The organism is Cellulosimicrobium funkei (genome assembly GCF_001019615.1).
GTDB classification, from domain to species: Bacteria; Actinomycetota; Actinomycetes; order Actinomycetales; family Cellulomonadaceae; genus Cellulosimicrobium; species Cellulosimicrobium cellulans_E.
Genome location: NZ_JNBQ01000028.1, coordinates 1 through 53,599 on the forward strand (window position 1 = coordinate 1; position 53,599 = coordinate 53,599).

50 protein-coding genes and 1 pseudogene are annotated in these 53,599 nt (G+C 74.8%); 15 read left to right on the top strand and 36 right to left on the bottom strand.

Features of this window, described 5'->3' with window-relative positions; translation table 11 throughout:
- The first annotated feature begins 99 nt into the window (after positions 1–99).
- Entirely contained in the window at positions 100–1,359 is a 1,260-nt protein-coding gene (locus FB00_RS15845; RefSeq protein ID WP_047233882.1) for a DUF4032 domain-containing protein, read from the top strand.
- Positions 1,360–1,417: 58 nt separating this feature from the next.
- Here FB00_RS15845 and rlmB read toward each other — a convergent pair whose 3' ends face one another.
- The 3 genes from rlmB to FB00_RS15860 form a co-directional block, all read right to left on the bottom strand.
- Entirely contained in the window at positions 1,418–2,431 is a 1,014-nt protein-coding gene (rlmB, locus tag FB00_RS15850) for a 23S rRNA (guanosine(2251)-2'-O)-methyltransferase RlmB (protein WP_047233919.1), read from the bottom strand.
- A 226-nt stretch (positions 2,432–2,657) separates the two neighbouring features.
- Complete coding sequence (cysS, locus tag FB00_RS15855; protein WP_047233883.1) at positions 2,658–4,088, bottom strand: cysteine--tRNA ligase; 1,431 nt, start codon at positions 4,086–4,088, stop codon at positions 2,658–2,660.
- Positions 4,089–4,179: 91 nt separating this feature from the next.
- Positions 4,180–5,448, bottom strand: a complete 1,269-nt coding sequence (locus FB00_RS15860) for an alanine racemase (RefSeq protein WP_082141401.1) — start codon at positions 5,446–5,448, stop codon at positions 4,180–4,182.
- 44 nt (positions 5,449–5,492) lie between these two features.
- Here FB00_RS15860 and FB00_RS15865 point away from each other — a divergent pair, with 44 nt between their 5' ends.
- Positions 5,493–6,914 (top strand): D-arabinono-1,4-lactone oxidase, encoded by a 1,422-nt coding sequence (locus FB00_RS15865; RefSeq protein ID WP_047233884.1) that lies wholly within the window; start codon positions 5,493–5,495, stop codon positions 6,912–6,914.
- Positions 6,915–6,945: 31 nt separating this feature from the next.
- On the opposite strand, the gene FB00_RS15870 is transcribed toward FB00_RS15865, so the two are convergent.
- Entirely contained in the window at positions 6,946–7,584 is a 639-nt protein-coding gene (locus FB00_RS15870) for a TetR/AcrR family transcriptional regulator (RefSeq protein WP_047233885.1), read from the bottom strand.
- 167 nt (positions 7,585–7,751) lie between these two features.
- Here FB00_RS15870 and FB00_RS15875 point away from each other — a divergent pair, with 167 nt between their 5' ends.
- A complete protein-coding gene (locus FB00_RS15875; protein WP_047233886.1) occupies positions 7,752–8,330 on the top strand; it encodes an LpqN/LpqT family lipoprotein in 579 nt (192 codons plus the stop codon).
- A 2-nt stretch (positions 8,331–8,332) separates the two neighbouring features.
- Here FB00_RS15875 and ispF read toward each other — a convergent pair whose 3' ends face one another.
- The 3 genes from ispF to FB00_RS15890 all read right to left on the bottom strand — a co-directional run bounded on the left by ispF (position 8,333) and on the right by FB00_RS15890 (position 10,200).
- Entirely contained in the window at positions 8,333–8,878 is a 546-nt protein-coding gene (ispF, locus tag FB00_RS15880) for a 2-C-methyl-D-erythritol 2,4-cyclodiphosphate synthase (RefSeq protein ID WP_047233887.1), read from the bottom strand.
- Positions 8,875–9,621 (bottom strand): 2-C-methyl-D-erythritol 4-phosphate cytidylyltransferase, encoded by a 747-nt coding sequence (gene ispD, locus FB00_RS15885; protein WP_047233921.1) that lies wholly within the window; start codon positions 9,619–9,621, stop codon positions 8,875–8,877. The genes ispF and ispD overlap by 4 nt, the downstream gene beginning before the upstream one ends.
- Positions 9,622–9,717: 96 nt before the next feature.
- Complete coding sequence (locus FB00_RS15890; protein ID WP_024841917.1) at positions 9,718–10,200, bottom strand: CarD family transcriptional regulator; 483 nt, start codon at positions 10,198–10,200, stop codon at positions 9,718–9,720.
- Between the two features lie 313 nt (positions 10,201–10,513).
- On the opposite strand from FB00_RS15890, the gene FB00_RS15895 reads away from it, so the two are divergent.
- Together FB00_RS15895 and FB00_RS15900 are read left to right on the top strand one after the other, a co-directional pair.
- On the top strand, positions 10,514–11,020 hold the full coding sequence (locus tag FB00_RS15895) for a hypothetical protein (RefSeq protein ID WP_231581893.1): 507 nt from the start codon (positions 10,514–10,516) through the stop codon (positions 11,018–11,020).
- 109 nt (positions 11,021–11,129) lie between these two features.
- Entirely contained in the window at positions 11,130–11,657 is a 528-nt protein-coding gene (locus FB00_RS15900) for a septum formation family protein (RefSeq protein WP_047233889.1), read from the top strand.
- Between the two features lie 91 nt (positions 11,658–11,748).
- On the opposite strand, the gene pstB is transcribed toward FB00_RS15900, so the two are convergent.
- The 6 genes and pseudogenes from pstB to FB00_RS15930 form a co-directional block, all read right to left on the bottom strand.
- A complete protein-coding gene (gene pstB / locus FB00_RS15905) occupies positions 11,749–12,528 on the bottom strand; it encodes a phosphate ABC transporter ATP-binding protein PstB (RefSeq protein WP_047233890.1) in 780 nt (259 codons plus the stop codon).
- Between the two features lie 15 nt (positions 12,529–12,543).
- Positions 12,544–13,527 carry a phosphate ABC transporter permease PstA gene (gene pstA, locus FB00_RS15910; RefSeq protein WP_047233891.1) on the bottom strand — a complete coding sequence of 328 codons (984 nt, stop codon included), beginning with the start codon at positions 13,525–13,527 and terminating at the stop codon, positions 12,544–12,546.
- Positions 13,527–14,550 (bottom strand): annotated as a pseudogene (pstC, locus tag FB00_RS15915) (phosphate ABC transporter permease subunit PstC). The gene pstA and the pseudogene pstC overlap by 1 nt, the downstream one beginning before the upstream one ends.
- Before the next feature lie 112 nt (positions 14,551–14,662).
- Positions 14,663–15,802: a phosphate ABC transporter substrate-binding protein PstS gene (pstS, locus tag FB00_RS15920; RefSeq protein ID WP_231581894.1), complete on the bottom strand. Its 1,140-nt coding sequence runs from the start codon at positions 15,800–15,802 to the stop codon at positions 14,663–14,665.
- Between the two features lie 249 nt (positions 15,803–16,051).
- Entirely contained in the window at positions 16,052–16,756 is a 705-nt protein-coding gene (locus tag FB00_RS15925; RefSeq protein WP_047233893.1) for a response regulator transcription factor, read from the bottom strand.
- On the bottom strand, positions 16,753–18,051 hold the full coding sequence (locus tag FB00_RS15930; RefSeq protein ID WP_231581895.1) for a sensor histidine kinase: 1,299 nt from the start codon (positions 18,049–18,051) through the stop codon (positions 16,753–16,755). Before FB00_RS15930 ends, FB00_RS15925 begins: the two co-directional genes overlap by 4 nt.
- A gap of 218 nt (positions 18,052–18,269) precedes the next feature.
- Between FB00_RS15930 and phoU the strand changes: the two genes are divergently transcribed.
- Positions 18,270–18,953 (top strand): phosphate signaling complex protein PhoU, encoded by a 684-nt coding sequence (gene phoU / locus FB00_RS15935; protein ID WP_047233894.1) that lies wholly within the window; start codon positions 18,270–18,272, stop codon positions 18,951–18,953.
- A gap of 172 nt (positions 18,954–19,125) precedes the next feature.
- Here phoU and FB00_RS15940 read toward each other — a convergent pair whose 3' ends face one another.
- Entirely contained in the window at positions 19,126–19,863 is a 738-nt protein-coding gene (locus FB00_RS15940) for a phosphoglyceromutase (protein WP_047233895.1), read from the bottom strand.
- 124 nt (positions 19,864–19,987) lie between these two features.
- Here FB00_RS15940 and FB00_RS15945 point away from each other — a divergent pair, with 124 nt between their 5' ends.
- Positions 19,988–20,434 (top strand): nitroreductase family deazaflavin-dependent oxidoreductase, encoded by a 447-nt coding sequence (locus tag FB00_RS15945; RefSeq protein WP_047233896.1) that lies wholly within the window; start codon positions 19,988–19,990, stop codon positions 20,432–20,434.
- Positions 20,435–20,457: 23 nt separating this feature from the next.
- Here FB00_RS15945 and mshA read toward each other — a convergent pair whose 3' ends face one another.
- The 20 genes from mshA to FB00_RS16045 form a co-directional block, all read right to left on the bottom strand.
- Complete coding sequence (gene mshA / locus FB00_RS15950; RefSeq protein WP_047233923.1) at positions 20,458–21,717, bottom strand: D-inositol-3-phosphate glycosyltransferase; 1,260 nt, start codon at positions 21,715–21,717, stop codon at positions 20,458–20,460.
- A 69-nt stretch (positions 21,718–21,786) separates the two neighbouring features.
- Complete coding sequence (locus FB00_RS15955; RefSeq protein ID WP_047233897.1) at positions 21,787–22,980, bottom strand: lactonase family protein; 1,194 nt, start codon at positions 22,978–22,980, stop codon at positions 21,787–21,789.
- A gap of 140 nt (positions 22,981–23,120) precedes the next feature.
- Positions 23,121–23,456 carry a histone-like nucleoid-structuring protein Lsr2 gene (locus FB00_RS15960; RefSeq protein WP_047233898.1) on the bottom strand — a complete coding sequence of 112 codons (336 nt, stop codon included), beginning with the start codon at positions 23,454–23,456 and terminating at the stop codon, positions 23,121–23,123.
- Between the two features lie 173 nt (positions 23,457–23,629).
- Complete coding sequence (locus tag FB00_RS15965; protein WP_047233899.1) at positions 23,630–23,809, bottom strand: hypothetical protein; 180 nt, start codon at positions 23,807–23,809, stop codon at positions 23,630–23,632.
- 26 nt (positions 23,810–23,835) lie between these two features.
- On the bottom strand, positions 23,836–25,299 hold the full coding sequence (gene lysS / locus FB00_RS15970) for a lysine--tRNA ligase (protein WP_082141405.1): 1,464 nt from the start codon (positions 25,297–25,299) through the stop codon (positions 23,836–23,838).
- Positions 25,300–25,451: 152 nt separating this feature from the next.
- On the bottom strand, positions 25,452–26,333 hold the full coding sequence (gene nadC, locus FB00_RS15975; protein ID WP_231581899.1) for a carboxylating nicotinate-nucleotide diphosphorylase: 882 nt from the start codon (positions 26,331–26,333) through the stop codon (positions 25,452–25,454).
- 266 nt (positions 26,334–26,599) lie between these two features.
- Positions 26,600–28,288 (bottom strand): L-aspartate oxidase, encoded by a 1,689-nt coding sequence (locus FB00_RS15980; protein ID WP_047233901.1) that lies wholly within the window; start codon positions 28,286–28,288, stop codon positions 26,600–26,602.
- Positions 28,285–28,743, bottom strand: coding sequence for an aspartate 1-decarboxylase (panD, locus tag FB00_RS15985; RefSeq protein ID WP_047233902.1), 459 nt, complete (start codon positions 28,741–28,743; stop codon positions 28,285–28,287). Before panD ends, FB00_RS15980 begins: the two co-directional genes overlap by 4 nt.
- 53 nt (positions 28,744–28,796) lie before the next feature.
- Complete coding sequence (gene panC / locus FB00_RS15990; RefSeq protein WP_047233903.1) at positions 28,797–29,807, bottom strand: pantoate--beta-alanine ligase; 1,011 nt, start codon at positions 29,805–29,807, stop codon at positions 28,797–28,799.
- Positions 29,804–30,814, bottom strand: a complete 1,011-nt coding sequence (locus FB00_RS15995; protein WP_047233904.1) for a Rossmann-like and DUF2520 domain-containing protein — start codon at positions 30,812–30,814, stop codon at positions 29,804–29,806. The genes panC and FB00_RS15995 overlap by 4 nt, the downstream gene beginning before the upstream one ends.
- A complete protein-coding gene (locus tag FB00_RS16000) occupies positions 30,811–32,511 on the bottom strand; it encodes a PH domain-containing protein (protein WP_082141402.1) in 1,701 nt (566 codons plus the stop codon). The genes FB00_RS15995 and FB00_RS16000 overlap by 4 nt, the downstream gene beginning before the upstream one ends.
- On the bottom strand, positions 32,508–33,026 hold the full coding sequence (locus tag FB00_RS16005; RefSeq protein WP_047233905.1) for a PH domain-containing protein: 519 nt from the start codon (positions 33,024–33,026) through the stop codon (positions 32,508–32,510). The genes FB00_RS16000 and FB00_RS16005 overlap by 4 nt, the downstream gene beginning before the upstream one ends.
- Positions 33,027–33,139: 113 nt before the next feature.
- Complete coding sequence (locus tag FB00_RS16010) at positions 33,140–33,649, bottom strand: DUF3180 domain-containing protein (RefSeq protein ID WP_047233906.1); 510 nt, start codon at positions 33,647–33,649, stop codon at positions 33,140–33,142.
- A complete protein-coding gene (gene folK / locus FB00_RS22870; RefSeq protein WP_231581896.1) occupies positions 33,649–36,267 on the bottom strand; it encodes a 2-amino-4-hydroxy-6-hydroxymethyldihydropteridine diphosphokinase in 2,619 nt (872 codons plus the stop codon). Before folK ends, FB00_RS16010 begins: the two co-directional genes overlap by 1 nt.
- Before the next feature lie 128 nt (positions 36,268–36,395).
- The gene (gene folP / locus FB00_RS16020; protein ID WP_082141406.1) at positions 36,396–37,280 is read right to left on the bottom strand and encodes a dihydropteroate synthase; all 885 of its coding nucleotides are present in this window, start codon (positions 37,278–37,280) and stop codon (positions 36,396–36,398) included.
- Between the two features lie 64 nt (positions 37,281–37,344).
- Positions 37,345–38,010, bottom strand: a complete 666-nt coding sequence (folE, locus tag FB00_RS16025) for a GTP cyclohydrolase I FolE (protein WP_231581897.1) — start codon at positions 38,008–38,010, stop codon at positions 37,345–37,347.
- Positions 38,010–40,112: an ATP-dependent zinc metalloprotease FtsH gene (gene ftsH / locus FB00_RS16030; RefSeq protein ID WP_047233908.1), complete on the bottom strand. Its 2,103-nt coding sequence runs from the start codon at positions 40,110–40,112 to the stop codon at positions 38,010–38,012. The genes folE and ftsH overlap by 1 nt, the downstream gene beginning before the upstream one ends.
- A 201-nt stretch (positions 40,113–40,313) precedes the next feature.
- A complete protein-coding gene (gene hpt / locus FB00_RS16035) occupies positions 40,314–40,868 on the bottom strand; it encodes a hypoxanthine phosphoribosyltransferase (RefSeq protein ID WP_047233909.1) in 555 nt (184 codons plus the stop codon).
- Between the two features lie 5 nt (positions 40,869–40,873).
- On the bottom strand, positions 40,874–41,998 hold the full coding sequence (gene tilS, locus FB00_RS16040) for a tRNA lysidine(34) synthetase TilS (protein ID WP_047233910.1): 1,125 nt from the start codon (positions 41,996–41,998) through the stop codon (positions 40,874–40,876).
- A gap of 4 nt (positions 41,999–42,002) precedes the next feature.
- Positions 42,003–43,214: a zinc-dependent metalloprotease gene (locus FB00_RS16045; protein WP_082141403.1), complete on the bottom strand. Its 1,212-nt coding sequence runs from the start codon at positions 43,212–43,214 to the stop codon at positions 42,003–42,005.
- Positions 43,215–43,295: 81 nt separating this feature from the next.
- Between FB00_RS16045 and vapB the strand changes: the two genes are divergently transcribed.
- Complete coding sequence (gene vapB / locus FB00_RS16050; RefSeq protein ID WP_047233911.1) at positions 43,296–43,529, top strand: type II toxin-antitoxin system VapB family antitoxin; 234 nt, start codon at positions 43,296–43,298, stop codon at positions 43,527–43,529.
- Positions 43,526–43,945 (top strand): type II toxin-antitoxin system VapC family toxin, encoded by a 420-nt coding sequence (locus tag FB00_RS16055; protein WP_047233912.1) that lies wholly within the window; start codon positions 43,526–43,528, stop codon positions 43,943–43,945. The genes vapB and FB00_RS16055 overlap by 4 nt, the downstream gene beginning before the upstream one ends.
- Before the next feature lie 11 nt (positions 43,946–43,956).
- Here FB00_RS16055 and dacB read toward each other — a convergent pair whose 3' ends face one another.
- Complete coding sequence (dacB, locus tag FB00_RS16060) at positions 43,957–45,456, bottom strand: D-alanyl-D-alanine carboxypeptidase/D-alanyl-D-alanine-endopeptidase (protein ID WP_331386751.1); 1,500 nt, start codon at positions 45,454–45,456, stop codon at positions 43,957–43,959.
- A gap of 159 nt (positions 45,457–45,615) precedes the next feature.
- Between dacB and FB00_RS16065 the strand changes: the two genes are divergently transcribed.
- Positions 45,616–46,119 carry an inorganic diphosphatase gene (locus FB00_RS16065; protein WP_034655165.1) on the top strand — a complete coding sequence of 168 codons (504 nt, stop codon included), beginning with the start codon at positions 45,616–45,618 and terminating at the stop codon, positions 46,117–46,119.
- A gap of 88 nt (positions 46,120–46,207) precedes the next feature.
- Here FB00_RS16065 and FB00_RS16070 read toward each other — a convergent pair whose 3' ends face one another.
- Positions 46,208–47,671, bottom strand: coding sequence for a C40 family peptidase (locus FB00_RS16070; protein WP_052877730.1), 1,464 nt, complete (start codon positions 47,669–47,671; stop codon positions 46,208–46,210).
- A gap of 377 nt (positions 47,672–48,048) precedes the next feature.
- On the opposite strand from FB00_RS16070, the gene FB00_RS16080 reads away from it, so the two are divergent.
- The 5 genes from FB00_RS16080 to FB00_RS16100 all read left to right on the top strand — a co-directional run bounded on the left by FB00_RS16080 (position 48,049) and on the right by FB00_RS16100 (position 53,530).
- The gene (locus FB00_RS16080) at positions 48,049–49,386 is read left to right on the top strand and encodes a bifunctional o-acetylhomoserine/o-acetylserine sulfhydrylase (RefSeq protein WP_047233915.1); all 1,338 of its coding nucleotides are present in this window, start codon (positions 48,049–48,051) and stop codon (positions 49,384–49,386) included.
- Positions 49,387–49,430: 44 nt separating this feature from the next.
- A complete protein-coding gene (gene metX, locus FB00_RS16085; protein ID WP_082141404.1) occupies positions 49,431–50,744 on the top strand; it encodes a homoserine O-acetyltransferase MetX in 1,314 nt (437 codons plus the stop codon).
- Between the two features lie 71 nt (positions 50,745–50,815).
- Entirely contained in the window at positions 50,816–51,526 is a 711-nt protein-coding gene (locus FB00_RS16090) for a maleylpyruvate isomerase N-terminal domain-containing protein (protein ID WP_047233916.1), read from the top strand.
- Between the two features lie 76 nt (positions 51,527–51,602).
- A complete protein-coding gene (locus FB00_RS16095; protein WP_047233917.1) occupies positions 51,603–52,562 on the top strand; it encodes a zinc-binding dehydrogenase in 960 nt (319 codons plus the stop codon).
- Positions 52,559–53,530 (top strand): alpha/beta hydrolase, encoded by a 972-nt coding sequence (locus FB00_RS16100; RefSeq protein ID WP_047233918.1) that lies wholly within the window; start codon positions 52,559–52,561, stop codon positions 53,528–53,530. Before FB00_RS16095 ends, FB00_RS16100 begins: the two co-directional genes overlap by 4 nt.
- The last annotated feature ends 69 nt before the right edge of the window (positions 53,531–53,599 follow it).

The window sequence follows — 53,599 nt, forward strand, 5'->3', positions numbered from 1 at the left end:
CCCGCGCCCGCCGGCCTCGACCTGAGGCCGACGGGCGCCGTCGTCGTGCCGAGGGACGACGACGCACGGACGTCGGCCGCCCGACGGAGACCGTGGACAATGGACCCCGTGACGGTGCACAACCTGCAGATCACCGCGTCGGCCCCCGACCCGGCCCTCCTCGACCTGCCCTGGGACATCCCGCTCGAGGAGTGGCCGGCCGAGACCCTCGCGGCGCTGCCGCGCGGTATCTCCCGGCACATCGTGCGGTTCGTCCGCCTCTCCGGGCGCGTCATCGCGATCAAGGAGATCGGCGAGACGGTCGCGTACCGCGAGTACGAGTTGCTCCGCCAGCTCCGCCGGCTCGAGGTGCCGAGCGTCGTCCCGGTGGGGGTCATCACCGGGCGCCAGGACGCGAACGGCGAGCGGCTGGAGGCGGTGCTCATCACGGAGCACCTCCAGTTCTCGCTCCCCTACCGCGCGCTGTTCAGCCAGTCCCTGCGCCCGGACACCGCGACGCGCCTCATCGACGCGCTCGCGGTGCTCCTCGTGCGCCTGCACCTGATCGGCTTCTACTGGGGCGACGTGTCGCTGTCGAACACGCTGTTCCGGCGCGACGCCGAGACCTTCGCGGCGTTCCTCGTGGACGCGGAGACGGGCGACCTGCACCGCGAGCTCTCCCCCGGTCAGCGCTCGTACGACGTCGACCTCGCGCGCACCAACATCATCGGCGAGCTCATGGACCTCTCCGCGGGCGAGCTGCTCGACGAGGACGTGGACGAGGTCGCGATCGGCGACGCGCTCGTGGCGCGCTACGAGGAGCTGTGGGAGGCGCTGACCACGTCGGAGTCGTTCGACGCGAACGAGCGGTGGCGCGTCGCGGCGCGCATCGAGCACCTCAACAACCTCGGGTTCGACGTGGACGAGCTCGCGATCACGACCGACATCGACGGCACGACGGTGCAGATCCAGCCGAAGGTCGTCGATGCGGGGCACCACTCGCGCCGCCTGCTGCGCCTCACGGGCCTCGACGTGCAGGAGAACCAGGCGCGTCGCCTGCTCAACGACCTGGACTCGTTCCGGGCGGCGGCCGAGCGCCAGAACGACGACGAGGAGTTCGTCGCGCACGACTGGCTGAGCGGCGTGTTCGAGCCCACGATCCAGGCCGTGCCGCGCAACCTGCGCCGCAAGCTCGAGCCGGCGCAGCTCTTCCACGAGATCCTCGACCACCGCTGGTTCATCTCCGAGCGCGCGGGCCGCGACGTCCCGATGGCGGAGGCGACGCAGTCGTACGTGGAGAACGTGCTGCGCCACCGCCCGGACGAGAAGGCGATCCTCGGCCTCGCGCCGGGCGAGAAGGACCCCGAGTACTACGGCTGAGACCTGTCAGCGCCCCACGGGTCAGGGACCGGTGGGGCGCTGACTGGTCGAGCGGCTGTCAGGCCTCGCGGCGCAGGCGCGCGACCTCGTAGAGCGAGATGCCCGTCGCGACGGCCGCGTTGAGCGACTCGGTGTCCGAGCCGATGGGGATGGACGCGACGACGTCGCACGCCTCGCGCACGAGGCGCGAGAGGCCCTTGCCCTCGGACCCGGCGACGACGACGAGCGGCTCGGTCGCGAGCTGGAGGTCGCCGATCGCGGTCTCGCCGCCGGCGTCGAGCCCGACGACGAAGCAACCCGCCTTCTTGAGCTCACCGAGCGCGCGGACGAGGTTGGTCGCGCGCGCGACGGGCACCCGGGCGGCGGCGCCGGCCGAGACCTTCCACGCGGACGCCGTGACGCCCGCCGCACGCCGCTCGGGGACGAGCACGCCGTGCGCCCCGAACGCGCCCGCCGAGCGCAGCACGGCGCCCAGGTTGCGGGGGTCCGTCACACCGTCGAGCGCGACGATCAGCGGCGGACGACCCGTCGCCTCGGCCGCGTCGAGCAGGTCGTCGACGTCGGCGTACTCGTACGGCGGCACCTTGATCGCGACGCCCTGGTGCGCGGCGCCGTCGGTGAGGCGGTCGAGCTCCGGCTTGCCGACCTCGAGGAGGTCGTAGCCTCGGCCCGCGACGATGTCGACGATCTCGCGCGTGCGGTCGTCGGCGTCGAGGCGCGACGCGAGGTAGACGACCTCGACGGGGATACGCGCCCGCAGCGCCTCGAGCACGGAGTTCCGGCCCGCGACGACCTCCTGCACCGAGCCACGGCCCTTCGGGCCGCCGCCGCGCGAGGCGCCGCCCTTGGCGGGGCCGCCCCGCGTCGCGCCCCCGCGGCCGGTCGGCGTCGTGGCGCGCTTCTCCTCCGCGACCTTGCGCTTGTGCGCCGCGTGGTAGACGCGGTCCTCGGCCTTCGGCGTCGGCCCGCGGCCCTCGAGCCCCTTGCGGCGCTGTCCACCGGAGCCGACGGTCGCGCCCTTCTTGCTGCCGGGCTTTCGGGTCGCGCCGCGTCGTTGTGAGTTGCCAGCCATGGGTGTACCCGTCGTGTCGTGGTCAGGTCGGTCGGTGTCGGTCAGGTGGATCGACACCGGTCCGGTCGGTCAGGTCGGTCGGTTCGTGCGAGCGCAGGTGCGCCACCGAGTCCAGTGTCCCTCAGACACCCCGCCGAGGGAGAGCCGTGGTCCACCGAGGGAGAGGCGTGGTCATGACCACGCCTCTACCGCGCGGTGCCAGGCCTCCACCTCGCGGAGATGGTCGTCAGGCGAGGGTCCAGCGCGCGCCGTCGGCCGAGTCCTCGACCGCGACGCCCGCCGCGGCGAGCCGGTCGCGGATCGCGTCGGCGGTCGCGAAGTCGCGCGCCGCGCGCGCCTCGGCGCGTGCCGCGAGCTCCGCACCCACGACCGCGTCGAGCACCGCCGCGTAGCGGGAGTCCCCGCGGTCGGCCCACTGCGCGTCCCCCGGGTCGAGCCCGAGGACGTCGAGCATGGCCCGCACCGCGACGAGGTGGTGCCGCGCGACGGCGTCGGCGGCGGTCGTGCGGTCCGCGAGCGCCGCGTTGCCCGCACGCAGGTGCTCGTGCACGACGGCGAGCGCCGCCGGGACGTTGAGGTCGTCGTCCATCGCGGCGGTGAACGCGGTCGGCAGCTCGGCCTCGGTCACGTCGCCGACGTCGCCCACGCGCTCGGTCGCGCGCTCGACGAACCCGGCGAGGCGCTCCCACGTGGCCTCGGCCTCGACGACCGTCGCGGGCGTCCACTCGAGCATCGAGCGGTACTGCACGGACCCGAGGGCGTAGCGCAGCACGGCCGGGCTCGTGGTCGCGAGGACCTCGCGCACGAGCAGACCGTTGCCGAGCGACTTGCTCATCTTGGCGCCGCCCTGCGTGACCCACGCGCTGTGCAGCCAGTGCTGCGCGAACCCGTAGCCCGCGGCGCGCGACTGCGCCTGCTCGTTCTCGTGGTGCGGGAAGCGCAGGTCGAGCCCGCCGCCGTGGATGTCGAACGTGTCGCCGAGGTACCGGCGCGCCATCGCGGAGCACTCGAGGTGCCAGCCAGGCCGACCGCGGCCGAAGGGCGTCGGCCAGGACGCGGTCTCCGGCTCGCCGTCCTTGGGGGCCTTCCAGAGCGCGAAGTCGCGCGGGTCGCGCTTGGCGGCGGCCTCCTCCGCGTCCGCGGGGACGTCGTCGGGCACGGGGTTGAGGTCCTCGAGGCGCTGGTTGGTCAGCGAGCCGTACTCGGACCAGGAGCGCACGTCGAACCACACGTCGCCCGGGCCGGTCGTGTACGCGTGCCCGCGCTCCACGAGCCGCTCCATGAGCTCGACCATGTCCGGCACGTGCCCGGTCGCGCGCGGCTCGTACGTGGGCGGCAGGACGCCGAGCGCGTCGTACGCGGCGGTGAACGCGCGCTCGTACGTCGCGGCCCAGGCCCACCACGGCTCGCCGGCGTCGGCGGACTTCACGAGGATCTTGTCGTCGATGTCGGTGACGTTGCGGATGAGCGTCACGCGCGACCCGCCGCGCCGCAGCCAGCGCACGAGCACGTCGAACGCGACGGCGGAGCGCATGTGGCCGATGTGGGGGGCCGCCTGGACGGTCGCGCCACACAGGTAGATGCCGACCTCGCCCGGAGTCAGGGGCACGAAGTCGCGCACGTCCCGCGTGGCGGTGTCGAACAGGCGAAGAGTCACGTCCGCAAGGGTACCGGGGACGTACCACCCCGGCCGAAGCGGCACGGGCAGGTCTCGCGGCCGATCCGGGTGCGGCCACGACCGGCCCGTGTCAGCCGAAGCTCTTGCCCTCACCGCGGTACGTGGGTACGACGTCGACCACCTCGTCCCCGCGCACGAGGTGCACGCGGTCGAACCGCTCCATCGCCTCGCCCGCCTTGCCGTGCCGGAACCAGACGCGGTCGCCGATGCCGAGGTCGGGAGCGCCCACGGCGCCCCGGGTCCGGTGCAGCGGCGTCTGGACCTCGCCCGCCCCCTCGCGGCCCGTGAGCGACCAGCCGGGCGTCGCGACGCGCGGGAGGCGGCTGCGCGACGCGGGACCCGACGCGACGTACCCGCCGCCGAACGCCGTCGCCCAGCCGGGAGCCGGCACGCGCACGACGTCGAGGCCGAAGAAGGCGGACGGCCGCGGCCGGAAGGACCGGTACTCGTCGAAGAGCCCGGGGACGTACAGCCCCGACCCTGCGGTGACCTCCGTGACGACGCCGTCCGCCGACGACGTCTCGAGCGAGCCCGTGCCGCCCGAGTTCACGAGCTCCAGGTCGTGCCCGACGACGTCGCGCACCGCCGCGACGACCTCGCCGCGGCGCTCGCCCAGCTCGAGCACCGAGAGCCGCTTGACCGCGCGGACGGCGAGGCTCGAGTCGGGCATCCCGGCGACCTGGGCCTCGTAGAACATGAGGCCGCGCAGCGCGAGGCCGGGCGTCGAGGCCACGCGCGCCGCGAGCGACGCGACGTCCGGGGGGTCGTGCAGGGGCGAGCGCCGCGTGCCGAGGTGGACCGTGACGAGCCCGAGGCCGACGCGCAGCGACGCGTCGACGTCGAGGCACACGCGCACGGGCGGCTCGTCACCCGTGCCGGTCTCCGCGAGCGCCTGCCGGACGAGCTCGAGGTGCGCGGGGTCGTCGACCATGAGCGTGATCTCGCGCCGCCCGGCCTCGTGCCGCGCGAGCGCGGCGAGGGCGCCGCGGTCCACCGACGGGTAGCCCACCAGGACGTCGCGGACGCCCGCGTCGACGAGCCACAGCGCCTCACGCACCGAGAACGCCATGACGCCCTGGAAACCGCGCTCCCCGGCGCGCGTCACGAGCGAGCGGACGCGCACCGACTTCGACGCGACCCGCACGGGTACCCCGCCCGCGCGTGCCAGGAGCTCGTCGGCGTTGGCGTCGAACCGGTCGAGGTCGACGACGGCGAGCGGCCCGTCGAGGTCGGCGGTCGCGCGTGTGAGCCGGGCGAGCAGCGACGGCGTCGCGCCGCGCTCGTCCGCGGCCCGGTCGGCCGTCCCCACGTTCGTCCCGGGTGCCACGTCGCTCGTCATGGGGAGAACGTACGCCACCCGGGGAGCGTGAGACAGTACGACCTGTGAGCAGCGACGACGCCCTCTCCTGGACCAACTGGGCCCGCACGGCCTCCGCCACCCCGCGCCGTCGGGCCTCGCCGCGCGACGAGGCGGAGCTGGGCGAGCTCGTCGCCCGCGCCGCCGCCGACGGGGTGCCGGTGCGTGCCGTCGGCGCGGGCCACTCCTTCACCCCCGCGGCCGTCACCGACGGGCTCCTGCTCGACCTGGACCGCATCGGCCTCGTCGAGCGGATCACCCGCGGCACGGGCGCGCCCGGTGCGGCCGACGCCGACGCGATCCTCGTGACCGTCGGGGCGGGTATCCGCCTGCACCGGCTCAACGAGGCCCTCGCGGCCGCGGGTCTCGCGATGCGCAACCTCGGCGACATCGACCGGCAGTCGATCGCCGGCGCGATCTCCACGGGCACGCACGGGACCGGGTCCCGCCTCGGCGGGCTCGCCACGCAGGTGCGCGGCGTCCGCGTCGTCGGGGCGGACGGCGAGGTGCGGGAGGCGTCGGCGACGCAGGACCGCGACCTGTTCGAGGTGAGCCGCCTGGGGCTCGGCGTCACGGGCGTCCTGTCGGCCGTCACGCTCGAGGTGGTGCCGGCGTTCCTGCTCCGCGCGCAGGAGGAGCCGTGGCCGCTGGACCGCGTGCTGGAGGGCCTCGGCACGCCGGACGACCCCGACGGGCTCGTCGGGGGCAACGACCACTTCGAGTTCTACTGGTTCCCCCACACGCGCCGGGCGCTGACCAAGCGCAACAACCGGCTCGCGCCCGACGAGGAGGCGGCGGAGCTCGAGCGCCTGCGGACCACCGGCCCCGGGCCGGTCGCGCGGGCGCGCACCTGGGTCGACGAGGAGCTGCTGTCCAACGGCGCGTTCGAGCTCGTCAACCGGCTCGCGACCGCGGTGCCGCGCGTCACGCCGCGGCTCAACGCCGTCTCGGCCCGCGCGCTCGCGCCCCGGACCTACGTCGCGCCGTCGCACCAGGTCTTCGTCACCTCGCGCCGCGTCCGGTTCCGCGAGATGGAGTACGCCGTGCCGCGCGAGCACCTGGTGGACGTCCTGTCGAGCATCGACGGCTGGCTGAACCGGTCGGGCGAGCACGTGCCCTTCCCGGTCGAGGTCCGGTTCGCGGCGCCCGACGACGTCTGGCTCTCCACGGCGCACGGGCGCGAGACCGCGTACGTGGCGGTGCACCAGTACGCGCGCCTGCCGCACGAGCGGTACTTCGACGCCGTCGAGCGCATCGTCGCCGAGGTCGGCGGGCGCCCTCACTGGGGCAAGCTCCACGGGCTCGGCGCCGACCGGTTCCGCGAGCTCTACCCCCGGTTCGACGACGCGGTGGCGGTCCGCGACGCGGCGGACCCCACCGGGGTGTTCGCGAACGCGTACACGGACCAGGTGCTCGAGCGCGCGCCGGGCGCGGCCCCGCGCGGCTGACCGCCGCTCGTCCGGCCCGCGGGCCCGTCGGTCAGGACACGGGCTCCGGGCCGTGCTCGCGCACCGGCGAGCCGTCGGGACGGAGCATCAGGGAGAGGACGTACTCGGCGAGCGCATGAAAGCTGCGGACCGCGGTCTCGTCGTCCTGCTCGACGAGCCACGCGATCTCGATGCCGTCGATGTACCCGGCGACGACGCGCGAGAGGAAGCCCATGTCCATCGAGTAGGTGACGTTCCCGCGCTCGGCGACGTTCTCGAGGAAGCCGCGGGTCATCGCCCACGTCTGCTCCAGGTGCGTGTGCGCCACGGACCGCAGCGCGCGGCTGCGCACGCCCGCCGTCGCGAACTCGAACGTGAGGAGGCGCATGTGCCGGCGGGGCGTGAGCCCGCTCCAGAGCCCGTCGGCCGCCGCGTGCGCGAGCTGGACGACGTCGCCGTCGACGTCGAGGGCGGCGCGCACCGGCTCGGACGCGACGAGGGCGAGGCTGTTGCCCATCGCCTGGAGGAGCTCGTCCTTGTCCTCGAAGCAGTAGTGCACGACGCCGAGCGACACGCCGGCCTCGGCCGCGACGCCACGGATCGTGACGGCCTCGACGCCCTCCCGGACGGCGATGGTCATCGCCGCGTCGACGAGCTGGGCTCGGCGTTCTTCGACGGACATTCGGTTCATGTGCGATTCATCCCATGTGTCGTTCTTGGGAAAGTCAGACACATCGATGCGCTCTCAGCGATCGTAGTGTCTGCTCGTGGGCCTGGCACCCGGGACGCCGGGAGGCGAGAATGGCGAGCCGAGCCCGCTGAGCCCGTCACGCCCCCTGCTCCCGACGAAGGACGACCGTGCCCCGACCGCGCCCCCCTCGCACCCTCAGGACCCTCGCGACCCTCGCGACCCTCGCGACCGCGGCGCTCGCCCTCGCGGGCTGTGGTGGTCCTGCGGACGCCGGGGCCGACGACGCACCGGTCACGTACGACGTCCCCGAGGTCCCCGTCCGGGTCACCGCTCCCCCGGGCTGGGAGCGCGCCGCCCGCGACGGAGCCTTCGTGCTGCGCGCGCCGAGCGGGTCGGGGTCGGAGGGCTTCCGGGCGAACGTCGTCGTGACGGGCACCCAGTCCGCGGCCACGCTCGAGCAGGCCGGCACGAGGACCGCCACGTCCGTCGACGCGATCCCGGGCTGGATCCTGGACGCCGACGGCCAGGGCACGACCACCCTCGGCGAGCTTCCCGCGTTCCGGGTCGCGGGCACGTACGAGACGGCCGGGACGGTCGTCGTGCAGGAGATCCTGGCGGTCCGGACGGGCGACGCGCCGGACGACTGGGTCGTCGACCTCACGGCCTCGTACGCCGACGGGGACGACGACGCCGCCGCGCAGACGCGCGCGATCCTCGAGAGCGTGCAGCTCGCCCCCACGGGCTGAGCTCATGCGGTCGGCGCCCCGACCGCGACGACGAGGGCCGTCGCGACGGCTGCGACGCCCTCGCCGCGGCCCGTGAGGCCGAGCCCGTCTGTCGTCGTGGCCGTGAGCGTCACGGGGGCCCCCGCGGCGGCCCCGAGGGCCGCCTCGGCCTCCGCGCGCCGGGTCCCGAGCCGCGGACGGTTGCCGATGACCTGGACGGCCACGTTCCCGATCTCGAACCCCGCCGCGCGGACCCGGCGCGCCGCCTCGGCGAGCAGTCGCGACCCGCTCGCCCCGGCCCACTCGGGCGCGCTCGTGCCGAAGTTCGACCCCAGGTCCCCGAGCCCCGTCGCCGAGAACAGCGCGTCGGCGGCGGCGTGCGCCGCGACGTCCGCGTCCGAGTGCCCGGCGAGGCCGCGCTCGCCCGGCCAGAGCAGCCCGCCGAGCCACAGCTCCCGCAGCTCGCCCTCGGGGGCGAACGCGTGCACGTCGACGCCGACACCGGTGCGCGGCAGCGGCAGGGCGGCGCGTGGCGGCGCGCCCTCGGGGTGCTCGGCGGGCGTCGTCATCGTTCCTCCCGGAGGGTCAGCGCGGCGACGCGCAGGTCGTGGGCGGTGGTGATCTTGGCCGCCGCGGTGTCCCCGGGCACGACGTGGACGGGGAGCCCGAGCGCCTCGACGAGGCCCGCGTCGTCGGTCGCGGCGGACCGCTCGTCGTCCGCCCGGTGGGCCGCGGACTCGTGCGCCCGGACGAGGAGCGCCCGGTCGAACCCCTGCGGGGTCTGCACCGCGCGCAGGACCGCCCTGTCCACGGTCTCGGCCACGGGCTCCGCGTGCGACGGGTCGCCCGCCCGCGCGGCCGTCACGCGCTTGATCGTGTCCGTGACCGGCAGCCCCGGCACGACCGCGGCGTGGCCCGCGCGCACGGCCTCGACGACCCGGCGGACCAGCGCGGGCGGCGCGAGCGGCCGCGCCGCGTCGTGGACGAGCACGACGTCGACCGGCTCTCCGCCCGGCCGCTCGACCAGTCCCGCGCGCAGCCCTGCGGCGACGGAGGCCTGGCGGGTGCCCGCGCCCTCGACGACCCGCACGGGCCGGTCGACCACCGGGTCGTCCCGGAGCAGCGCCGCGACGTGCTCCCGCAGGCCGGGCGGTGCCGTGACGACGATCGTGTCGACCGCACCGGACGCGCACAGCCGTCGCGCGGCGTGCACGACCAGCGGCAGGCCGTCGAGCTCGACGAGGGCCTTGGGCAGGTCGAGCCCGAGACGGGTCCCGGAGCCCGCGGCGGTGAGGACGGCAAGAGTCGGCACGGGCACACGCTACCCGGGCACGACGACGGGGAGGGCGCCGTCCGCACGGACGGCGCCCTCCCCGGTGGTCTGTCGCTCGGGCCGAGGCCCGGGACGTCAGGAGGCCAGCACCTCGTCGAGGATGGCCTCGGCCTTCTCCTCCTCGGTGTGCTCGGCCAGCGCGAGCTCCGAGACGAGGATCTGCCGCGCCTTCGAGAGCATGCGCTTCTCGCCGGCCGAAAGGCCACGGTCGGCGTCGCGGCGCGACAGGTCGCGCACGACCTCCGCGACCTTGATCACGTCGCCCGACGCCAGCTTCTCGAGGTTCGCCTTGTACCGACGCGACCAGTTGGTCGGCTCCTCGGTGTAGGGTGCACGCAGCACCTCGAAAACGCGGTCGAGACCCTCCTGGCCGACGACGTCACGCACGCCGACGAGGTCGACGTTCTCGGCTGGGACTTCGATGGTCAGGTCGCCCTGCGCGACCTTGAGCTTGAGGTAGATCTTGTCCTCTCCGCGGATGGTGCGCGTCTTGATCTCCTCGATCAGTGCGGCTCCGTGGTGCGGGTAGACAACGGTCTCGCCTACTGTGAACGTCATCTGTAGATGTCCCCTTTCGCGGTGGTCCACCTTACCACGCGGAAGGGCGGAAATCCGAGCCCCTGCGCCCCTTGACAACCCGCCCAGGATGACGTTTCCCCAGGTCAGCGCCGTGTCAGCGCGCCTCACGAACCTCGCGGGGAGGGCCACAGGGCCCCGCCGACCGCCGCCGGCCGCTCCCGACGCCCGCACGACGCCGCGTGACGCCGCTCACGCCCACGCCCCGCAGCGCCGGTTCCGGCCGCCCCGCCTCGCCCGACGCACTAGGCTGGGCGCGGAATCCAGTCCCCCCTCTCGCAGCCCTGGAGTGCACGTGACCCGCATCCCGACCCCCCGAGCAGCGACCCGTGCGGCGTCCCGAGCGACCGGCCGCGCGCGCTACTGGGCCGTTCCCCTCGTGGTCGCGAGCGTGGCCGTCGCGGCAGCCTGCTCCCCCATCGAGACGAACCGCCCCTACTCGCCGTCGGACGGTCTGCGCGTCAACCTCACCGACGACCTGCGCGGCCTCAACCTCCTCGTCGTGAGCGCGGCCGAGGGTGACGCCGGCGCGCTCGTCGGTGCCTTCGCGAACGACTCGACCGAGGACGTGGAGTTCGACGTGACGCCCGAGGGCGGCGACCCCGTGACCATCCCCGTCGCCGCCGGCGAGACCGTCTACCTCGGCACCGAGGACGGGTTCGACGCGCAGATCGGCCGCGTCGACGCGGCGCCGGGCGGCGTCCTGCCCGTGACGGTCAGCGTGACCTCGGGCGAGGAGCAGGCCATGTCGCTGCCCGTCCTCGACGGCACCCTCGAGGAGTACGCGCACCTGCTGCCGTGACGTGCTGGCCCGGGCCGGAAAAGGGCTCGGGCCGTGTCACCGGCTGCCGCTAGCCTTCGCGTGCCCGCCCTGACCGTCGTGGTCGGGGCACCTCCACGAAGGAACCCAGGTGACCCTGTCCCGTACCACCCGTCGGCCGCTCCTCCTCGTCGTGAGCGCCGTCGCCCTCGCCCTGACCGCGTCCGGCTGCGGCGCGATCCTCGACGAGATCACCGGGCCGTCCGAGGCCCAGCGCGACGAGCCCGGTGGCGAGGTGACCGAGGCGTCGGACGCCGACGTCTTCTCGGTCCAGGTGGGCGACTGCATCGTGACCGCGAAGCTCCCCGACGGCGAGAACGTCGAGTCCGTGCCCGTCGTCCCGTGCTCCGAGCCGCACGACGCCGAGGTCTACGCCGAGACGGAGCTCCCCGAGGGCGACTACCCCGGGGACGAGGCGATCCAGGCGAGCGCCGACGAGTTCTGCCTCGGGGAGTTCGAGGCGTTCGTGGGCCTCTCCTACGACGAGTCGGCCTACTACTACTGGCCGTTCACCCCGCGCGAGGAGGGTTGGAACACCCTGGACGACCGCGTGATCCAGTGCGTCCTCGACACCGACGGCACCGACGTGACGGGGTCGCTCCAGGGCACCGCGTCCTGACCTGACGCCCTCGCGCACGACGGCGCCCCTCCCCGCGTGGGGAGGGGCGCCGTTGTCGTTCCGGCGGCCGGCCAGGCCGGCCAGGGTCAGGTCACCCGAAGCGGCCGGAGATGTAGTCCTCCGTGGCCTGCTGGGTGGGCGAGGAGAACATCGTCGCGGTGTCGTCCATCTCGATGAGGCGCCCCGGTTTGCCGGTCCCCGCGATGTTGAAGAACGCCGTGCGGTCGCTCACGCGCGCGGCCTGCTGCATGTTGTGCGTGACGATGACGATCGTGTACTCGTCCTTGAGCTCCGCGATGAGGTCCTCGATCGCGAGCGTCGAGATCGGGTCGAGCGCCGAGCAGGGCTCGTCCATGAGCAGAACCTGGGGCTTGACCGCGATGGCGCGTGCGATGCACAGGCGCTGCTGCTGCCCGCCGGAGAGGCCCGACCCCGGGCGGTCGAGACGGTCCTTCACCTCGTTCCACAGGTTCGCGCCGCGCAGGGACGACTCGACGAGGTCCTCGGCGTCGGACTTCGAGATGCGCTTGTTGTTGAGCTTGACCCCGGCGAGGACGTTCTCCTTGATGGACATCGTCGGGAAGGGGTTGGGCCGCTGGAAGACCATGCCGACCTGACGGCGGACGGCGACCGGGTCGACGTCGTCCCCGTAGAGGTCGACGCCCTCCATCGCGACCGTCCCCTCGACGCGCGCGCCGGGGATGACCTCGTGCATGCGGTTGAGGGTCCGCAGGAAGGTCGACTTGCCGCAGCCGGACGGGCCGATGAAGGCCGTCACGGACTTGGGGTCGATCGTCATGCCGACGTCCTGCACGGCGAGGAAGTCGCCGTAGTAGATGTTGAGGTCCTTGACGTCGATGCGCTGTGCCATCGGAGCTGTCCTGTTCTAGCGGAGGGTCTTGGGGGCGAACCAGCGGGTGACGAGTCGCCCGACGAGGTTGAGCAGCATGACGATGAGGATCAGCGTCAGGGCGGCCGCCCAGGCCCGGTCGTAGTTGATGTCGGGGATGCACACGACGTCGGTGACGTTGCTGCAGGGCACCAGGCCCTGGCTGTACTGCCGGTACACGTACACGGGCAGCGTCATCATGCGGCCCTCGAAGAGGTTGCCGTTGATGGAGTCGACGACGCCGACGGTGATGAGGAGCGGCGCGGTCTCGCCGATGACGCGCGCGACGGCGAGCATGACGCCCGTCGTGATGCCCGCGATCGACGTGCGCAGCACGACGCGCACCACGGTGAGCCACTTGGGCACGCCGAGCGCGTAGGCCGCCTCGCGCAGCTCGTTGGGCACGAGGCGGAGCATCTCCTCGCACGAGCGGACGACGACGGGGATCATGAGGACGGACAGCGCGACCGAGCCGACGATGCCCATGCGCACCCCCGGCCCGAAGATCACGGCGAAGAGCGCGTACGCGAAGAGGCCGGCGACGATCGACGGGATGCCCGTCATGACGTCGACGAAGAACGTCACCGCGCGCGCCAGCGGCCCGCGGCCGTACTCGACGAGGTAGATCGCGGCGAGCAGGCCGATCGGGACCGAGATCACCGCGGCGCCGAGCGTGATGAGCAGCGTGCCGAGGATCGCGTGGTAGATGCCGCCCGCGTCCATGCCGCCGAACACCCCACGCATGGAGTGCGTGAGGAAGTAGACGTCGAACCGCTCCATGCCGTGCACGACGACGGTCCACGCGACCGACACGAGCGGCACCATCGCGAGGGCGAACGCGCTCCACATGAGGACCGTCATCGTGCGGTCCTTGCGGCGGCGGCGGGCGTCCGCGCCGCGCAGGAGCGCGCGGACGGACGCGGTGCGCTCCGGGTCGGGGGCGGAGGCCCCGCGCGCGGGGCTGGTGCTGAGGGCGCTCATCAGTTGGCTCCCGAGAAGTCCTTGCGCCGCGCGACGATCGCGCGGGCGCCCATGTTGACGAGCAGGGTGATGAGGAACAGCGCGAGGCCGGTCGCGATGAGCGCGCTCACCCCGAGCGGGTTGGCCTCGGGGAAGTCGGCCGCGATGTTCGCGGCGATCGTCTGCTGCTGCCCGGCCTGCAGGATCTTGAACGAGTAGAGGAGCCCGGGCGAGAGGATCATCAGCACGGCCATCGTCTCGCCGAGCGCACGACCGAGGCCGAGCATCGCGGCCGAGATGACGCCCGAGCGGCCGAACGGGATGACCGCCGTGCGGATCATCTCCCAGCGCGTCGCGCCGAGCGCGAGCGCCGCCTCCTCGTGGAGCTTCGGCGTCTGGAGGAACACCTCGCGGCTCACGGCGGTGATGATCGGCAGGATCATCACGGCGAGCACGAGCGCGACGGTGAGCAGGACGCGGCCGGTCGGCGAGGCAGGGCCGGCGAACAGCGGGAACCAGCCGAACGTGTCGGCGAGCCACGACCACACCGGGACGACGATCGGCGGGAGCACGAGCGAGCCCCACAGGCCGTAGACGACGCTGGGGATCGCCGCGAGCAGGTCGACGACGTACCCGAGGGTCGACGCGAGACGGCGCGGCGCGTAGTGCGAGATGAAGAGCGCGATCCCCATGGCGACCGGCGTCGCGAGCAGGAGCGAGAGCGCGGCCGCGAGGAGCGTGCCGAAGATCAGCGGCCCCACGAAGGACACGAGCGACGCGCCCTCCGGGAACCAGGACACCTCCTCGGACAGCACGTCCCCGCCCGCGGTGAGCGCGGGCCACGCGCGGAGCACGAGGAAGATCGCGACCGCGGCGAGGACGGCGAGGATGAGCCCCCCCGGCGCCGGTCGCCGTCCAGCGGAACGCACGGTTCACGCCGCGGTCGGTGTTCCGCGCACGACGGCGCGGGGCGCCCGGGCGCGGCGCGCCGGACGGGCCGCCCGGCGCGGGGCCCGGCGTCGTGGGTGGGGCTGTGGTGGTCACTCGTGCTCCCGGTGCATGCGGTCCTGCTGCGTGAGGTCTGGGCTGCGGACGATCTCGCGGATCAGGGGCGGCGGGGCCCGTAGGCCCCGCCGCCCCCCTGGTCCGAGAGTCGTCAGCCGGCGGCGCCGACCGTGATGGACTCGATGGCCGCGTGGACGTCCGTGCGCAGGTCCTCCGAGATCGGCGCGTTGCCCGCGGCCGACGCGGAGGCCGACTGGCCCTCCTCGCTCGAGATGTAGGTGAGGAACGCCTTGACGAGGTTGCCCGCCGCCTCGTCCTCGTAGCTGGTGCACGCGATCGCGTACGAGACGAGGACCAGCGGGTAGGCGCCGGCCTCGGTCGTCGTGCGGTCCAGCTCGACCGCGATGTCGTGCTCGGCACGACCCTCGACGCGCGGCGACGCGTCGACGACCTTCGCGGCGGCCTCGGGCGAGTACGAGACCCACTCCTCGCCGACCTTGATGCTCGCGGTGCCGAGGTCGCCGGCCTTCGAGGCGTCGGCGTAGCCGATCGTGCCCTCGCCGCCCTGGACGGTCTGCACGACGCCGGACGTGCCCTGCGCGGACTCGCCGCCCTGCGTCGGCCAGTCACCGCTCGGCTCGTGGCCCCACGCGTCGCCCGCCGTCGCGGCGAGGTACTCGGTGAAGTTCTCGGTCGTGCCCGACTCGTCGGAGCGGTGGACCGGCGTGATCGCGAGGTCCGGGAGCGTCGCGTCGGGGTTGTCGGCGGCGATCTCCGGCGCGTTCCACTGCGTGATCGTGCCGTTGAAGATGCCCGCGATCGTGGCCGGCGCGAGGTTGAGCTCCGCGACGTCCGGCAGGTTGTAGATGATGGCGATCGGGCTGACGTAGACGGGGAGGTCGATCGCGCCGTCGGGGCCGCACACGGCCTGCGACTGCGTGATCTCCTCCTCCTTGAGCACCGCGTCCGAGCCGGCGAACGCGACGCCGCCCTCGAGGAACTGGGTGCGACCGCCACCGGAACCGACCGGGTCGTAGTTCACGGTGACGTCGGGGTTCGCGCTCTGGAACCCGGCGCGCCACGCCTCCATGGCGGACTCCTGCGAGCTCGCGCCCGCACCGTTGAGCTCACCGCTGAGGTCGCTCGCGGTCTCGGAGGAGCCCTCGGAGGAACCGTCGGTGGCACCGTCGGCGCTGCCGACGGGGTCGTCCGACCCGCAGGCGGCGAGGGTCAGCGCGAGCGCACCGATCGCGACGGCGGATCCAGCACGGGAGAATCGGCTGAGCTTCACTCTTCGTTCCATCCTGTTCAAGCGTCTCGTGGCACCAGCGAGCGCCGGTGACGAGCCCGACGCTAGGAGCGCCGGGTGACGCGTTCCCCGAGAGCGGGTGAACGAGGGATGAACAGTGCACAGACCTTCCGTGCCACGTTCCCGGCCGGGTCGGGCAGGCGTCGGTCCGGGCCTCCGCGCCGCACGACGACGGCCCCGGCGCGTCCGTGAGGGACGCGCCGGGGCCGTTCGTGCGCTGTGCCGGAGCGGTCAGGCCTGGCCGACGCCGTCCGCGATCTTGTACCCCAGGCCACGCACCGTGAGCAGGTAGCGCGGGCTCGCGGGCTCGGGCTCGATCTTCGACCGGATGCGCTTCACGTGGACGTCGAGCGTCTTCGTGTCGCCCACGTAGTCCGTGCCCCAGACCCGGTCGATGAGCTGCCCGCGCGTGAGCACGCGCCCCGCGTTGCGCAGCAGCAGCTCGAGGAGCTCGAACTCCTTGAGGGGGAACGGCACGACCTCGCCGTCGACGCTCACCGTGTGCCGCTCGACGTCCATGCGGACCGGACCGACCTCGAGCGCGCTCTCCGCGACGACCTCGCCCCCATTCTCGCCGCCCTTGCGGCGCAGCACGGCGCGTACGCGCGCGAGCAGCTCGCGGAACGAGTACGGCTTCGTCACGTAGTCGTCGGCGCCCAGCTCGAGGCCCACGACCTTGTCGATCTCCGAGTCCTTCGCCGTGAGCATGATGACGGGCACGTCGCCGCGCTGCCGCAGCTCGCGGCACACCTCGGTGCCGCTCAGCCCGGGGAGCATGAGGTCGAGCAGGACGAGGTCCGCCCCGTCCGCGTCGAACCGCTCCAGCGCCTCGGTGCCCGTCGCCGCCTCGACGACGTCGAAGCCCTCGCGTCGCAGCTGGTACGTCAACGGGTCGCGGTACGACTCCTCGTCCTCCACCACCAGGATGCGCGTCACGCGCCTACCTCCTTGTTCTGAACGTCGTCGGGTGCGGGGGTCTCCACGGCCCGCCGCACGTCGTGCTGCACGGGCACGGGGACGGCCCCGGCCGTGCCCTCGTCCCGCGCCGCGTCGTGGACCGTGCCCGACGGCGCGACGTGCGCCTGCCCGGCCGGCACGTCCGCCGCGGGGATCCGGAGCGTGAAGGTCGAGCCGCGCCCGGGCTCGGACCACATGGTGACCTCGCCACCGTGGTCGGCCGCGACGTGCTTGACGATGCTGAGGCCGAGGCCTGTCCCGCCGGTGTCGCGCGAGCGCGCGGGGTCCACCCGGTAGAACCGCTCGAACACGCGGGCCTGCTCGTCGGCCGAGATGCCGATGCCCTGGTCCACCACGGCGATCTCGACCAGGTCGTCCGCGAGCGAGACGCCGACGCCGACGCGCGTGTTCTCGCCCGAGTAGGCGACCGCGTTGTCGAGCAGGTTGCGCACAGCCGTCACGAGCAGGTTGTGGTCCCCGTACACGGCGGCGTCGAGCTCTCCCCCGGTCGTGAGCGTGATGCCCTTGCCCTGCGCGGTCGTGCGCGCGCGGTCCACCGCCTCCTCGATCACGCCCCGCACCGGCACCACCGTGACCTCTTGGAGCGCACCCGCGACCTGGAGCCGCGAGAGCTCGATGATCTCCTGCACGAGAGCGGAGAGGCGCGTCGCCTCCGACTGCATGCGCGCGGAGAACCGCCGCACCGCCACCGGGTCGTCGGCGGCGTCCTGCACCGTCTCGGCGAGCAGCGCGAGCGCCCCGACCGGCGTCTTCAGCTCGTGGGACACGTTCACGACGAAGTCGCGGCGGATCGCCTCGACGCGCCGCGCCTCCGTGCGGTCCTCCGCGAGGACGAGCATGTGCTGCGGGCCCACCTGCGCGACGCGGACCTGGAGCATGACCGTGCCCCGGCCGACCGGACCGCGCGGGAGCTCGAGCTCCTCGTCGCGGATCACGCCGTCCCGGCGCACGTCGTCGATCATGTCCCGGATGGCCGCGTGCGCGATCGCGTCGCCCCGCACCACGCCCAGCGCGTACGCCGGCGGGCTGGCCCGCACCACCTCGCCCTCCTCGTCCAGGACGACGGCGGCCGACCGCAGCACGGCCAGCACCCGGACGAGACCCTCGTCGAGCTCGGGTGCCGGCTCCGCCCGCGCAGCACGCTGCTGGCGCTCGCTCACGCGGAACGCGATGGCCGCGATCACGCCGACCACGACGCCCACGACGCCGGCGGCCAGCACGGTCGCGCCCTCGATGAGACTCTCGGCTTGCACACCTCCAGCCTACGGTCGCGTGCGCGCCCGACCGGTCGATCCGGCGCCCCGCAGGCGCGAGCCGCCAAGAGTTCACCTGGCGGCGCCCTGGAGTTCACCGCCCGGTCGACCGCGCCTGCGAGCGTGACAGGAGCCGACGGCGTGCCCGGGCGCCGCCCGGCGCGCAGGGGTGCACGCCGTCACGGACCGGACCGACCGGTCACGACGAGAGGGAAGCGATGCGGGAGATCTTCGAGGCCGAGCTGAAGCAGGTCGGCGACGACCTGGCCGAGATGAGCCGGCTGGTGGAGTCCGCTGTGAACCGCGCCGGGCAGGCGCTGCTCACGGCGGACCTGCAGCTCGCGCAGTCGGTCATCGGCGACGATCACACGATCGACGCCCTCGAGCGCGAGCTCGACGAGCGCTGCGTGCTCCTCCTCGCGCAGCAGCAGCCCGTCGCCACCGACCTGCGGGTCGTGGTCAGCGCGCTGCGCATGAGCGCCACCCTGGAGCGCATGGGCGACCTCGCCCGGCACATCGCCCAGGTCGCGCGCGGCCGCTACCCGGCCCGCGCCATCGAGCCGTCGCTCCACCGGACGTTCGAGCAGATGCACGACGCCGCCGTGCGCGTCGCCCGCCGGACGACGACGCTCCTCACCACGCGCGACCTCACCGTCGCCGCGAACATCGAGCGCGACGACGACCTGCTGGACAAGCTCCACCAGGACACCTTCACCGCGCTGCTCGACGGCACGTGGACGGGGACCCCGCAGGAGACGGTCGACGTCACGCTCGTGGGCCGCTACTACGAGCGCTTCGGCGACCACGGCGTCTCCGTCGCCAAGCGCGTGACGTACCTCGTCACCGGCGACTTCGCCGACGACCGCGGCACCCCCGCCGGCTCCGCCCGCGCGTCTGCCTGACGACGGGTCCACGGCCCTGCACCCGAGGTAGAGCCGCAGGTCTCGAGGTAGGACCCGCGGAGCTCTACCTCGGTGCCGGTGGTTCTCCCTCGCCGTCCCGGTTCCTGCGCACAGACGACCGTGGCCCGTCCGGATTCCCGGACGGGCCACGGTCGTCTCTGCGTGCGGGCTGTCAGCGGCCCTGGTTGGCGACCGCGGCAGCGGCCTCGGCGGCGGCCTCGGGGTCGAGGTAGCGGCCGCCCTTGGTGATCGGCTTGAGGTCCTCGTCGAGCTCGTAGAGCAGCGGGATGCCGGTCGGGATGTTGAGCGCGGCGATGTCCTCGTCGGAGATGCCGTCGAGGTGCTTGACGATCGCGCGCAGCGAGTTGCCGTGCGCCGCGACGAGGACGGTCTTGCCGGCCTTCAGGTCCGGGACGACCTCGCCGTCCCAGTACGGCAGGGCGCGCTCGAGCACGTCCTTGAGGCACTCGGTGCGCACGACGGGGGCGTCGGCGTAGCGCGGGTCCGCGTCCTGCGAGAACTCGGAGCCGAGCTCGATCTCGGGCGGCGGGACGTCGTACGAGCGGCGCCAGAGCATGAACTGCTCCTCGCCGAACTCCTCGAGCGTCTGCTTCTTGTTCTTGCCCTGGAGGGCGCCGTAGTGGCGCTCGTTGAGGCGCCACGACCGCTTCACGGGGATCCAGTGACGGTCCGCGGCGTCGAGCGACAGGTTCGCCGTCGTGATCGCGCGGCGCAGGAGCGAGGTGTGCACGACGTCGGGCAGGACGCCGGCCTCGGTGAGGAGCTGACCGCCGCGCTTCGCCTCCTCGGTCCCCTTCTCCGACAGGGCGACGTCCACCCAGCCGGTGAACAGGTTCTTGGCGTTCCATTCGCTCTCGCCGTGGCGGAGCAGCACGAGGGTGTAGGTCATGGGCTCCATCCTGCCGCACGGCCCGCCGCGCGGGCACCCGCGTCCCACGTGGTGGTGACCGTCGCCGTCGGGCGTGGGACGAAGGTCCGGGAATCGGGCGGACGGCGCGCACGTTGCCCCGGACATGCCGATCGACGGAGAGTACGCCCCCAGCCCGAGCGCCTGGTCCCGCAAGCAGGCCGAGTCCTACGAGTCGTCCGGAGGGACGCGCAGCACGACCCTGAACGGGATGCCGGTGGTCGTGCTCACGACCCTCGGCCGACGCACCGGCAAGGTCCGCAAGACGCCGCTCATGCGGGTCGAGCACGACGGCGCGTACGCGGTCGTCGCGTCGCTGGGCGGCGCCCCTCAGCACCCCGTCTGGTACCACAACGTCCTGGCGCACCCCCAGGTCGAGCTCCAGGACGAGGCCGAGCGCCACGACTACGTCGCGCGCGAGGTCCACGGCGAGGAGAAGGCGCTCTGGTGGGAGCGCGCCGTCGCGGCCTACCCGCCGTACGCGGACTACCAGCAGAAGACGTCGCGCGAGATCCCCGTCCTGGTCCTGGAGCGCACCGCACCGGACGCCTGACCCGCAGCGAGGTCCGCGCGACGTCAGCGCGCCGCGCGGACCTTGCGCGCCTGCGCGTAGACGTCGAGCATGCGCAGCGCGGCGGTGTCCCAGCCGAACCGCTCGCCGGCGCGCCGGGCGCCGTCGCCGAGCGTGGCGAGGCGCTCGTCGTCGGCGAGCAGGTCGCCCAGCACGCGCGCCCACGTCTGCGGGCCGTGGTCGGGCACGAGGACGCCGGAGACCTGGTCCTCGACCACCGTCCGCAGCCCGCCGACGGCGGCCGCGACGACGGGCGTGCCGCTCGCCTCGGCCTCGGCCGCGACGAGCCCGAACGACTCGTTGTGCGACGGCACGGCGACGACGTCGGCCGCCCGGTACCACTGCGCGAGCTCGTCCCGTGGGACCGGCGGGCGCACGACGAGCCGGTCGCTCACCCCGACCTGGTAGGCGAGCGCCTCGAGCTCGCGCACCGCCGTCGGGCGCCCGCTCGGGCCGCCCAGCACGACGAGCGTCGGCACGTGCTCCCCGCGCTCCGCGAGGACGCCGAGCGCCCGGACGAGCACGTCCGGGCCCTTGAGCGGCTGCACGCGCCCCGCGAAGAGCACGAGGCCGCCGGTGGTCGGCAGTCCCAGCCCGGCGCGCAGCGCCCGGCGCCGCTCCCGCCGCGCGGCGCCGTCGGCCGCCGACGCGCTGCCGGGGTCCGGGGAGAACAGGTCGAGGTCGACGCCCGGCGGCACGACGTGCACGCGCGCGGGGTCGGCGGCGTAGTCGCGCACGAGGTCGTCCGCCTCGGCGTCCGTGCTCGCGACGAGCGCGTCCGCCTCGGCGACGACCTGCTCCTCCCCGATGATCCGCCCCAGGGGCTCGGGCGCGTCGCCCGGGGCGAGCGCGGCGTTCTTCACGCGCGCGAGCGTGTGCATGGTGTGCACGAGCGGGACGTCCCAGCGGTCGGCCGCGAGCCAGCCCACCTGCCCGGAGAGCCAGTAGTGGGTGTGGACGACGTCGTACCAGCCCTCGTGGTGCCGCGCCTCCGCGCGCAGCACCCCCGCCGTGAAGGCGCAGAGCTGGCCGGGCAGGTCGTTCTTGTCGAGCCCCTCGAAGGGCCCGGCGACGACGTGGCGCACCGTCACGCCGTCGGACACCTCGACCTTGCGGGGCTGGCTCGACGCCGTGGCGCGCGTGAAGATCTCGACCTGCGTGCCACGGCGCGCGAGCGCGTGCGCGAGCTCCGTGACGTACACGTTCATGCCACCCGCGTCGCCCGTGCCCGGCTGGTCGAGTGGCGACGTGTGCACGGAGAGCATGGCGACCCGCAGCGGGGTCGACGGGTCCGGGGAGACGCCCTCCGGCAGCTCGAGCGCGGTCACGGCGGCTCAGGCCTCCACGACGCACGCCGGGGCGGGCAGCGCGAGCACGTCGACCACGTGGGCGGCACCGTCCGAGCGGCGCACGCGCAGGAGCGCGAGGTTCGACGTCGGCCCCTCCCCCGCGGAGGCGGCCTCCGGCCGCTCGATGAGCGGGTCGTCGTTCTGGTTCGCGACGACGACGAGGTCGTGCAGCGGCTCGTCGGGAGCCCCGGAGCCGGCGAGGACGGCGAAGTGGCGCGGCCAGGCGCCGCCCACCGGGGAGTCCGCGAGGTGGCGCAGCGAGGGGACGCCGCCGTCGGGCCCGGGCTCGACCGCGTGCACGGCGAGCACGTCGGCGCCGCGCACCGCGACGAGGACGCGCGTGCCGTCCGCCGAGACCGCGACGTGCGAGGGGTAGTTCCCGCCGCCTGCAGGGGCGGCGGCGTGCGTGACGTCGTAGCGCGCGACCACGTCGTACGTGCGCGCGCCGTCGGGGCCGTCGACCGGGGCGAGGACGAACAGGGCCGGGTCGAGCTCGCCGACCACGACGAGGTGCCCGGACGGCAGCGCGGCGAGGTGGCGCGGACCGGTCCCCGGCGGGAAGGTCGCGACGACGCGCGGGGCCGAGCCGTCGGGTGCCGCGGGGTCGTGCCGGCGCAGCTCGTCGGTCCCCAGGTCGACGACGAGCACGTCGCCGCTGCCGTCGTCCGCCGCGCCGAAGTGCGCGAGCGGGGCGACGAAGTGGGCGTGCGGGCCCTCCTGGCGGTCGGTGACCGGACCCGTTCCCGCGTGGCCCTGGCGGCGCACCGCGGTGCCGGGCCGGCCGTCCGCTGCGGCGAGCGCGCCGTCCGCGGCGGTCGCGACGGCGGTCAGGACGCCGTCCCCGTAGTTCGCGACGAGCACGTCCCCGCTCACGACGACGTGGCACGGGTACGAGCCGCCCGTGGCGACGCGCTCGCCCCGGGGCGCGAGGCCGCCGTCGGACCCGACCGCGAACGCCGACACCGAGCCGGCCTCCGTCTCCCCCACCGCGTACAGCGTGTCGTCGTCGAGCGCGAGGAACGACGGCGACGGCGACTCGGCTGCCAGCACCCCGCCCACGAACGACCCGGTCCCGGCCGCGGCGTCGACGTCGAGCCCGACCCGCCACACGCCCTCCGCACCGCCGTTCGCCGGGTGCGGGTAGGTGCCGATCCAGAGGGCGCGGGTCGCGGAGGTCATGACCCGAGCCTAGTTCTCCGGACGCGTGCCACCGGCACCCGCCGGACCGATACCGGCGGTCGGCTCGACGTCCGCGGACGCGAGAGCGCCCCGCCGACGGACTCGTCGGCGGGGCGCTCCGGTGCTCGTGCGGCGTCGCGTCAGTGCGCGGCGTCGAACGCCGTCTGGATCTCCTGGGAGATGCGGCCGCGGTCGTTCACCGTGTAGCCGTTGGCGCGTGCCCACTCGCGGACCTCGGTCGCGCGGGCCGAGCCCGAGGATCGGCCGCTGCGGCGCGCGGGGCGGGCCGTGCTCGTGCGGGACGAGACCTTGCGCGCGTTGCCGACCCAGGACGCGAATGCGTCGCGCAGCTCCTGCGCATTCTTGGTGCTGAGGTCGATCTCGTAGGAGACGCCGTCGAGCGCGAACGTGACGGTCTCGTCGGCCGCGCCCCCGTCGAGGTCGTCGACGAGAATTACCTGGACTTTCTGGGCCACTGTGGTTACCTCACGCTTCACAGGAATGATTGTCCTCGTCAGGATGCATCGAAAACTCGGGACCGTCAATTGGCCGCACCGTTGTCCGGCACGTGTCTCTCGCGGCTTAGCCCACCATTCCTGGACGCAAGTACATCATCTCGCGGCTATTTGCACGCGCTAACGGGCGATGCTCAGGAGTCGCGCGCGGGCGCGACATTCCCGCCGACACCCGATTCCTGCTCCGCGTCCAGGCGCGCGAGGGCGGCGCGCTCGTTGCGGTCGGCGCGCACGATGGCCCGCATCGCCACGTAGAAGAGCACGCCGACACCGATCGAGGGGATCAGTGCCGCGACGGTGGGCCAGATGTCCATGCTGTCGATCCTAGGTCTTGGGCGCGTTATTGCTGCGCGGGCTTCACGAGCGGGAAGAGGATGGTCTCGCGGATGCCGAGGCCGGTGAGCGCCATGAGCAGGCGGTCGATGCCCAGGCCCATACCGCCCGACGGGGGCATCGCGTACTCCATCGCGGTGAGGAAGTCCTCGTCGATGCGCATGGCCTCCTCGTCGCCGGCGGCCGCGAGCAGCGCCTGCGCCTCGAAGCGCTGGCGCTGGACCACCGGGTCCACCAGCTCGGAGTATGCCGTCGCGAGCTCGACGCCCCGCACGTAGAGGTCCCACTTCTCGACCTGGCCACGCACCGCCCGGTGGTCGCGCGTGAGCGGGGAGGTCTCGACGGGGAAGTCGCGCACGAACGTCGGCGCGACGAGGTGGTCGCCCACCAGGTGCTCCCAGAGACCCTCGACGAGCTTTCCGTGGTTGACGTTCTTCGGGTCGAAGGTGAGCTCGAACTTGTCGGCGTACGTCAGCAGCGACTCGACCGACGTCTCGGGCGTGATCGCCTCGCCCAGCGCGTCCGAGAGCGAGTCGTACATCTTCAGCTGCGTCCATTCGCCGCCGAGGTCGTATTCCGTGCCGTCGGCGAGCGTGACCAGGGTCGTCCCGAGCGCGTCCTGCGCGGCCCGCTGCACGAGGTCCTGGGTGAGCGCCGCCATGGTGTCGTAGTCGCCATAGGCCTCGTACGCCTCGAGCATCGCGAATTCCGGGGAGTGCGTGGAGTCCACGCCCTCGTTGCGGAAGTTGCGGTTGATCTCGAACACCTTCTCGACGCCGCCGACGGCCGCGCGCTTGAGGAACAGCTCCGGCGCGATACGCAGGAACAGGTCGATGTCGAAAGCATTCATGTGCGTCTCGAACTGGCGCGCCGCCGCGCCTTCCGGACGCGTCTGGAGCATGGGCGTCTCGACCTCGACGAAACCACGCTCCCAGAAGTTCTCGCGGATCGAGCGCACGACGGCGGCCCGCAGGCGCACCGTGTCCCGGGCGGCCGGGCGCGCGATGAGGTCCACGTAGCGCTGGCGCACGCGCGCCTCCTCCGAGAGCTCCTTGTGGAGCACGGGGAGCGGGCGCAGCGCCTTCGCGGCGATCTGCCACCGGTCGGCGAACACGCTCAGCTCGCCGCGGCGCGAGCTGATGACGCGTCCGTGCGCGAAGAGGTGGTCTCCCAGGTCGACGTCCGCCTTGAACGACGCGAGCGACTCCTCGCCGACGACGGCCTGGCTCAGCATGACCTGGAGGCGGTTGCCCTCGCCGTCCTGGAGCGTGACGAAGCACAGCTTGCCCGTGTTGCGCAGGAACACGACGCGACCGGCGACGCCGACCTCGTCCTGCGTCTCCTCGCCCGTCTCCAGGTGCGCGTACGCGGCCCGGACGTCGGCGATCGTCGTCGTGCGCGGGACGGACACGGGGTACGGCTGGTCGCCGCGCGCGAGGATCCGCTCGCGCTTCTCGCGGCGGACCTGCATCTGCTCCGGCACGTCGTCGACGTGCTCCTCGGGCTCGCGCGCGTCAGGAGAAGGGGTTCCGGCGGGGGAGGTCACCCGAGGATTCTACCGACGCTCGCACGCCGTCGAGGTAGAGGCCTGGTACCAGGGCTCTATCTCGCGGTGCCAGGGCTCTACCTCGGCGGGAGGGTGGGCAGGAGGTCGAGGGCGAGGTCGAGGATCGGGGCCGAGTGGGTGAGCGCGCCGACCGAGAGGTAGTCGACCCCGGTGCCCGCGACCTCGCGCGCGCGGTCCAGGGTGAGGTTGCCCGTGGCCTCGAGCTCGACCTTCGCCGGGACGCCGTCCTTGCCCTCGCGGGCCCGGACGGCGGCGACCGTCTCGGCGAGCACCGGCGTCGGCATGTTGTCGAGCAGGAGGAAGTCTGCGCCCGCCGAGACGGCCTCGAGCGCCTGCGCCGTCGTGTCCGCCTCGACCTGGACGAGCACGTCGGGGAACGTGCGGCGGATCGCGTCGATCGCGGCGCTCACCGAGCCGGCGGCCACGACGTGGTTGTCCTTGACCATCGCGACGTCGTAGAGGCCCATGCGCTTGTTCGTGCCTCCCCCGGCGCGCACCGCGTACTTCTCCAGGGCGCGCAGGCCGGGCGTCGTCTTGCGCGTGTCGAGCACCTGCGCGCCCGTGCCGGCGAGCTCGCGCGCCCACGCGCGCGTCGCCGTCGCGACGCCCGACGCGCGGCTCGCGAGGTTGAGCAGCGTGCGCTCGGCCGCGAGGAGCACCTGGACCGGCCCCGTGAGCGCGGCGAGGACGCGGCCGCGCCCCACGGCCGCGCCGTCGGACGCGACGAACGTCACCTCGACGGGCGGGAGCCCGAACCGCTCGGCGACCTGCCGCGTCACCTCCTCGACGACGACGAGCCCCGCGACGACCCCGTCCGCGCGCGCCACGAGGTGCGCCGTCCCGGTGGCCGACGGCGGCACGGTCGCCTGCGTCGTGACGTCGCGGCCCGGCGCGACGCCCAGGTCCTCGTCGAGCGCCCGCGCGACGGTCTCGGCGATCCACGCCGGGTCGAGCCCCGGCTCGACGCGTGACGGGGCGGGCGGCGCTCCGCCGTCGGACGGGGAGGCGGACACGGGCTCGGCAGGGCTGCTCACGGTTCCCCACCGTATCCGCTCGTCCGCGAACAGAGGCTCCGCGTCCGGCAGGGGCGGCGGTCGCGTCCCGTCGACCCGCGCCGAGCCCGGAGTTGTCGTCCGACATGGGCGCGAACCCGTCGACAACCCCGGGTTCGGCGGGGCGGCCGCGGCCGAGCGGAGCGGGTCCGTCAGCGGACGAGCAGCGTCCCGTCCGCGTCGAGCGACACGAGCACGCGGCGCTCCCACGCCGGGTCGGTGTCCGGGAAGTCGGTGCGGAAGTGGCCGCCGCGGCTCTCCGTGCGCAGCGCCGCGGCCGCGGTGAGCGCGGTCGCGACCTGGTGCACGTTCGTCGTCTCCCACTCCGCGGCCTGCGGCTGCGCGACGACGTCGCTCGCCTCGTGCGCGTCGGTGCGGACCGCGGCGAGGCGGGCCGCGGCGGCGGCGAGGCCGTCGCCGTCGCGGATCACGCCGGGACCGGCCGAGGCGATCGACTGGATCCGCGAGCGCGCCGCGGCCGCGACGAGCGCCGACGGGCCGGTACGTCGGACGGGCTCGACCGGCTCGAGCTCGCCGGCCGCGACCCGGTCGGTGATCTGGCGCGCCGCACGGTGCGCGAACACGAGCCCCTCGAGCAGCGAGTTGGACGCGAGCCGGTTGGCGCCGTGGACCCCCGTGCACGCGACCTCGCCGATGGCGTAGAGCCCGTCGACGGTCGAGCGCCCGTGCAGGTCCGTCACGACGCCGCCCGAGTGGTAGTGCTGGGCCGGCGCCACGGGGACGGGCTCCTCGGTCCAGTCGAGGCCGTTCTCCGCGAGCCGCTCGGTGATCGTCGGGAAGCGGGAGCGCAGGAAGTCGGCGCCGAGGTGTCGCGCGTCGAGCAGCACGTGGTCCGAACCCGTGGCAGCCATCTGCCGCACGATCGCGTGCGCGACGACGTCGCGCGGCGCGAGCTCGGCCATGGGGTGCTGCGCGGGCATGAAGCGGTGTCCGTCGGTGTCGAGGAGGATCGCGCCCTCGCCGCGCACCGCCTCGGAGATCAGCGGGAGCTGCCCTCGCGCGCCGAGCCCGAGCCACAGGACCGTCGGGTGGAACTGGACGAACTCGAGGTCGCCGAGCGTCGCACCCGCGCGGAGCGCCGCGGCGATGCCGTCGCCCGTCGCCTGCGGCGGGTTGGTCGAGGAGCGGAACACCTGGCCCACTCCCCCGGTCGCGAGCACGACCGCGCGCGCGAGCACCGCGCCGACGCCGTCGCGCGTGCCCTCGCCGCGCACGTGGAGCGTGGCTCCGCAGGCACGCGGGGCGCCGTCGGGACCCTCACCCGTGAGGACGTCGAGCACGAGCGCGTTCTCGATGACCTCGATGCCCGGGTCGCTGCGCACCGCGTCGAGCTGCGCGACGAGGGCGCGCGAGATCTCGGCCCCCGTCGCGTCGCCGCCCGCGTGCGCGATGCGGTCCGCGTGGTGGCCGCCCTCGCGCGTCAGCGCGATGTCGCCGTTCTCGGCGCGGTCGAAGTTCGCGCCGCGGGCCACGAGCTCGCGCACGCGCGCGGGACCCTCGGTGACCAGCACCTCGACCGCGGCCGGGTCGCACACCCCGACGCCCGCGACGAGCGTGTCCGCCAGGTGCGCCTCCGGCGAGTCCTCGGGGTCGAGCGCCGCCGCGATGCCGCCCTGCGCCCACACGGTCGAGCCCGACGACAGCTCGCCCTTGGTGACGAGCAGGACGCGCGGCACGCGCGTGCGCAGCTCGAGCGCCGCGGTGAGTCCCGCGATGCCCGACCCGACGACGACGACGTCCGCCGTCGTCGTCCAGCCCGGCGCCGGGGCCGCGAGGGTCCGGGCGAGCACGGGAGCGCCGGGCCCGCCGCGTCCGCTCACGCGGGGCGCACCGCGGACGCGACGCCGGCCCCGGCGTCGCCGCCACGGAACGGGGCGAACGGCAGGCCGCTCGCCTCGAGGCCGTGTCCCGCGGGCACGAGGCCGGGCTCGTCCGAGAGCTCGACGATCCGGTTCTGCTCGTCCACGAAGACGACGTTCGGCAGGTAGGTGCGCGCGTCGGCGTCGTCGAGCATGCCGTAGGCGATGAGGATGACGACGTCGCCCGGCTTCACGAGGTGCGCGGCGGCGCCGTTGATGCAGACCTCGCCGGCGCCGCGCTCCCCCGGGATGACGTACGTCGTCAGGCGCGCGCCGTTGGTGACGTCCACGACGTCGACCTGCTGGCCCGGGTAGAGGTCCGCGGCGTCGAGCAGGTCGGCGTCCACGGTGATCGAGCCGACGTAGTGCAGGTCGGCCTGCGTCACCGTCGCGCGGTGGATCTTGCCGATCATCATGGGGCGCTGCAAGGACGCCGGACGACGCTGCGGGCTCGACGGGGTCTGCGCGGTCACGCGGTACCTCCAGGTGCGGGGGCACGGCCGTCGGGGTCGGCGGCCCGGGTCGCGGGCGGCGCGATCTCGACGGCCGCGTTGTCGATGAGACGGGTGGTGCCCACGCGTGCCGCGACCAGGAGGAGCCCGGGGCCGACGGCGCCGGGCGCCAGGTCCTCCACGGTAGCGGGATCGACGAGCACCACGTAATCCAGCTCAACGCCGTCGGCGGCGTCCAGGATTCCCCGCGCGGCGGCGAGGACGCCCGGCGCGTCGGCGCCCGCGTCCGCCGCGTCCCGACCGGCGCGCAGCGCGCGGCTCAGCGCGAGCGCCTCGTCGCGCTCCGCGGGCGACAGGTAGGCGTTGCGCGACGAGCGCGCGAGCCCGTCCGCCTCGCGCACCGTGGGCACCGCGAGGATCTCCACGCCCACGTCGAGGTCGGCGACCAGGCGTCGGACCGCGAGGAGCTGCTGCGCGTCCTTGGCGCCGAACACCGCGACGTCGGGCCGCACCAGGTGGAGCAGCTTGAGCACGACCGTGAGCACGCCGTCGAAGTGACCGGGCCGCGACGCGCCCTCCAGCACGGTGCCGATCCGGCCCGAGGTGACCCGGACGATCGGGCCGGCGCCTCCTGCCGCCGGCCCGAGGTCCGGGTACAGCTCCTCGACGGCGGGGGCGAAGACGACGTCCACGGCGACGTCGTCGCCCGCCGCGGCGAGCAGCGCGACGTCGGCCGCGACGTCGCGCGGGTAGCGCTCGAAGTCCTCGCCGGGACCGAACTGGAGCGGGTTGACGAAGTCGGTGACGACGACCTGCCCGTCCGGGCCGACCTCGGCCCGCGCGCGGCGCACGAGCTCGAGGTGCCCCGCGTGCAGCGCCCCCATCGTCATGACGACGGCGCGGCGCGCGCCGGGGTGGGCGGCCGCCCAGCCGTCGAGGGCGGCGCGGAGGTCGGCACGCGTCGTCACGACGCGCGGGGTGTCCGGCCGGGGCGTCGGCGGGACGCCCGGGGCGGGGGTGGTGGTCATGCCGTTCCTTCGTCGTCGTGCGGGTCGTGCGGGTCGTGCGGTGCGGCACCGGGCCCTGCGTCGGGCGGGTCCCCGAGCGCGTCGAGGAGCGTGCGGGCGGTCGGCTCGTCGAGACGTCCGCCCGCGAGCGCCCGGTGGGTCGCCGCGCGGCCCAGCGCGCGGTACGACGGCGGTACGTCGGACGCGTCGCTCGTGGCCGCGAGCGCGTCGAGGGCTTCCAGGTGCTCGCGCACCGTGCCGACGTCGCCGCGCACCACGGGGCCGGTGAGGCCGAGGAGCGCGCCCGCCCCCGCCCCCGTGCCCGACTCGGCGCCCGCGTCCGCGCCGCGGGTCGCGCCGTCGAGCGCGGCGGCGAGCAGCGGGGCGAGCGCCCGGCCCGGCTGGTCGACGCCCGCGGCCTCGAGCGCCTGCGCGGCCTGGGCGACGAGCACGACGAGGTGGTTCGCCCCGTGCGCGAGGGCCGCGTGGTAGAGCCCGCGGGACTCCTCGGCCACGACCACGGGCTCTCCGCCGAGCTCGACGACGAGCGCCTGCCCGATCGGCAGGACCGGCCCCGGCGCCGTGACGGCGAACGTCGTGCCCTCGAGCCGCGCGAGGTCGAGCGACGTGCCGGTGAACGTCATCGCGGGGTGCAGCGCGAGCGGGATCGCGCCGGCGGCGCGGGCCGGGTCGAGCACGGCGGTCCCGTAGCGGCCGGACGTGTGCACGACGATCTGCCCCGGCTGCCAGGCCCCCACGTCGGCGAGGCCGCGGACCAGGTCGCCCAGCGCGTCGTCGGGCACGGCGAGGAGCACGAGCTCCGCGCGCTCCACGACCTGGGGGACCTCGAGCACCGGCACGCCGGGGAGGAGGGTCTCGATGCGCTCGCGCGACGCGTCGGACACGCCGCTCGCGCCGACGACGGCATGCCCGGTCGCGCGCAGCGCGCTCCCGAGGACCGCGCCGACGCGGCCCGCCCCCACGACGCCCACGCCGAGGCGTCCGGGCCGCGCGCCCGCCGCGCTCACGGCCGCCCCCCGTCCTCGGCCCGGCGGTCGGCGGTTTCCGCGCCTGGCACGCGACCGGGCACGCGACCAGGGTCTGCCGCGGGCACCGCGTCGGGCTCGACGGCGGACACCGGGGTCGGCTCGGCGGCCGGCTCGGGGGCGGGCTCGGTGACGGGTACCAGAGGCACGTCGTCGCGGCGCATCCACAGCTCCGGACCCGCGTGCGCGCGGGCCTCGCGGGCACGCTCGGCCTGGGTGTCGAGGAGGCGCGCGGCGTCGCCCGCGTCGAGGTGCCAGACCTTGGGCGAGACCGGGCCGGGCGTCGAGTGCACCGCGAACGTCGCGACGTCGAACCGCCGCTGGAGCGGGCCCTGCTCGAGCCCGAGCGACTGCGTCCGCTCGTGCGGCACGACGACGAGGCTGCGGAACACCCGCCCGCCGCGCAGGAGGAGCGCGCGGTCGGTCACGGTGTACCCGTTGCGGCGCCAGGACACGAGGTCGAGCAGCCGCGCACGGCGCGGGGTCACGACGTAGTGCTGACCGGCGTCGAGGCCGGACAAGCCCTCGTCGAGGAGTGCGCGCGGGTCGGGCGTCCCGAGGTCGGGCAGCACGAGCCACAGCGCGGCGAGCGCCTCGTCGCGCGTCCCGACGGGCAGCAGCACGCTCGTCGTGTCCGACCCGTCGGAGCTCACCCCGTAGCCCGCCACGTTGACGTCGACCCGCCACCAGTCCGGCCCGCGCCAGAACGGGCCCTGGCGCAGCCGCACCGCCTGGACGCGGCCGGGCGGGATGGTCTGCGACCGGGTCTCCAGGAGGCCGTGCCGCAGGCGGATGCCGTCCGGCGAGATCGCCGAGCGGAAGCCGAACTCGCCCGAGAACCGGGAGAAGAGGAAGCCGCCGAACCCGAGGACCGCGGGCAGCGCGCTGAACAGCACCCCGATCTCGCGCGTGCCGATGACGACCCCGGCGATCCCCAGCACACCGAGGACGAGGCCGACCGTGGCGCCCGACCGCACGAGCGAGGCGACGAGCCGACCCGGACCGACCGCGGTGACCGGCTGCTCGGGCGCCTCCGGGGCGACCAGCACCTCGTCGCCCACGGCCGCGCCGCCGATCGGCCGCACCGACGACGGGGTGCTCGGGTCCGCCGGGGACGTGGCACCGACGCCCGTCCCGCTCCCCTCCGCGGCCGCCGTCGGGACGCCGGCCGGACGCTCGCGCGCGACCCGCAGGCCGGCGGCGCGCGCGAGGAGGTCGTTGCGCAGCCGGTTGGCCTCGACCTCCTTGAGGAAGCCGAGCTTCACGCCCGAGTCCGCGCCCCCGGCGACCTCGAGCTTGAGCTCCGCGAGGCCGAAGAAGCGCGCGAGGAGCGGCTGCACGACGTCGACCGCCTGGAGCCGGTCCAGCCGTGCCTTGCGCTGCTGCCGGAAGAGCACGCCCGTGCGCAGGTGCACCGACTCGTCGTCGACCGCGTAGCTCGTCATGCGCCACGCGAGCGCCGAGTACCCCAGGCCCACGAGCCCCACCGCGAGGATGCCGAGGAGGATCATCCACCAGCGGTTCCCCTCGAGGAGGTTCTCCCCCTCAGGCAGCCCGTTGAGCGTCTGCTGCCCGACGACGACGAGCAGCACCGCGATGACGGTCCAGCCGCGCACGAGCGGGGTGACCGGGTGCACCCGGTGCCACACGAGGTCGTCGGTGGCCGGTGCTTCGCTCACAGGCCCGCCAGCCTCGCCTCGCCGCGCGACGCGAGACGGTCGCGCAGACGCTCCGCCTCGGCGGGCTCGAGGCCGTCGATCGTCGCGTCGGTGGACGCCGACGCGGTGTGGAGCTGCACCTGTGCGATGCCGAGCTTGCGCGCGAGCGGCCCGGCCTGCACGTCGACGTACTGCATGCGGCCGTACGGCACGACGACGAGCTGGCGGAACATGATGCCGTGGCGGATCAGCAGGTCGTCGTCGCGCTCCGCGTACCCGATCGCGCGCACCTGGCGCGGGACCAGCACGAGCGCCCACAGCCCGAGGAGCACGAGCACCCCGAGCACGAGCCACTGCCACCAGTGCGGGAAGAGGATCGCCAGCACGATCGCCGCGGCGGCCGGCACCGCGAGCGTGATGGCCACCGACAGCAGGCGTGCGGTGATCAGCCGGGGCGACACGCGCGTCCACTCGATGCCGGGCGGGTCGAAGGGGCCGGTGCCGCGGGCGTCCAGGTCCCGTGCAGGGTCGGTCATGCGTCGATTCTCCCATCCCGTCCCGGTGCGCCCGGGGTCGCGCGTCACGGCCGGCCAGGGCGCCGCCGACGCCCCCGGGTCGCGGTGCGCTGCCGTGGCGAAGAACGCGAGCGTCAGGCGGGCGTGCTCGCGCCCGGCGTCTCCGGGTCCTCGCGCGTCGTCGAGCCCTCGCGGCCCTCGCCGCGGTCCTCGGGCGGGAGCTGGCAGAACCGCTCGGCCACGAGACCGACGACGGCCAGCAGCACCGCGCACGCGACCGCGACCCCCGCCGCCACCGCGCGGTCGCGCTGCGCCTCGATCGAGAGGTCGGGCAGGGCCACGAGCACCTGCGCGCCGTACCAGCCCGCGAGCAGGGCGCCCGTGAGAGCAGCGGCCTTGGCGAGCACGAACGTGCGCGCCGCCCGGATCGCGTCGAGCGAGGGCCGCTTGCCCCGCTGGTAGGCGCGGACCGTCCACCCCGCCCAGAACACCGCCGCGGCGAGCGCGACGACCGCCACGTCGACGATCCACGGCACCGCCGGCAGGTGCGTGCCGCGGCCCTGGAGGAGCCGCACGACGAACCAGCCCACGACCGCCGTGGCGACGGCCACGAGCAGCAGGGTGCGGACCGAGGTGCGCCGCATCAGCGCTCGGCGTCGTGCGCGCCGCCCGAGACCGGCCCGAACGGCGGCCACGGGTCGGTCGCCGGGTGCAGGGACGCGTCGGCGAGCGGACCGGGTGCCGACGCCTGCGCCGACTGCTGAGCCTGCTGCTGGACCGGCCCCGTGACCGGGGCGAAGGGCACCGACCGGATGATGCCGTCGTCGACCGGGGTGGCCGGGTCGGCGGGGGTCTGCGCGGGCGGGACCGCCACCGGCGGGGCCCCCGCGGGGTGCACAGCGACCGGGGGCTCTGCCGGGCGGACGGGCGCGAAGGCGGGGAAGACGGGGGCGCCCGGCTCCGGAGGCTGCACGACGTCCTGCGACGGCTCGGGGTCGGGCAGCGCCGCCGGCCGGTGCGACGGGCCGGGGAACGGCGCGACGGGCGGCGACCCGGGCTCGTGCGAGCCGAACGAACCGTCCGGGACGACCGCCGGGGCGCCTTCGGCCGAGGGCGCCACGCCCTCGGACACCGGGGCGAAGACCGGCCGGGCCGCGATGGGCTCCGCCGGGGCTGCCCGCGGCGGGACCGCGGCCTGCGGCGGGGCGACGGGGAGCACCGCGCCCGGGGCCGAGGTCGCCTGCGGCGGCGCGGCCTGCACGGGCAGCGGCTGCTGCGGCACCGAGGGCCGCTGGGGCAGCGCCTGGTGCGGCGCCTGCGGCGGGACGGGCGGGTGCTGCGGCCCGGCCGGCACGGGGACGTCCTCCGGGACCGCCTGCACACCGACCGGTCCCGACGTCGACGGTGAGTCGTGCGGCCCGGGGGCGGCGTCGGTCGGCGGCTGCCGGTACGGGTCGTCGACGACCACGGGCTCAGCCGGCGCGGGGGCCGCGTCGGAGCCTCCGGTCGCGAGCGGGACCGCGCCCGTGGGCTCGGGCGCCGCGTCGGTCAGCCAGTCCAGCGCGAGCCACCGGATGCCGCCGCGGTCGGGCGCCGTCGCCGCGAGCGCGGCGACAGGTCCCCCACCGAGGCCGGGCAGCACCGCGTCCGGGTCGATCTGCGACCACGGCTCGAGCACGAACGCCCGCTCGTGGGCGCGCGGGTGCGGCAGCTCCAGGTCGTCGGCGACGGCCGTGAGCGTGCCGTACACGATGAGGTCCACGTCGAGGGTGCGCGGCCCCCACCGCTCGTCGCGCACCCGGCCGTGCGCCTGCTCGACGGCCTGGCACGCGTGCAGCAGGTCGCGGGCCGAGAGGCGCGTGCGGGCGAGCAGGACCGTGTTGAGGAAGTCGGGCTGGTCGGGACCGCCCACCGCCGCCGTCCGCGCGAGCGGGGAGACCTCGGTGATCTCGAGCCCGGAGATCCGGTCGAGGTCGGTGATCGCGTCGCGCAGCGTCTGCTGGGCGTCGCCGAGGTTCGCCCCGAGGGCGAGCACCACCTCGACGAACCCGGCGGGCACGTCGTCCATGCGGTCGTGCTCGACGGGCGGAGCAGCGATCTCCTCCTCCGCGGCGACCGGCGCGGCAGGCTCGTCGGACGGCGCGACCGGGGCGCCGGCGTCGGGCGCTGCCGCTGCGACCGCGGCGGCGGCGACGGGCGCCTCGGGCGCCGCGTCGCCCTGCCCCTCGTACGTCGGCTCGTACGTCGGCTCGCCGAAGGGCGCGGGAAGCGGCTCGGCGGGAACCGCGGGCGCCTGGGCGTGGACCGGCTCCGGCTCGTGCTCCGCGACGGGTCCGGCGGCGGGGACCTGCCCCTGCTGCTCGGACGCGGGCGGGTCGGCCGGCTCGGCCGGCGTCGGCACCGGCACCGCGCCTGGCCCGCCCTCCGCGGCGGGCTCGGCCGGCGCCGGAGGCGCCGAGGCCTCGAGCAGCGCCTCGTACGGCGCCGGGACCGGCTCCGGCGCGGGGGCCGGTGCCTCGGGGGCGGGCGCGGCGGCCGTCGGCACCTCGTGCGCCGGTGCGGGCGGCGCGGGCACCGCCGGGGCCTCGCGCGTGGCGTCGCGCTCGTCGTCGAGGTCCGGGGCGCCGCCCGCGACCTGGTGCTCCGGCTCGGGCGACGGGGGCTCGACGGGGAGCGCGGTCGCGCCCGGGGGGATGCTCGGCGGCATGACGTCGGGCGCCGGGGCGATCTCGACCCGCTCCTCGGCGACCGGGGCGTCCCCGACACCGTGGATGAGGGCGGGCGCGACCGAGCCCACGGGGATCGGCGCGACGAGCTGCTCGGACCGGCGGGAGAGCGGCGCGACGACCGGCACGACGACGCGGTCGCGGCGGATGACGACCTCGACGTCCTCGAACGGGACCGTGATCGGCGCCTGCGGCTTGTGCACGGCGACGTCGACCGCGACGACCTCGTCGTGCGTGAGGATCGTCGCCGCGATGCGCTCGGCCACCGTCTCGACGAGGTCGGCGGGCGAGCCCGCGAGGACGGCCACGACGTCCTCGGCGACGCCCGCGTAGCTGACGGTCTGGTCGAGGTCGTCCCCGCTCGCCGCGGCGCGCGTGTCCAGGTGGAGCACGACGTCGGCGCGGAAGAGCTGACCCTCGGCCTTCTCGTGCTCGAAGACACCGTGGTGCCCCGTGGCGCTCAGGCCCGTGAGCCGGATCCGGTCGAACGGCCGTCCGTCCGCGTCGAGGACCGCTCCTGCGAACGCTGTGGTCACGTCGTGCTCCCGTCCGGTGCTCCGCTGCCGCCCGCCGGTCGGGCGGACGGACCTCTCGTCACCGTGTCTCGTTGCGTGTGTCGTGCTGCGCCGGGCCGGCCGCGCCGCGGGGCCCGTCGCCCATCCTGCTAGGTCGTGGGCCGCGCCGTCGAGTCGCTCCCGCTCCTCGGTCGGTCGGTCGCGCCCCCGCTCCCGCCCCGCCGACCCGACCCTGCCTCGCCGGCGCGGGACCATGCCGCCGCGACGCGCACGGCGTCGGCCGACGCCCGGACGGTGTGGACCCGCACGCACCACGCGCCCGCGGCGGCCGCGAGCGTCGTGATCGCGGCGGTCGCGTCGTCGCGCAGCAGGGGCGGCACGGGCTTCCCGTCCGACCGCGCGAGGAGGTGCCCCAGGAACCGCTTGCGGGATGCGCCGACGAGCACCGGCAGGCCGAGCTCCTCGAGCTCGCCGAGGCGGGCGAGCAGCGGCCAGTTGGACGACCCCGCCTTGGAGAACCCGAGGCCGGGGTCGAGGACGAGCTGGTCGCGACGCACCCCGGCCGCGAGCAGCGTCTCGACGCGCACGGCGAGCTCGTCGCGCACGTCCGTGACGACGTCGTCGTACTCCTCGAGGTCGTCCATGACGTCCGCGTGGCCGCGCCAGTGCATGCAGACGTAGGCGACGCCCGTCCGTGCGACCACGTCGGCCATGGCCGGGTCGGCGAGGCCGCCCGAGACGTCGTTGACGATCCGCGCGCCCGCCGCGACCGCGCGCTCGGCGACGACCGCGCGCGTCGTGTCGACGCTGACGACGGCACCCTCCGCGGCGAGCGCGGAGATCACGGGCAGCACGCGCGCGAGCTCGGCCTCGACGGGGACGCGGCCCGCGCCGGGGCGGGTCGACTCGCCGCCCACGTCGAGGACGTCCGCGCCCTCGCCCAGCAGCTCGCGCCCGTGCGCGACCGCGGCGTCCGGCTCGTACCACTCGCCGCCGTCGGAGAACGAGTCCGGCGTGACGTTGACGACGCCCATGACGAGCGTCCGGCCGACGTCGGCCAGCTCCTCGAGCCCGGCGACCACGAAGCGGTCCACGGGGCTAGCGCCCCAGGATGAGGCTCATCGCCTCGGCCCGCGTCGCGCCGTCGCGCATCTGGCCCCGCACCGCCGACGTCACCGTGCGCGACCCCGGCTTGCGCACGCCGCGCATCGACATGCACAGGTGCTCGCACTCGACCACGACGATCGCGCCGCGCGGCTGCAGGTGCTCCACGAGCGCGTCCGCGATCTGCGACGTGAGCCGCTCCTGGACCTGGGGACGGCGCGCGAAGACCTCGACGAGGCGCGCGAGCTTCGACAGACCCGTGATGCGGCCGTCGACGTTGGGGATGTAGCCGATGTGCGCGACGCCGTGGAACGGCACGAGGTGGTGCTCGCACGTCGAGTACACCTCGATGTCCTTGACGAGCACCATCTCCTCGTGGCCGAGGTCGAAGGTCGTCGTGAGGACGTCCGCCGCCTCCTGGCGCAGTCCCGCGAAGATCTCGCGGTAGGCGCGCGCCACGCGCGCGGGCGTCTCGCGCAGCCCCTCGCGGTCCGGGTCCTCCCCCACGGCGAGCAGGAGCTCGCGCACCGCCGCCTCGGCACGCTCCTGGTCGTACGGCGGCACGTCCGCCGGGGCGCGCAGGTCCTCGGCCGCGCGGGCCCGCGTGATGGCGGTCGGCGCGGCGCCCGTGCCCGGAGCAGGGTGCGTGGAGGTGCCCATCAGTCCTGCCCCGGCTCGCGCACGTCCGTCGCGTCGACCGTGCCGTCGCGGCCGAGCGCCCGGTCGAGCGGGCTGTCCGCCGGGACCTCGCCGATGCGCTCGGGGGGCAGCTCGTCGTTCGCGGCGGCGGCCTCGTCCTGCGGGATCACCGGGGCGCCGTTCTGCGCCGCCTTCTCGGCGTCCGTGAGGACGGGACCGCGCTGGGACACCGCGCGCTGCTCGCTCGAGAGCCACACGTCGCGCGCGTCGCGCTTGACGACCGGCGCGAAGACCCGCGCGAGCTCCGCCTGGTTCAGCGTCTCCTTCTCGAGGAGCTCGAGCACGAGCGCGTCGAGCACGTCGCGGTACTGCGTGAGCACCTCCCACGCCTCGTCGTGCGCGGCCTCGACGAGCTTGCGCACCTCGTGGTCCACGGTGCCCGCGACGGACTCGGAGTAGTCGCGCGTGTGGCCCATGTCGCGGCCCATGAAGGGCTCGCCCGAGCCGGTGCCCAGCTTGATCGCGCCGACGCGCTCGCTCATGCCGTACTCGGTGACCATCTTCTTGGCGATCGCCGTGGCCTTCTCGATGTCGTTCGAGGCGCCCGTGGTCGGGTCGTGGAAGACGAGCTCCTCGGCGACGCGCCCACCCATGGCGTAGGCGAGCTGGTCGAGCAGCTCGTTGCGCGTCGTGGAGTACTTGTCCTCGGTCGGCATGACCATCGTGTACCCGAGCGCGCGGCCGCGCGGCAGGATCGTCACCTTGGTGACGGGGTCCGTGTAGCGCATGGCCGCGGCGACGAGGGCGTGCCCGCCCTCGTGGTACGCCGTGATCTTCTGCTCCTTGACGTTCATGACGCGCGTGCGCTTCTGCGGGCCGGCCACGACGCGGTCGATCGCCTCGTCGAGCGCGCGGTCGTCGATGAGCTGGGCGCCGCTGCGGGCGGTGAGGAGCGCGGCCTCGTTGAGCACGTTCGCGAGGTCGGCTCCGGTGAAGCCCGGCGTGCGGCGCGCGACCGCGGCGAGGTCGATCTCGGGGACGATCGGCTTGCCCTGGGCGTGCACGCGCAGGATCGCCTCGCGGCCCTTGAGGTCGGGCGCCTCGACGGCGACCTGGCGGTCGAAGCGGCCCGGGCGCAGGAGCGCCGGGTCGAGGATGTCGGGGCGGTTCGTCGCCGCGATGAGGATGACGTTCGTCTTGACGTCGAACCCGTCCATCTCGACGAGGAGCTGGTTGAGCGTCTGCTCGCGCTCGTCGTGCCCGCCGCCCATGCCGGCGCCGCGGTGACGGCCGACGGCGTCGATCTCGTCGACGAAGATGATGGCGGGCGAGTTCTCCTTGGCCTGGGTGAACAGGTCGCGGACGCGGCTCGCGCCGACGCCGACGAACATCTCGACGAAGTCCGAGCCGGAGATCGAGTAGAACGGCACGCCCGCCTCGCCGGCCACGGCGCGCGCGAGCAGCGTCTTGCCCGTCCCGGGCGGGCCGTAGAGCAGCACGCCCTTGGGGATCTTGGCCCCGACGGCCTGGAACTTGTCCGGCTCCGCGAGGAACTCCTTGATCTCGTGGAGCTCCTCGACCGCCTCGTCCGCACCGGCGACGTCCGCGAACGTCACCTGCGGGGTGTCCTTGGAGACCAGCTTGGCGCGCGACTTGCCGAAGCCCATCACGCGGGAGCCGCCGCCCTGCATGCGCGAGAGCAGGAACCAGAACAGCACGCCGATGATGAGGAACGGGATGAGCAGCCCGAGCAGGGACGACCAGAACGACGGCTGCGCGACCTCGGAGTTGTACCCGTCCTTGGGCTCCGCCGCGACGACCGCGTCGACCACGGCCTCGCCCTGGGGCTGGACGTAGTAGAACTCGACGTTCTTGCCCTTGTTCTCCTCGGTGTCCGTGCCTTCGTCGACCACGTAGTCGTCGGACAGCGTGAGGCGCACGCGCTGGTCGCCGTCCACGATGAGGGCCTGCTCGACCGTGTCGCCCGAGAGCAGCTCGAGGCCCTGGGACGTGTCGATGCGCTGGACCGTCGGGCGCGACAACGTCGCGAAGGCGATCCACAGGATCACGAGGCCCAGGACGATCCAGACGATCGGCCCACTGAGAATCTTCTTGATGTTCATCGGCGACGGGGCGTGCGCCCCGGATCCCTCCGCTCGCGCAAGTGTTCGGGCTCGAAACTACACTCTGGACCTTGACGCCTGCTGGGGATCACGCCTCTGTTCGCCCAGGGCGTGGCCCACGTCCCCTGGGCGCGGGCGCCACGGCGCCCGGACGCGGGACGCCGCCGCGCCACCGCGGCGAGGGGCGTCCCCGCCTCCCGTTCAGCTCGAGTACACGTGCGGGGCGAGCGTCCCGACGAACGGCAGGTTGCGGTACTTCTCCGCGTAGTCGAGGCCGTAGCCCACGACGAACTCGTTCGGGATGTCGAACCCGACGTACCGCACGTCGACGTCCGTCTTCGCGGCGTCGGGCTTGCGCAGCATCGCCGCGATCTCGACCGACGCCGGCCCGCGCGAGCGCAGGTTCGACAGGAGCCAGGAGAGCGTGAGACCCGAGTCGATGATGTCCTCGACGATGAGCACGTTGCGGCCCGTGAGGTCGGCGTCGAGGTCCTTGAGGATCCGCACGACGCCCGAGGACTTGGTGCCCGACCCGTACGACGAGACGGCCATCCAGTCCATCTCGACGTGGCTGTGCAGGCGGCGCGCGAGGTCCGCCATGACCATGACGGCGCCCTTGAGGACGCCGACGAGCAGGAGGTCCTTGCCCGCGTAGTCGCGGTCGATCTGCGCCGCGATCTCGTCGAGCCGCGCACCGAGCTGCTCCTCGGTGAGCAGGATGTTCTCGAGGTCGCCTGCGACGTCCGATGCTTCCACGGGGGTCACTCCTGAGGTGTGGGGGTGGGGGTGCTGAGGGTTCGCGGGGTGAGGCTGCGCCGGGGCGTCGTCTCGCGGCCCAGGGAAAGCCTGCCACACGCGCGCGTGGCCCTCAGGTCGCCCGGCAGGTGCACGGGGCCCTGGCCCCGCCACGCCGTGACGAGCGCGTCGAGCGCGTCGACGTGCACGGCGAACAGGTCGCTCGCCGGGCAGCCCGCGCGGAGCGCCGCGGACCGCAGGGCACGACGGCGCAGGGCCGGGTGCGCGGACGCGAGCACCTCAGTGTCGAGCACCACGCTCTCGGCACCCGACGCCGCCGGCCCGCGCTCGCCGTCGTCCGGGGACGCCACGAGGGCCGTCGCGAGGAGGTCTGCGGCGAGCGCGTCGAGCAGGTCGGCGTCGTCGCGCAGGAGGTCCGCGGTCCGCGCGAGCGCCGGCACCGCGCCGGGCCCGAGCACGTCGACCAGCGCGGGCACGACGCGCGCGCGCACCTGCGAGCGCAGGGGCAGCGCCGCGGTGCCCGGAGCCCCCGGGGCGTCGCCCGACGCCGCCGGTCCGTTCGTGGGGTCGTCCCACCACACGAGCCCGAGCGTGCGGCACACCGCCTCGGTCTCCGCGCGCCGCAGGGCGAGGAGCGGGCGCCGGTGGACGCCGCGTCGGGGCGCCATCCCGGCGAGCGAGCGGGCACCGGCCCCGCGGGCGAGCCCCAGCAGCACCGTCTCCGCCTGGTCGTCGAGCGTGTGCCCCAGGAGCACCGCGGCGGCGCCGTGCTCGGTCGCCGCGGCGTCGAGCGCCGCGTACCGGGCCGCGCGTGCGTCCGCCTCCGGGCCGTCGCCGGACGCCGGGACGACGACGCGGCGCACCTCGACCGGGTCGAGCCCCAGCCCGCGGCAGCGGTCCGCGGCGTCCGCCGCGACACCGGCGCTGCCCGCCTGGAGCCCGTGGTCCACGACGACGGCACCCGCGCGCAGCCCGAGCCGGGGCGCGACGAACGCCGTGGCGGCGGCGAGCGCCGTCGAGTCCGCACCGCCCGAGCACGCGACGAGCACGAGGTCGCCCGGCCGCAGGTCCCCGAGCGTGCGACGCACGGCGCGGCGCGCGGTCGCGACGACGGACGCCGGCCCGCCCACCGGCTCAGCCGTGGACGCGGCGCACCCAGGCGCGCGCGTCGGCGATCTCGCGGGCGGTCGGCAGGTTCTCGGGCGACGCCCACACGGCGTTGAACCCGTCGCGCCCGACCTCCTTCTCGACCGCGCGCACGAAGGCCGCGCCGTCGCGGTACTGCGCGATCTTGGCGTCCATGCCGAGCACGCGCCGGAGCACGACGTCGAACCCGGAGCGCTCCTCGCCGTCGCGCCGGGCCTCGAACTTGCGGCGGATGCTCCGCACCGTGCGCACGGTGCGCGGCCCGACGGCGTCCATCGCCACGTCGGCGTGCCCCTCCAACAGGGCCATGACGGCGGTGACGTCGGCGAGGCGGTCCTGCTCCTCGGGTGTGAGGAGGCCGTCGACGAGGGTCCCGTCCTCGCCGCGCACGGCGTGGAGGACGGCGCGCCCCACGGTGGCGAGCTTCTCGCGCAGGCGTGCCTCGGCAAGCCGGCGCGACGACGCGGAGAGCTCGGTGAGGAGTGCGCTCGCGCGCGTGCGGAGGTGGTCCGCGAGCCACGGCGCGGCGGCGAACTGCAGCGCGTGCGTCTGCTCGTGCAGGCACACCCAGAGGCGGAAGTCGGCGGGCTTGAGGTCCAGGGCGCGCTCCACCTGCAGCACGTTGGGCGCCACGAGCACGAGCCGCCCGGGCGAGCCGGTGGCCGCAGGCGACGGGCCGCCGTCGGGCACGACGCCGGCCGCGGCCGCGGGCGCGGTGCCGCCCAGCCCGCTGTAGGGGTCGAACTGACCGAGGACCCGGCTGGAGAGGACGGCGAGCACCGACCCCACCTGGGCGGCCCCGACGAGCGCCGTCGCCTGCGGGACGCGTCCGCGCTCGCCGACGAGCGCGTCCGTCACGCCATCGGTGAGCGACGCCATGATCTCGGTGTTGGCGCGGGCCCAGCGCGCACGGTCCACGACGTACACGGTGCCCAGGCCGGTCGTCGGTGCAGCCGTCTGGCCCGTCGTCGGACCGCCCGCGGCGGGGCTCATGCGCGTCACGTCGAGCACGTGGGGCACGGCGGCCTCCGCCGCGGCGCGCAGCCCCTCGACGAGGTCGGCGAGCTCGTCGCGCGACGCCTGCGGGCCCGGGCGCGCGAGCCGGCCCGCGATCTGGGCGGCGGCCGACCAGTCGACGATCGACGTGTCGCCGCGTGACGGGTCGCTGCCCGAACGGCCGTCCTGCTCGACGAGTGTCACCGTCTCACCGTATCCCGGGACCGGTGGTCATGTGAGGGGCGGGGATATACTCCAGGGATATACGACCGAGGAGGCTCCCTGATGGTCCGCACGACGGTGTTCCGCAGCAACAGGACGCAGGCGGTCCGCCTGCCCAAGGCGGTCGCGCTGCCCGACGACGTCCGCGAGGTCGAGGTCCGGACCGTCGGCAGGTCCCGCGTGATCACGCCGGCTGGCACCGGGTGGGACGAGTGGTTCGACCACGGGCTCCGCGTCGCCGACGACTTCCTGCCCGACCGTGACCAAGGGACGGCCGAGGAGCGCGGCGCCCTGTGAGCACGCTCTACCTGCTGGACACCAACGTCCTGGTGGCGCTGCTCCGCGGGAACGGCTCGGCGGCGCGCCCGAGGCTGCGGGAGGCGGAGGGGCGCGTCGCGGTCTCGACGGTGAGCGAGATGGAGCTCGAGTACGGCATCGAGAGGTCGGACGACCCGCCTCGCAACCGCAAAGCCGTCGACGAGCTGCTGTCGCTCGTGGACGTGCTCCCCTTCGACGGTCTCGCGGCGATGCACGCCGGACGCGTCCGCGCCCTCCTCGCCGCCCGCGGCACGCCTATCGGGCCCGACGCCCTCCTCGCCGGGCACGCCCGGTCGCTCGGGCTCGTCATGGTGACGAACAACGTCCGTGAGTTCTCCCGCGTCCCCGGCCTCGAGGTCGAGGACTGGCTGGCGGAAGCGCCGAGCGATCGCTGAGCCCCACCGGGTCAGGCGGTGCAGCCGCACTCCGCGAGCGCCGCGACGAAGTCGTCGAAGATGAGGCGCGCGCCGTACGTGCCCCCGTCGGGCACGGCGTCGGCCATGAGGGAGAACACGAGGAGGCGGTCGTCGGCCGTGACGACCGTGCCCGCGAGCGACGTGACGTTCGGCAGGCTGCCCGTCTTGGCCCGCACGACGCCGCGGCCCGCGTTCTCGAGGTAGCGCTCGCCGAGCGTCCCGGACAGTCCCGCGACCGGCAGCCCGACGGCGCCGGGCCGCAGCTGCGGGTGCGCCGGGTCCGCGAGCAGGCCGACGACCTCGTCGAGCTGGGCGGGCGTGACGACCGAGCCGTCGCCGAGACCCGAGAGGTCGGCGAGCGTCGCGCCCGTGAGGTCGACCCCGAGCCCCTCGACCGCCGACCGCACGGCCTGCGTCGCGCCCGCCGCGGAGCCGGGCAGCCCCGCGTCGATCGCGACGACGCGGCCCACCACCTCCGTGATGGTGTTGTCGGAGTGCTGGAGCAGGTACGCGACGACCTCGCTCAGTGGCGCGGACTCCACCTCGCCGACCGTGCGACCGTCGTCGGGCGCCGGCGCGCGCACCACGTCCCCCGCCACGGTGACCCCCTGCCCGGCGAGCGCGGCGACGAACGCGTCGGCGGCCGCCATCGCCGGGTCCTCCGCGCGCGGCGCGTACTCCTCGTCCTCGAGCCGCGCGACGTCGACCGCGAGCGCGGCGACGGGCGCGACGTAGCCGTTGCGCACGCTCGCCGGGTCGACGGTCGGCGCGACCGCGGCACCCGTGAAGAGCGTGTCGTCGAGGCGGAGCGAGATCGTCGTGCGGCCCGTGAGCTTGAGCTCGCCCGCGACCTGCGCGGCGAGGTCGCCGAGGCCCGCCCGGCCGTTGACCGCCGTCGGGTCTCCGGCGCCCGCGGCGAGCATCATGTCGCCGCCGCCCACGAGGTACACGGTCTCCTGCCCCTCGAGGACGGCGCGGGTCGGGAGGGTCGCGTGCGCCCCGGGAGACGTGAGGGCCGCCGCCGCGGTGAGCGTCTTGAGGGTCGACGCCGGGACGTGGCCCACGGTGTCGCCGCTCGCGCCGAGGACGTCGCCCGTCACGGCGTCGGTCACCAGGACGCCGACGCGCGGACCGAGCCGGGTGTCGGCCGCGAGGTCGTCCGCGAGGTCCTGCACGCTCCCCGTGGCCGGGACCGGGGCCGCAGGGTCGAGGGTCGGCAGCTCGACCTCGAGCGGTGGCGCCGCGACGGCGCCCGGCGCCTCGGGGAACGGGTTCGGCTCCGGGTAGGGCGCTGCGGTCGTCAGCACGCCGGGGACGACGTCGTACACGTCCGCCACGACGTAGCCGCCCGCGAGGACGAGCACGACGCCGACGGCCACGCCCGTGCGCGTCCCCCAGCCCATGCGTCTCCCTCGTTCCGTCCCGTGCGCGCGCGCCTCCGGGGCACCGGCGGGCACCGGTGCCTGGACCGGGACGTCGGGTGCGGGCACGTGCGCATTATCACTCAGCCCGCCCGCCCGGGAGCCCGGTGGGAACCCTCCCGCGGGGACGGCACGTGTCACACTAGTTCCCGCACGACGGCGTGGTCCGTCGTCCACAGACCCAGCCACCGCCCGAGCGTCGCGGTGCCGGTACGACTGGAGGAAGCAGTGGAGTTCGACGTCACGATCGAGATCCCCAAGGGGCAGCGCAACAAGTACGAGGTGGACCACGCGACCGGTCGCATCCGTCTCGACCGCATGCTCTTCACCTCGACGCGGTACCCCGACGACTACGGGTTCATCGAGGGGACGCTCGGCGAGGACGGTGACCCGCTGGACGCGCTCGTCCTGCTCGAGGAGCCCACGTTCCCCGGCTGCCTGATCCGGTGCCGTGCGCTCGGCATGTTCCGCATGCGCGACGAGGCCGGCGGCGACGACAAGGTCCTCTGCGTCCCGACGGGCGACCAGCGCGCCGCGTGGCGCCAGGACATCGACGACGTCTCCGACTTCCACCGCCTGGAGATCCAGCACTTCTTCGAGGTCTACAAGGACCTCGAGCCCGGGAAGTCCGTCGAGGGCGCCCACTGGGTCGGCCGCGCGGACGCCGAGGCCGAGATCGAGCGCTCCCTCCAGCGCGCCATCGACTCCGGGTACCACACTCCGGGCCACTGACACCCGGCTCGCGCCACCCACCACGACGGCGGCCGCTCACCTCCCGGGGTGAGCGGCCGCCGTCGTCTGCTGACGTCGCGAGGTCGGCCTAGGGGCGGCCCGCGTAGGGCATCGCGTCGGCCCAGCGCATCGCGACCTCGTGCACGGGGCTGCCGGGCTGACGGGCCTCGATCATCCTGCCGTTCCCGGTGTACATGGCGACGTGGCGGATGGTCGACGGGTTCGCGGTGTCGTTGGCGTAGAAGATCAGGTCGCCCGGGCGGAGCTGGTCGTAGGAGATCTTCTGCACGCGCTGGTACTGCGAGCGCGACGTGCGGGTGATGTCGACGCCCGCCGCGGACCACGCGCGCGACGTGAGGCCCGAGCAGTCGTAGCCCGGTCCGGTACCCCCGAACACGTACGGGGCGCCGATCTTGGTGCGCGCCCACGCGACGGCGGCCCGGCCCTGCGCCGCGCTGCCGACGCCCGTGCCCGGGGGCGGCGTCACGACCGGCGGCGGGTCGGGCGTCGGGGCGGGTGCCGGGTTCGGCGCGGGCGCGGGGTTCGGCGCAGGCGCGGGGTTCGGCGCGGGCGCGGGGTTCGGCGCGGGCGCGGGGTTCGGCGCCGGCGCGGGTGCCGGTGCTGGGTCGGGCGCCGGGTTCGTGGGTGCGGGGCTGCTCGTCGGGGGCGCCGCGGGAGCGCGCGACGACGTCCCCGCCGCCGGGGCCTCGACGCGCGCCCGGGCCGCGGCCTCGCGCTCGCTCGCGGCCTGCGCGTCGAGGGCGTCCTGGCGCCGGCGCTCGACGTCGACGCTCGTGGCCCGCGCGCGGGCGAGCTCGGCGAGGAGCGTCTCGCGCCGGGTCGCGGACTCCTGCACCGCGTCGTCGAGCGCGTCGGACGAGACCTGGGCGGCGGCGAGCGCGTCCCGCGCACGGTCCTCGACCTCGCCCTGGTGCGCGAGCGCCGCGTCGGCCCGGGCACGGGCGGTGTCGGCGACGGCACGCGCCGTCGCGTGCGCCTCGACCGCGCGACCCGCGGTCCGGCCGGCGACGCGCTCGGCGTTCTCCCGCTCGACGACCTGGCCCACCCTGTCCGCGTCGAGGACGGCACGCAACGCGTCGAGGTCGGTCGACCCCTGCCGGGACGCGCGGAACAGCGCACCGACCGCGGCGCGCGACTCCGACTCTCCCGTCCGGGCGGTCGCGAGAGCCTCCTGGGCGTCGCGGACCTCCGCGTCGGCCGTCGCGAGCGCGTCCTGCGCGGCCGCGTACTCCTCCGCCGCGGTCTCGACGGCCGCCTCGGCGGTGGACCGGCGGTCGCGCAGCGACGCCAGCTCACGCTCGACGGACTCGACGTCCCGGGCGGCACCGTCCACGGCCTCGCGCGCCGCGCGGGCGTCGTCGTCCGACGGCGGGTCGGACGACGCGGAGGGCGCGAGCCCCACGCCGAGCACGAGCGCGAGCAGGCCCGCCGCGGACGCGGACGCGAGCCGACGGGGACCGGTGGCCGGGCGACGCCGCGCTCCCCCGAGGAGCGTCGGCCGGGCGGCGTGCGCCGACGTCGCGTCGTCCATCGCCCCTCCTTCGACCGGTCGTCCGGCGTGTCCCGTTGACAGCACCCGCACGAGTCTGCCCAGAAGGTCCGCGATGCGCCATCGGAGCGGTGCCGACCTTCTCAGGATGTGGTCTCGCATCGCGAGACACCCCTGTCGGGCGGCGCGGATCCGGCCTAGCCTCACCAGCATGTCCCGCCGAATGTGTCGCTGACCCCAGCACACGTTCGCCTGCCCGCGAGCCGTCGTCGACGACGCCCTCGCCGTGGCGATCCCGTCCCGTGTGCGCCCCTCGCCGCGGTCGACGGCCGGCCTCCCGCCTCCTCGTCTCCCACGGCACCCGTCCGCCCGGCGCGCCGTGCGCCGTCGTCCCACCCCACCACCCGCAGGAGAGCACCATGAGCACCGAGAACGCACCCGCCTGGTCCTTCGAGACGCGCCAGGTCCACGCCGGCCAGACCGCCGACCCGACGACCGGCGCCCGCGCGCTGCCGATCTACCAGACCACGTCGTTCGTCTTCCCCGACGCATCGGTGGCCGCCGACCGCTTCGCGCTCAAGGACCTCGGGCCGATCTACACGCGCATCGGCAACCCGACGCAGGAGGTCGTGGAGAACCGCATCGCGTCGCTCGAGGGCGGCGTCGGCGCGCTGCTCCTCGCGTCCGGGCAGGCCGCGACGACGTTCGCGATCCTCAACGTCGCCGAGGCGGGCGACCACGTCGTCGCCTCGCCGAGCCTCTACGGGGGTACCTACAACCTCCTGCAGTACTCGCTCGCCAAGCTGGGCGTCGAGACGACGTTCGTCACCGACCCGCACGACCCGCAGGCCTGGCGCGACGCCGTACGCCCGAACACGAAGCTGTTCTTCGGCGAGACGATCCCCAACCCGCAGGCCGACGTCCTCGACGTCGAGGCCGTCGCGGCGGTCGCGCACGAGGTGGGCGTGCCGCTGATCGTCGACAACACCGTCGCGACCCCCTACCTGCTGCGGCCGCTCGAGCACGGGGCGGACGTCGTCGTGCACTCGGCGACGAAGTACCTCGGCGGGCACGGCTCCGCCATCGGCGGCGTGATCGTCGACGGCGGCACGTTCGACTACGCGGCGTACCCGGAGCGGTTCCCGAACTACAACACCCCCGACCCGTCGTACAACGGCCTCGTCTACGCGCGCGACCTCGGCGTGGACGGCATCCTCGGCGCGAACCTCGCCTACGTGCTCAAGGCGCGCGTGCAGCTCCTGCGCGACCTGGGCTCGGCGATCTCGCCGTTCAACGCGTTCCTCATCGCCCAGGGCATCGAGACGCTGTCGCTGCGCGTCGAGCGCCACGTCGCGAACGCGCAGAAGGTCGCCGAGTGGCTCGAGGCGCGCGACGACGTCCGCACGGTGCACTACGCGGGGCTGGCGTCGAGCCCGTGGCACGCCAACGCGCAGAAGTACCTGCCGCGCGGCGCCGGCGCGGTCCTCGCGTTCGAGCTCGACGGCGGCAGCGAGGCCGGGCAGGCGTTCGTCTCCGCCCTGCAGCTCCACTCGAACGTCGCGAACATCGGCGACGTCCGCTCGCTCGTCATCCACCCGGCCTCGACCACCCACGCCCAGCTCAGCCCCGAGGAGCAGGCGAAGTCCGGTGTGACGCCCGGCCTGGTCCGTCTCGCGGTCGGCATCGAGCACGTCGACGACATCCTCGCCGACCTCGAGCTCGGGTTCACCGCCGCCAAGTCGTCGCTGGGCGCCTGAACGACGGCGTCCGCAGGCGCGACAGAACCACGACGAGGACTGCGATGACGGATCTGGACAGCCGGGGCGCCCTGCGCGCCCCGGCCGTACAGTGGCCGACGGTGAGCCCTGTGAACGACGACCTCCTCTCCCCCGCCCCCGACGCCCGGCGCGACCAGCGCGCGGACGCCTCGGGGCGCGGCGTCGCGCCGTCGCGCGCGCGGGTGAAGGCGCCGGTCCCGGCGACGGGCGCCTGGCGCGAGGGCGACCCGGTGGGGCGGCGGCAGTTCGCCGACGTCGGCACGTTCGACCTCGAGTCCGGCTCTCGCCTGCCCGACGTCCGCGTCGCGTTCGAGACGTGGGGCACGCTCGCACCGGACGGGTCGAACGCCGTCCTCGTGCTGCACGCCCTCACCGGTGACTCCCACGTCAGCGGCCCCGCGGGCGAGGGCCACGCCACCGCGGGCTGGTGGGAGTCGCTCGTCGGGCCTGGCGCGCCGATCGACACCGACCGCTGGTTCGTCGTCGCGCCCAACGTGCTCGGCGGGTGCCAGGGCACCACCGGCCCCGCGTCGACCGCCCCCGACGGCCGGCCCTGGGGCAGCCGCTTCCCGCGCGTGACGACCCGCGACCAGGTCGCGGTCGAGATCGAGCTCGCGCGGACTCTCGGTATCACGTCGTGGGCGTTCGTCGTCGGCGCCTCGATGGGTGGGCACCGCGTCCTCGAGTGGGCGCTGCTCGGACCGGAGGCGGGCGTCGACGTCGTCTCGCTCGCCGCGATCGCGACGACCGCGCAGACGACCGGCGACCAGATCGCCTGGGCGCACCCGCAGCTCGGCGCGGTCCGTGCCGACCCCGGGTTCCGTGGCGGGGACTACTACGACGCCGCGGACGGCGACGGCCCGCACGTCGGGCTCGGTATCGCGCGGCAGATCGCGCACGCGACCTACCGGTCCGCGCGCGAGCTCGACGAGCGGTTCGGCCGCCTCCCGCAGGGCGGCGAGGACCCGTTCACCGACGGCCGGTACGCCGTGCAGTCGTACCTCGACCACCACGGCGACAAGCTCGCGCGCCGCTTCGACGCCAACTCGTACGTCGTGCTCACCGAGTCGATGCTCACGCACGACCTCGGTCGCGACCGCGGCGGGGTCGAGGCGGCGCTCGCGCAGGTCGCCGCGCACGCGCTCGTCGTCGCGGTCGACACGGACCGGCTCTTCCTGCCCGCCGACTGCGCGCGCATCGCGGCCGGTATCCCCGGCGCCGAGCCGCTGCGCACGCTCACGAGCGACTTCGGGCACGACGGGTTCCTCATCGAGTTCGACCAGCTCGGACCGATCGTCGCGGACTTCCTCGGGGAGCCGGCGCGCGTCCGCGACTGACGCGCCGACCGACCTGTCCACGAGGTGGCTCCGTGGCGGGCGTGCCCGCCCCGTCCTGGCACGATGAAGAGATGGACAGCGACGTGACCGAGGCGGCTCAGCACCTGCGCACCCAGTGGGAGCGGCTCGACCGCTGGCTGCGGGACCTCGAGGGCGAGCTGGACCGCGACGCAGGTCGTGCGAGCGTGCTCGACGGCTGGACCGTCGGCGAGCTGGTCACCCACCTCGGTCGTGTCATGGAGACCCTCGCGCTGTGCGGGCCGGTGCCCGCCGGCACCGTTCCCCTCACGCTCGCGGAGTACCTCGGCACGTACCCGGAGCGTGCGGAGGAGATCGAGCACTCGACACGCGCCCTCGACGCGGAGATCGCCGACGACCGCCTCGGGCGCGTCCAGGCCTTCGCCGCGGCCGGCTTCGCCCGGCTCGACGAGCTCGGCGACCAGCACGTCGTGCAGGCGCGGCGCGGCCCCATCACCCTCCAGGACATGGTGCGCTCACGGGTCCTCGAGCTCGTCGTCCACGCCGACGACCTCGCCCGCACGTTCCCGGGCGTGGTCACCGACCCGGTGGACCGCGGCGCGCTCGACGCCGTCGCGGCCGAGCTGCTGCACGTCGTCGTCACGCGCGGCGGCTGGGCGCTCGAGGTGCGCGACCCCCGCCTCTGGCTGCGCCTCGCGTGCGGCCGCGTCCCCTACGACGTCGACGAGCTCGCGCGGGCGCTCGAGCCCGTGCACACCTCCGAGGCGGTCCCCGACCTCGGCCGCATGCTCCCGCTGCTCTGACCGCTCCACCGGTGGGGTGACGCGCGGCACGCGCTCTCCCGTGGTTGCGGCGCGGACCGGACCGTAGGTTGGGGGCATGCTCGCCGCCTACGCCGACCACCTCGACCCCGACGACCCCCTGGCCGGCCTGGTCGTCGGGGACCGTTCCGAACCCGAGCCTCGCGAGCACTGGACCACCGTCGACGTACGCGCCGCGTCGCTCAACCACCACGACCTGTGGTCGCTGCGCGGGGTCGGGCTGCCCACCGACCGGCTCCCCATGATCCTCGGGACCGACGGCGCGGGCGTCGCCCCCGACGGCAGCGAGGTCGTCGTGCACGCGGTGATCGGGGCGGACGGGCACGGGGTCGGGCCGACGGAGCGTCGGTCGCTCCTCTCCGAGCGCTACCCGGGCACGCTCGCCGAGCGCGTCGCCGTCCCGACGCACAACCTCGTCCCCAAGCCCCCGGAGCTGACGTTCGTCGAGGCCGCCTGCGTGCCGACCGCCTGGCTGACGGCGTACCGCATGCTCTTCACCGCCGGTGGTGCCGCGCCCGGCGACCGCGTGCTCGTCCAGGGCGCGGGCGGTGGTGTCGCGACGGCGGCCGTCGCCCTGGGCGCGGCCGCCGGGCTCGAGATGTGGGTGACCTCCCGCTCCGCCGGCAAGCGCGCCGGCGCCGTGAGGCTCGGGGCGGCCGCGACGTTCGAGCACGGTGCGCGTCTGCCGGCGCCGGTCGACGTCGTCGTCGAGACGGTCGGCCAGGCGACCTGGCGACACTCGCTGCGCGCGGTCCGCCCGGGCGGGACCGTCGTCGTCGCCGGGGCCACGAGCGGGGACGCGTCGCCCGCCGAGCTGACCCGCGTCTTCTTCCACGAGATCCGCATCCAGGGCGTGACGATGGGGACGCGCGACGACCTCGCGGCGCTGCTGCGGTTCCTCGCGCGGAGCGAGGTGCGGCCCGTCGTCGACCAGGTGCTGCCCCTGACGCAGGCTCGCGACGGCCTCACCCGACTCGCCGCCGGGGCGCAGTTCGGCAAGGTGGTGCTCACGCCGTGACGTCGTCCGGCTGGGGTCCGGACGTCCTCGGCGCCGGGTACGAGCAGCGCACGGTCGAGCTGGAGCCCGACGACGAGGGCGAGGTCGTCGTGACCGTGGTCCGCCACGCGCCGGCGACCGACGAGCCGATCCGGCCGGCGCGCGCGGTGCTGTACGTCCACGGGTGGAGCGACTACTTCTTCCAGACCGAGCTCGCCGAGACCTGGCGCGCGCTCGGCGCCGCGTTCTACGCCGTCGACCTCCGCAAGTACGGACGCAGCCTGCGCCCGCACCAGACGCCCGGGTACGCCGACCACCTCACCGAGTACGACGCCGACATCGCCGCGGCGCTCGAGGTCGTCCGGGCGGACCTCGGCCAGCACGCGGCGATCATGCTCATGGGTCACTCCACCGGCGGCCTCGTCGCGGCGCTCTGGGCGCACCGGCACCCCGCCGTCGTCCGGGGGCTGGTGCTCAACAGCCCGTGGCTCGAGCTCCAGGGATCGTCCGTCGCGAGAACCGTCTCGGGACCCGCGATCCGTCAGCTCGCACGCTTCCAGCCACGCACGCCGCTGCCGAACGTCGACCCCGGCTACTACGCCAGGACGTTGCGCGACCGCGACGACGGCTCCTGGGTCATCGACGACGCCTGGCGTCCCGTGCCGTCGTTCCCCGTCCGCGCCGGCTGGCTGCGTGCGGTCATCTCGGGCCACGCCCGCGTCGCAGCCGGGCTCACCATCGACTGTCCCGTGCTCGTGCTCCTCGCCGAGAAGTCGCTGTTCAGCACCCGCTGGTCCGAGGACATGCGTTCTGCCGACATCGTGCTCGACGTCGAGCCCCTGGCCCGCCGCGCCGCGCACCTGGGACGGGTCGTCACCATCGTCAGGATCCCCGGCGGGATGCACGACCTCTCCCTCTCGGCGCCCGAGCCGCGCGCCCGGTTCTTCGCGGAGATCGTGCGCTGGTCGGCGGCCTACGGCTGGGCCTGACCCGTCCCGCGGGGCGTCTCTACGCAGGACCGCGCGGGGCCAGGGTCACGCGCAACATGGGGGTATGCA

Bases quoted from the DNA above. Each gene is read 5' to 3' on its own strand.
- FB00_RS15845 (WP_047233882.1), top strand. From the start codon at position 100: ATGGACCCCGTGACGGTGCACAACCTGCAGATCACCGCGTCGGCCCCC.
- rlmB (WP_047233919.1), bottom strand. From the start codon at position 2,431: ATGGCTGGCAACTCACAACGACGCGGCGCGACCCGAAAGCCCGGCAGC.
- FB00_RS15860 (WP_082141401.1), bottom strand. From the start codon at position 5,448: ATGACGAGCGACGTGGCACCCGGGACGAACGTGGGGACGGCCGACCGG.
- FB00_RS15870 (WP_047233885.1), bottom strand. From the start codon at position 7,584: ATGAACCGAATGTCCGTCGAAGAACGCCGAGCCCAGCTCGTCGACGCG.
- ispF (WP_047233887.1), bottom strand. From the start codon at position 8,878: ATGACGACGCCCGCCGAGCACCCCGAGGGCGCGCCGCCACGCGCCGCC.
- FB00_RS15890 (WP_024841917.1), bottom strand. From the start codon at position 10,200: ATGACGTTCACAGTAGGCGAGACCGTTGTCTACCCGCACCACGGAGCC.
- pstB (WP_047233890.1), bottom strand. From the start codon at position 12,528: ATGGCACAGCGCATCGACGTCAAGGACCTCAACATCTACTACGGCGAC.
- pstA (WP_047233891.1), bottom strand. From the start codon at position 13,527: ATGAGCGCCCTCAGCACCAGCCCCGCGCGCGGGGCCTCCGCCCCCGAC.
- phoU (WP_047233894.1), top strand. From the start codon at position 18,270: ATGCGGGAGATCTTCGAGGCCGAGCTGAAGCAGGTCGGCGACGACCTG.
- FB00_RS15940 (WP_047233895.1), bottom strand. From the start codon at position 19,863: ATGACCTACACCCTCGTGCTGCTCCGCCACGGCGAGAGCGAATGGAAC.
- FB00_RS15945 (WP_047233896.1), top strand. From the start codon at position 19,988: ATGCCGATCGACGGAGAGTACGCCCCCAGCCCGAGCGCCTGGTCCCGC.
- mshA (WP_047233923.1), bottom strand. From the start codon at position 21,717: ATGCTCTCCGTGCACACGTCGCCACTCGACCAGCCGGGCACGGGCGAC.
- FB00_RS15955 (WP_047233897.1), bottom strand. From the start codon at position 22,980: ATGACCTCCGCGACCCGCGCCCTCTGGATCGGCACCTACCCGCACCCG.
- FB00_RS15965 (WP_047233899.1), bottom strand. From the start codon at position 23,809: ATGGACATCTGGCCCACCGTCGCGGCACTGATCCCCTCGATCGGTGTC.
- lysS (WP_082141405.1), bottom strand. From the start codon at position 25,299: ATGCAGGTCCGCCGCGAGAAGCGCGAGCGGATCCTCGCGCGCGGCGAC.
- panD (WP_047233902.1), bottom strand. From the start codon at position 28,743: ATGATGATCGGCAAGATCCACCGCGCGACGGTGACGCAGGCCGACCTG.
- panC (WP_047233903.1), bottom strand. From the start codon at position 29,807: ATGACCACCACCCCCGCCCCGGGCGTCCCGCCGACGCCCCGGCCGGAC.
- FB00_RS16005 (WP_047233905.1), bottom strand. From the start codon at position 33,026: ATGACCGACCCTGCACGGGACCTGGACGCCCGCGGCACCGGCCCCTTC.
- FB00_RS16010 (WP_047233906.1), bottom strand. From the start codon at position 33,649: ATGCGGCGCACCTCGGTCCGCACCCTGCTGCTCGTGGCCGTCGCCACG.
- folP (WP_082141406.1), bottom strand. From the start codon at position 37,280: ATGGGCGTCGTCAACGTCACGCCGGACTCGTTCTCCGACGGCGGCGAG.
- folE (WP_231581897.1), bottom strand. From the start codon at position 38,010: ATGGGCACCTCCACGCACCCTGCTCCGGGCACGGGCGCCGCGCCGACC.
- ftsH (WP_047233908.1), bottom strand. From the start codon at position 40,112: ATGAACATCAAGAAGATTCTCAGTGGGCCGATCGTCTGGATCGTCCTG.
- vapB (WP_047233911.1), top strand. From the start codon at position 43,296: ATGGTCCGCACGACGGTGTTCCGCAGCAACAGGACGCAGGCGGTCCGC.
- FB00_RS16070 (WP_052877730.1), bottom strand. From the start codon at position 47,671: ATGGACGACGCGACGTCGGCGCACGCCGCCCGGCCGACGCTCCTCGGG.
- FB00_RS16080 (WP_047233915.1), top strand. From the start codon at position 48,049: ATGAGCACCGAGAACGCACCCGCCTGGTCCTTCGAGACGCGCCAGGTC.
- metX (WP_082141404.1), top strand. From the start codon at position 49,431: ATGACGGATCTGGACAGCCGGGGCGCCCTGCGCGCCCCGGCCGTACAG.
- FB00_RS16090 (WP_047233916.1), top strand. From the start codon at position 50,816: ATGGACAGCGACGTGACCGAGGCGGCTCAGCACCTGCGCACCCAGTGG.
- FB00_RS16095 (WP_047233917.1), top strand. From the start codon at position 51,603: ATGCTCGCCGCCTACGCCGACCACCTCGACCCCGACGACCCCCTGGCC.